The organism is Methylobacterium sp. ARG-1 (assembly GCF_001262595.1).
Classification (GTDB): domain Bacteria; phylum Pseudomonadota; class Alphaproteobacteria; order Rhizobiales; family Beijerinckiaceae; genus Methylobacterium; species Methylobacterium brachiatum.
In genome coordinates this window covers 57,268-101,494 of record NZ_LHCD01000019.1, presented here as the reverse complement: position 1 = coordinate 101,494, position 44,227 = coordinate 57,268, and the positions used below count along the sequence as shown (strand labels likewise).

At 70.2% G+C, this 44,227-nt stretch carries 41 protein-coding genes and 1 pseudogene; 17 read left to right on the top strand and 25 right to left on the bottom strand.

Annotated elements, in window-relative coordinates; genetic code table 11:
- Positions 1-296 (bottom strand): annotated as a pseudogene (locus AKJ13_RS18265) (L,D-transpeptidase catalytic domain protein); the annotation flags it as partial.
- 448 nt (positions 297-744) lie between these two features.
- Between AKJ13_RS18265 and AKJ13_RS18260 the strand changes: the two are divergent.
- From AKJ13_RS18260 to AKJ13_RS18245, 4 genes are all read left to right on the top strand, one after another.
- On the top strand, positions 745-1,431 hold the full coding sequence (locus AKJ13_RS18260) for a response regulator transcription factor (RefSeq protein WP_007563457.1): 687 nt from the start codon (positions 745-747) through the stop codon (positions 1,429-1,431).
- A gap of 126 nt (positions 1,432-1,557) precedes the next feature.
- The gene (locus AKJ13_RS18255) at positions 1,558-2,007 is read left to right on the top strand and encodes a Crp/Fnr family transcriptional regulator (RefSeq protein ID WP_007563456.1); all 450 of its coding nucleotides are present in this window, start codon (positions 1,558-1,560) and stop codon (positions 2,005-2,007) included.
- 97 nt (positions 2,008-2,104) lie between these two features.
- A complete protein-coding gene (gene dapD / locus AKJ13_RS18250; protein WP_050734628.1) occupies positions 2,105-2,950 on the top strand; it encodes a 2,3,4,5-tetrahydropyridine-2,6-dicarboxylate N-succinyltransferase in 846 nt (281 codons plus the stop codon).
- A 25-nt stretch (positions 2,951-2,975) separates the two neighbouring features.
- Positions 2,976-3,836, top strand: coding sequence for an alpha/beta fold hydrolase (locus AKJ13_RS18245; RefSeq protein WP_050734641.1), 861 nt, complete (start codon positions 2,976-2,978; stop codon positions 3,834-3,836).
- 66 nt (positions 3,837-3,902) lie between these two features.
- Here AKJ13_RS18245 and AKJ13_RS18240 read toward each other — a convergent pair whose 3' ends face one another.
- The gene (locus AKJ13_RS18240) at positions 3,903-4,346 is read right to left on the bottom strand and encodes a hypothetical protein (RefSeq protein ID WP_050734627.1); all 444 of its coding nucleotides are present in this window, start codon (positions 4,344-4,346) and stop codon (positions 3,903-3,905) included.
- Entirely contained in the window at positions 4,343-4,906 is a 564-nt protein-coding gene (locus AKJ13_RS18235) for a hypothetical protein (protein WP_050734640.1), read from the bottom strand. Before AKJ13_RS18235 ends, AKJ13_RS18240 begins: the two co-directional genes overlap by 4 nt.
- Positions 4,907-5,096: 190 nt before the next feature.
- Between AKJ13_RS18235 and AKJ13_RS18230 the strand changes: the two genes are divergently transcribed.
- The 5 genes from AKJ13_RS18230 (at position 5,097) to holA (ending at position 11,103) form a co-directional block, all read left to right on the top strand.
- A complete protein-coding gene (locus tag AKJ13_RS18230; protein ID WP_050734639.1) occupies positions 5,097-5,963 on the top strand; it encodes a phosphatase PAP2 family protein in 867 nt (288 codons plus the stop codon).
- Positions 5,964-6,095: 132 nt separating this feature from the next.
- Positions 6,096-8,321 carry a TonB-dependent siderophore receptor gene (locus AKJ13_RS18225; RefSeq protein ID WP_050734626.1) on the top strand — a complete coding sequence of 742 codons (2,226 nt, stop codon included), beginning with the start codon at positions 6,096-6,098 and terminating at the stop codon, positions 8,319-8,321.
- 112 nt (positions 8,322-8,433) lie between these two features.
- Complete coding sequence (locus AKJ13_RS18220) at positions 8,434-9,387, top strand: AEC family transporter (protein WP_050734625.1); 954 nt, start codon at positions 8,434-8,436, stop codon at positions 9,385-9,387.
- 119 nt (positions 9,388-9,506) lie between these two features.
- Positions 9,507-10,052: an LPS assembly lipoprotein LptE gene (lptE, locus tag AKJ13_RS18215; RefSeq protein WP_050734624.1), complete on the top strand. Its 546-nt coding sequence runs from the start codon at positions 9,507-9,509 to the stop codon at positions 10,050-10,052.
- 7 nt (positions 10,053-10,059) lie between these two features.
- Positions 10,060-11,103 (top strand): DNA polymerase III subunit delta, encoded by a 1,044-nt coding sequence (gene holA, locus AKJ13_RS18210; protein ID WP_050734623.1) that lies wholly within the window; start codon positions 10,060-10,062, stop codon positions 11,101-11,103.
- A 106-nt stretch (positions 11,104-11,209) separates the two neighbouring features.
- Here holA and AKJ13_RS18205 read toward each other — a convergent pair whose 3' ends face one another.
- From AKJ13_RS18205 to AKJ13_RS18180, 6 genes are all read right to left on the bottom strand, one after another.
- Positions 11,210-12,124: a ParB/RepB/Spo0J family partition protein gene (locus tag AKJ13_RS18205; RefSeq protein WP_050734622.1), complete on the bottom strand. Its 915-nt coding sequence runs from the start codon at positions 12,122-12,124 to the stop codon at positions 11,210-11,212.
- A 60-nt stretch (positions 12,125-12,184) separates the two neighbouring features.
- The gene (locus AKJ13_RS18200; protein ID WP_050734621.1) at positions 12,185-13,078 is read right to left on the bottom strand and encodes a ParA family protein; all 894 of its coding nucleotides are present in this window, start codon (positions 13,076-13,078) and stop codon (positions 12,185-12,187) included.
- The gene (gene rsmG, locus AKJ13_RS18195) at positions 13,075-13,710 is read right to left on the bottom strand and encodes a 16S rRNA (guanine(527)-N(7))-methyltransferase RsmG (RefSeq protein WP_050734620.1); all 636 of its coding nucleotides are present in this window, start codon (positions 13,708-13,710) and stop codon (positions 13,075-13,077) included. The genes AKJ13_RS18200 and rsmG overlap by 4 nt, the downstream gene beginning before the upstream one ends.
- Entirely contained in the window at positions 13,707-15,596 is a 1,890-nt protein-coding gene (gene mnmG, locus AKJ13_RS18190; protein WP_050734619.1) for a tRNA uridine-5-carboxymethylaminomethyl(34) synthesis enzyme MnmG, read from the bottom strand. Before mnmG ends, rsmG begins: the two co-directional genes overlap by 4 nt.
- Positions 15,597-15,763: 167 nt before the next feature.
- Positions 15,764-15,985, bottom strand: coding sequence for a heavy-metal-associated domain-containing protein (locus AKJ13_RS18185; RefSeq protein WP_050734638.1), 222 nt, complete (start codon positions 15,983-15,985; stop codon positions 15,764-15,766).
- Between the two features lie 59 nt (positions 15,986-16,044).
- The gene (locus AKJ13_RS18180; RefSeq protein ID WP_144426291.1) at positions 16,045-16,917 is read right to left on the bottom strand and encodes a MipA/OmpV family protein; all 873 of its coding nucleotides are present in this window, start codon (positions 16,915-16,917) and stop codon (positions 16,045-16,047) included.
- 300 nt (positions 16,918-17,217) lie between these two features.
- On the opposite strand from AKJ13_RS18180, the gene AKJ13_RS18175 reads away from it, so the two are divergent.
- Positions 17,218-18,663: an EAL domain-containing protein gene (locus tag AKJ13_RS18175; RefSeq protein WP_050734617.1), complete on the top strand. Its 1,446-nt coding sequence runs from the start codon at positions 17,218-17,220 to the stop codon at positions 18,661-18,663.
- Between the two features lie 10 nt (positions 18,664-18,673).
- On the opposite strand, the gene AKJ13_RS18170 is transcribed toward AKJ13_RS18175, so the two are convergent.
- The 6 genes from AKJ13_RS18170 to bla all read right to left on the bottom strand — a co-directional run bounded on the left by AKJ13_RS18170 (position 18,674) and on the right by bla (position 23,994).
- On the bottom strand, positions 18,674-19,951 hold the full coding sequence (locus tag AKJ13_RS18170) for a porin (protein WP_244471646.1): 1,278 nt from the start codon (positions 19,949-19,951) through the stop codon (positions 18,674-18,676).
- Between the two features lie 100 nt (positions 19,952-20,051).
- Positions 20,052-20,966, bottom strand: a complete 915-nt coding sequence (locus tag AKJ13_RS18165; protein ID WP_050734615.1) for an alpha/beta hydrolase — start codon at positions 20,964-20,966, stop codon at positions 20,052-20,054.
- Positions 20,967-21,253: 287 nt separating this feature from the next.
- Entirely contained in the window at positions 21,254-22,102 is an 849-nt protein-coding gene (panC, locus tag AKJ13_RS18160; protein WP_050734614.1) for a pantoate--beta-alanine ligase, read from the bottom strand.
- 69 nt (positions 22,103-22,171) lie between these two features.
- Positions 22,172-22,534 (bottom strand): hypothetical protein, encoded by a 363-nt coding sequence (locus AKJ13_RS18155; protein WP_050734613.1) that lies wholly within the window; start codon positions 22,532-22,534, stop codon positions 22,172-22,174.
- Positions 22,535-22,605: 71 nt separating this feature from the next.
- Positions 22,606-23,094: an aminoacyl-tRNA deacylase gene (locus tag AKJ13_RS18150; protein ID WP_050734612.1), complete on the bottom strand. Its 489-nt coding sequence runs from the start codon at positions 23,092-23,094 to the stop codon at positions 22,606-22,608.
- A gap of 12 nt (positions 23,095-23,106) precedes the next feature.
- The gene (bla, locus tag AKJ13_RS18145; protein ID WP_050734611.1) at positions 23,107-23,994 is read right to left on the bottom strand and encodes a class A beta-lactamase; all 888 of its coding nucleotides are present in this window, start codon (positions 23,992-23,994) and stop codon (positions 23,107-23,109) included.
- A gap of 170 nt (positions 23,995-24,164) precedes the next feature.
- On the opposite strand from bla, the gene mnmE reads away from it, so the two are divergent.
- On the top strand, positions 24,165-25,490 hold the full coding sequence (gene mnmE / locus AKJ13_RS18140; protein ID WP_082317013.1) for a tRNA uridine-5-carboxymethylaminomethyl(34) synthesis GTPase MnmE: 1,326 nt from the start codon (positions 24,165-24,167) through the stop codon (positions 25,488-25,490).
- A gap of 279 nt (positions 25,491-25,769) precedes the next feature.
- Here the strand turns inward: mnmE and AKJ13_RS18135 are convergent, their stop codons facing one another.
- Positions 25,770-26,249 carry a hypothetical protein gene (locus AKJ13_RS18135; protein ID WP_050734637.1) on the bottom strand — a complete coding sequence of 160 codons (480 nt, stop codon included), beginning with the start codon at positions 26,247-26,249 and terminating at the stop codon, positions 25,770-25,772.
- An 84-nt stretch (positions 26,250-26,333) separates the two neighbouring features.
- A complete protein-coding gene (locus AKJ13_RS18130; RefSeq protein ID WP_050734609.1) occupies positions 26,334-27,956 on the bottom strand; it encodes an ABC-F family ATP-binding cassette domain-containing protein in 1,623 nt (540 codons plus the stop codon).
- A gap of 239 nt (positions 27,957-28,195) precedes the next feature.
- Here AKJ13_RS18130 and AKJ13_RS18125 point away from each other — a divergent pair, with 239 nt between their 5' ends.
- Complete coding sequence (locus tag AKJ13_RS18125) at positions 28,196-28,456, top strand: hypothetical protein (RefSeq protein ID WP_007563424.1); 261 nt, start codon at positions 28,196-28,198, stop codon at positions 28,454-28,456.
- Positions 28,457-28,594: 138 nt separating this feature from the next.
- Here the strand turns inward: AKJ13_RS18125 and AKJ13_RS18120 are convergent, their stop codons facing one another.
- The gene (locus AKJ13_RS18120; protein ID WP_050734608.1) at positions 28,595-29,500 is read right to left on the bottom strand and encodes a neutral zinc metallopeptidase; all 906 of its coding nucleotides are present in this window, start codon (positions 29,498-29,500) and stop codon (positions 28,595-28,597) included.
- Positions 29,501-29,640: 140 nt separating this feature from the next.
- On the bottom strand, positions 29,641-30,522 hold the full coding sequence (locus tag AKJ13_RS18115) for a uracil-DNA glycosylase (RefSeq protein ID WP_082317012.1): 882 nt from the start codon (positions 30,520-30,522) through the stop codon (positions 29,641-29,643).
- 282 nt (positions 30,523-30,804) lie between these two features.
- Between AKJ13_RS18115 and AKJ13_RS18110 the strand changes: the two genes are divergently transcribed.
- From AKJ13_RS18110 to AKJ13_RS18100, 3 genes are all read left to right on the top strand, one after another.
- The gene (locus AKJ13_RS18110) at positions 30,805-32,478 is read left to right on the top strand and encodes an electron transfer flavoprotein-ubiquinone oxidoreductase (RefSeq protein WP_050734607.1); all 1,674 of its coding nucleotides are present in this window, start codon (positions 30,805-30,807) and stop codon (positions 32,476-32,478) included.
- 151 nt (positions 32,479-32,629) lie between these two features.
- Positions 32,630-34,498, top strand: coding sequence for a tetratricopeptide repeat protein (locus AKJ13_RS18105; protein WP_050734606.1), 1,869 nt, complete (start codon positions 32,630-32,632; stop codon positions 34,496-34,498).
- Between the two features lie 241 nt (positions 34,499-34,739).
- Positions 34,740-36,413, top strand: coding sequence for a formate--tetrahydrofolate ligase (locus tag AKJ13_RS18100; RefSeq protein ID WP_050734605.1), 1,674 nt, complete (start codon positions 34,740-34,742; stop codon positions 36,411-36,413).
- Between the two features lie 434 nt (positions 36,414-36,847).
- Here the strand turns inward: AKJ13_RS18100 and AKJ13_RS18095 are convergent, their stop codons facing one another.
- Positions 36,848-38,212 (bottom strand): 8-oxoguanine deaminase, encoded by a 1,365-nt coding sequence (locus AKJ13_RS18095; protein WP_050734604.1) that lies wholly within the window; start codon positions 38,210-38,212, stop codon positions 36,848-36,850.
- A 160-nt stretch (positions 38,213-38,372) separates the two neighbouring features.
- On the opposite strand from AKJ13_RS18095, the gene AKJ13_RS18090 reads away from it, so the two are divergent.
- Positions 38,373-39,017, top strand: a complete 645-nt coding sequence (locus AKJ13_RS18090) for a MarR family transcriptional regulator (protein WP_144426295.1) — start codon at positions 38,373-38,375, stop codon at positions 39,015-39,017.
- Positions 39,014-39,721: a response regulator transcription factor gene (locus tag AKJ13_RS18085; protein WP_007563416.1), complete on the top strand. Its 708-nt coding sequence runs from the start codon at positions 39,014-39,016 to the stop codon at positions 39,719-39,721. Before AKJ13_RS18090 ends, AKJ13_RS18085 begins: the two co-directional genes overlap by 4 nt.
- A gap of 10 nt (positions 39,722-39,731) precedes the next feature.
- Here AKJ13_RS18085 and AKJ13_RS18080 read toward each other — a convergent pair whose 3' ends face one another.
- From AKJ13_RS18080 to dnaQ, 5 genes are all read right to left on the bottom strand, one after another.
- Positions 39,732-39,986, bottom strand: coding sequence for a hypothetical protein (locus tag AKJ13_RS18080; protein ID WP_050734603.1), 255 nt, complete (start codon positions 39,984-39,986; stop codon positions 39,732-39,734).
- A gap of 205 nt (positions 39,987-40,191) precedes the next feature.
- Positions 40,192-41,016, bottom strand: a complete 825-nt coding sequence (locus AKJ13_RS18075) for a hydratase (RefSeq protein WP_050734602.1) — start codon at positions 41,014-41,016, stop codon at positions 40,192-40,194.
- A 35-nt stretch (positions 41,017-41,051) separates the two neighbouring features.
- Positions 41,052-41,933, bottom strand: coding sequence for a TIGR01459 family HAD-type hydrolase (locus AKJ13_RS18070; protein ID WP_050734601.1), 882 nt, complete (start codon positions 41,931-41,933; stop codon positions 41,052-41,054).
- 86 nt (positions 41,934-42,019) lie between these two features.
- A complete protein-coding gene (locus AKJ13_RS18065) occupies positions 42,020-43,297 on the bottom strand; it encodes a PHB depolymerase family esterase (RefSeq protein WP_082317011.1) in 1,278 nt (425 codons plus the stop codon).
- 110 nt (positions 43,298-43,407) lie between these two features.
- A complete protein-coding gene (gene dnaQ, locus AKJ13_RS18060; protein ID WP_050734600.1) occupies positions 43,408-44,124 on the bottom strand; it encodes a DNA polymerase III subunit epsilon in 717 nt (238 codons plus the stop codon).
- Positions 44,125-44,227 lie beyond the last annotated feature (103 nt).

Genomic DNA, 44,227 nt, shown 5'->3' with positions numbered 1-44,227 from the left:
CACATCGCCTCGGCGCTGACCCCCGGGGCCGGCAGGCGGATCGGCCGGTTGTAGCGGCGGTCCCGGCTTTCGTCGCACCAGCCGTCATCCGGGCGGGTCGCCCGCAGGGGTAAGGCCGTAGACGGCCGCAGGCCCAGATGATCCGGCCGGTAGGCGCCGCCCCGCAGGCGGAAGCGTCCGCGCGGCGAGCCGCCGTCGCCCTCGCGCTTGTCGCAGACGATGCCGCCCGCCCCGAGGGCGCAGGGGATCACGGCCGGGCCGACCAGGAGTTGCCCCCGGCGGCGGTCGCCGACCATCGCCCGGACCCGGATCTCGCTCAAGGTTACACGGACGGGTCCGGGCCGCTCACGCCGATGTCCACGCACCAAAGCCCCCTCCCCTGCCGGCGACACGCGCCCCCTTCGGCCCGCGCTGCCGCGGGTCTGGGACGGATCGGTGGGCGTTATGCCCGGTATCCAATACCGAAACCGCGAAAAATTGCGCGCAAGGCAATTTCCGGCCACAAACGCAGCCCTATCCTTGCCGTGGAACCCAGGCCGTCGAAGCCGGGATTCGGGAGCGAACCAGCCCACCGCCCTGCGCCGGGGGGACCGAACGCCCTCGGATTCCGGAGCGCCGGCCCCGTTTCCCTGGAGCCAGCCGTGTTGTCACACGATGGGCGGCGTGCTCCAGATCCTTGTCATCGCACGCTGTTTCCGGACCACGAATCGTCCGGTCCCGCAGCGTGTTCCAGGGCCCCGGACGATGTCGAATGTCTATCGCCTGCTGATCTGTGACGACGACGCGATCCTGCGCGACACGCTCACCGAGCAGCTCGATCTCTGCGAAGAATTCACCGTGGTCACCGAGGCCAACGCGGCGGATGCGGTCCGGCGGGTCGGAGCCGAGCGCATCGATCTGGCGGTGATGGATGTCGGCCTGCCCGATCTTGACGGACGCGAGGCCGTGCGCCGGATGCGCGCCGGCGGCTTCCGCGGCCCGGTGATCATGCTCACCGCGCAGGATTCCGAGGCGGACCACGTCGAGGGGCTCGAGGCCGGCGCCAACGACTACGTCACCAAGCCGTTCAAGTTCGGCATCCTGCTCGCCCGGATCCGCGCGCATCTGCGCAGCCATGAGGCGTCCGAGGACGCGGTGTTCCAGATCGGCCCCTACACGTTCCGACCCGGCGCCAAGCTGCTGGTCGGCGAGCGCGGCTCGAAGCTCAAACTCACCGAGAAGGAGACCGCGATCCTGCGGTTCCTTTATCGGGCCGGCCGGGCCGTGGTGAACCGCGACACGCTGCTCGCCGAGGTCTGGGGCTACAACGCCCACGTCACCACGCACACGCTGGAGACGCACATCTACCGGCTGCGCCAGAAGATCGAGCCGAACCCCGCCACCGCGGCGATCCTCGTCACCGAAGGCGGCGGCTACAAGCTGCTGCCCTGATCGCCCCTGCGTCTCACGGTAAGAACCGAGAGCCAACCCTGATTGCAACGCGATCGGGAAGGGCTTTAGGGATTTGCGTGTAAGCGAGGCTCAGGCTCGTTTGCGCGCAGGTGGTGGGGCGGTTCTTTGGGGCTCGACGACGACATCGCGATCCTCGCAGACGCGCCGCTGTTCGGCTTCCTCGACCGGGACGCCCTGCGCCTGCTGACCTTCGCGGCCGAGCGGCGCGAGCTGGCCGACGGCGACCTGCTGTTCGCCCGCGGCGACCCGGCTGATGGCGGCTTCGTGGTGATGTCGGGCACGATCCGGCTGGCGCCCCGGGTCGCCGAGGCCGAGCCGGTGCGGGCCGGGCGCTCGGCGCTGATCGGGCAGCTCGCTCTGTTCGTGCGCGGGACCCGCCCGACCGAGGCCCGGGCCGAGGGTGCCGCCGAGGTCATGCGGATCACCCCCACGCTAATGCGCCGCGTGCTGGAGGAATTTCCCGCGGCCGCGCAATCCGTCTACGACACCCTGGCGATCGACCTGGTCGACCTCGTCGCCGATCTCGACCGCGTGCGGGTGCTGCTGGAGGATTGAGCGGGATGGATTGCGACTGTCCCGGGTGACAGCCCCGGTGCCCGCTTGTAAGCACGGGCTTCCGTAGAATGTCCCTCCGCAAGAGCAGCGTGCGCCCATGTCCACCTCCGACCTCGCCAAGACCATCGAGACGGCCTGGGAGGAGCGCGCCGGCATCTCGACGTCCACGCAGGGCGCCGTGCGCGAGGCGGTCGAGGAGGCGCTGAACCTGCTCGATTCCGGCAAGGCCCGGGTCGCCGAGAAGAGCGGCAATCAGGATTGGGTCGTCAATCAGTGGCTCAAGAAGGCGGTTCTGCTCTCCTTCCGCCTCAACGACATGGCGGCGATCGAGGGCGGCCCCGGCGGCGCGCCCTGGTGGGACAAGGTCGCCTCCAAATTCGCCGGCTGGGGCGAGGCCGAGTTCCGCGCCGCGGGCCTGCGCGCCGTCCCGGGCTGCTTCGTGCGCCGCGGCTCCTACATCGCCCCGGGCGCCGTGCTGATGCCGAGCTTCGTCAATCTCGGCGCCCATGTCGGCGAGGGTACGATGGTCGACACCTGGGTGACGATCGGCTCCTGCGCGCAGGTGGGGAAGAACTGCCACATCTCCGGCGGCGCCGGCATCGCGGGCGTGCTCGAGCCGCTCCAGGCCAACCCGGTGATCATCGAGGACGATTGCTTCATCGGCGCCCGCGCCGAGGTGGCCGAGGGTGTGATCGTCGGCCAGGGCAGCGTGCTGTCCATGGGCGTCTATATCGGCGCCTCGACCAAGATCGTCGACCGGACCACCGGCGAGGTGATGTATGGCCGCGTGCCGCCCTACTCCGTGGTGGTCTCGGGCACGATGCCCGGCAAGGCGCTGCCGGACGGCACCCCGGGCCCCGGCCTGTACTGCGCCGTGATCGTCAAGCGCGTCGATGCCGGCACCCGCTCCAAGACCGCCATCAACGAGCTGCTGCGCACCTGATTCTTTGGGACTCGAGGGCGGTCCGGTGGAGACGACGCGAAAGAACCTGGACCTGATCGTGGCGGGCTGGCCCGTGCCGACTCCCTGCGACGTGATCGGCACGGGGCGGGACGCGCTGCTGCTGCCGGCCCTGTCCACGATCTCGGACCGGGCCGAGATGCGCGACCTCGCCCACGCCGTCGGCTCGGACTATCGCTGCCTGGTGCCCGATTGGCCGGGCTTCGGCGCCCGGCCGCGGACCCGCCTGCCGCTGGAGCCGGGCACCCTGCACGCCTTCCTGGACGCGCTGCTCGCCGCCGCGCCCGGCCCCTACGCGATTGGGATCGCGGCGGGCCATGCCGCCGGCTACCTGGTCGCCGCGGCGCGACGACACCCGAAAGCCTTCGAGCGCCTGGTGCTGGTGGCGCCGACCTGGCGCGGGCCGCTGCCCACCGCGATGCCGAGCCGGGCGCACTGGTTCCCGCGGATCCGCCAGGCCGTAGAGGCGCCGCTCCTCGGCGATGCGCTCTACCGGCTCAATATCAGCCCGCCGATCATCGGCCGGATGATGCGCGCCCATGTCTACGCCGACCCGGCCCATGTCACCCCGGCCCTGGTCCGGGCCAAGCACGCGGTCACCCGCCAGCGCAACGGCCGGTTCGGCACCGCCGCCTTCGTCACCGGCGGCCTTGACCCGGTGGGCGACCGCACCGCCTTTCTGGACCTGTTCGGGGACGATCTGCCGCCGACCCTGGTGCTGCGCCCCGAGAAGGCCCCGCGCCGCTCGGGCGCCGAGATGGACGCGCTGATCGCCCACGGCCGGGTCATGGGCGTCCCGATCCCGGGGGCGCTCAGCCCGCACGAGGAGTTCCCCACCGCGGTGGCGGCCGCGATCCGAGCGGCTTAGCCGGCACATTGCTGGATCCAAAAGGTCCGGGACCTTTTGCGGGTCCAGGGCCGATCCCTGGCCGCATCAGGGCTCAGCCTTCGGGAACCCATGTTCCGGCGGCATCGTGATCACGCCGCGATGGTAGGGGAAGCGGGCGCGCTGGAGCGGGTCCGGCCCGGTGAAGATCAACCGCGTCCGGAACGACACCGGGCTGACGCACAAGAGATAGCCCCGCAGGGCCTTGTCATCGGGTACGAACAGGGCGGTCGTCAGATACCGGCTCTCCGCCCGGACCCAAGCGGGCATTCGCAAACCCCAGCGCCGCGCCAGATGCTCCCCGGTCCCGCCCAGGAACGCATCGGCCTCCGGAAGCCCGAGCAGACCCGGTTCGTCGGCGATGAACGCCGCCTGCTGCGCGCCATCGCCGTCGGCGGCATAGAAGGCGTCGAGGAAGTCGCGCAGATGGTGCTCCCAATCCCCGTCCTCCCGCGCCCGCTCGACGACCTCCGCCAGGGAATGCGGTCTCATGGCGCCGACTTGATGACCGCAGGAAACCGAGCTCGCACCTCCGGCGACGGGTCCTCGCCGTAGATCGAGCGATAGAGGCGCTCGAGCGCCTCCATATCGCTTAAGCCCAGGTGAGCCGAGAGGGCGCGTGCGTCGTTCAGGTCCCAGTCTCCGCGGTCGAGGCTCTGCAAGGCGTGCAACTTCATCGCCAGGAGGTAGGTCGGGCTAGCCAGGACGGTCCGAAGTCCTGGTGTCCCACCGGTGGGATACGTGCCGGACACGGCGAACAGGGATTCGTCCTCCTCAAGCGGAGTGAACATGCCGACGGCATCGTTGAGCCAGTCCGCCTCCAGCCCCATCCGCGCGGCGACACGGATCACCGAAGGCGCGAGCGCCGATTCGTCATAGCCGGCCCGCACAACCGCATCGACATCCTCAGTGGTGCGTCGCCATGCGAATTGCAGCATTAGCGCGCCGCCACCGTAGACGGCCAGCTCGACGAAGCGCCCATGCTCAGCGAGGTCGGCACCGAGTGCTTCGAAAGCCTCCAAGAGGCGGGGGCGGTCGAGGGGCTGGGCCATGCGGTCGAGAAGCCGAAACGGGGATGCCACAGCGTGCGCGCGGCCGGCAGCCCCGGTCAACCGCCGCCCGTCCGTCACGGCGCCCTCTGGACAGGATCGGAGGCCTGTGCGCGGACTGAACCGTCCGGCCGAGCCGTTCGTTTGTCTGCGGGAGCGGCCCGCCTCCTTGCTCGATACCGCCACGGATCCGATGCTGCGCACCCTGTCCCTGCCGGCCCTCGCCGTCCTGATCGCCGCCGCGACACCCGCGCGTGCCGAGGATACGCCCCACCCTGCCCCATCGAACCCGCCGGCGGCGCCGTCCGTGGGCGCCGACACGCTCAAGCCCGGCAAGCCGGCGGTGAAGCCTTATCTGGCCGACACGGCCGTTCCCGACGCCCTCCAAATCCTGCCGCCGCCGCCGGCCCACGATGCGCCCCTCGACAAGGCCGACCGGGCGGCCTTCAACGGCACCCGCGCCCTGAAGGGCAGCGCCCGCTGGGAGATCGCCGCCAATGACGTGTCGGAGGGTGCGACCGCAGTCCTCGACAATTTCGCCTGCGTGCTCGGCACCCGGCTTGACCAGACCCGGGTGCCGGCGGTGCTCAACCTCCTCGAGCGCGCCCGGCTCGACCTCGCGCGCGCGACCCGTGGCCCGAAGGTCCATTACCGCCGGCTGCGCCCCTTCGTGGGGAACGAGGCGCCGATCTGCGTCCAGCGGACCCAGGCGCTGACCGACAGCTTCAGCTACCCGTCCGGCCACGCGACCCAGGGCTGGGCCTACGCGCTGATCCTGGCCTCCCTGGTGCCCGAGAAGGCGACCCCGATCCTGGCCCGGGGCCGGGCCTATGGCGAGAGCCGGGTCGTGTGCGGGGTGCACTGGCTCAGCGACGTGGCGGCCGGGCGGATCACCGGCTCCTCGGTCCTCGCCACGCTGATGGGCGATCCGGGCTTCCGGGCCGACCTGGAGAAAGCTCGGGCCGAGTTGCGGGGCGCCCTGTCCGGCGGCACGGCACCCGACCAAGCCACCTGCACCCGCGAAGCGGAGGCGTTGCGCGAACCGCCGCTGGAGTTCTGACCCTGGAACAATTACAGATTTTAACCTCTCTAAGTGTGTGATTTACAACACGTTTTCGGCTTGATCATCACCCCGTGAACGATGAATCCTGAGAGCGAAGCGCCGTCAAACAGCGCATCTCAGGGTTTGTCCATGTCCATGCGTTCCAGCGGCCTCGGGCTGCTCCTCACCTCCACGGCTCTGGCCACCGCCGCCACCGCACCGCACGCCGCCGCGCAGGGCGCGAACGTGCAGCTCAACGAGATCTCGGTTGAGGCCGCCCGCCCGGCTTCCGCGCCGGCAGCCGGAGCCGGCGGCGGCAATATCAGCCGCGGCGACGGCGACAGCTCCGCCACGAGCGGCGGGGGCGGCGGGCCTTCGGGGGTGACCGGCTACGTCGCGCGGGTGAGCCCCACCGCCACCAAGACCAACACACCGCTGATCGAGACCCCACAATCGGTCTCCGTGGTCACACGTGAGCAGCTCAACGACCGCAACGTGCAGGATCTGGCCCAGGCGATCGCCTACACGCCTGGCGTGTCGAGCAGCGTGTTCGGCTTCGATCCACGCTACGACGCCTTCTACATCCGCGGCTTCAGTGCGACCTACAACGGCATTTTCCGCGACGGTCTGCGCCTCAACGCCGTCGGCCTCACGATCCCGCGCAGCGAGCCCTATGGGCTGGAAGCGATCACCATCCTGCGGGGACCAGCCTCGGGGCTCTACGGTCTCGGCTCGCCCGGGGGCATCGTCGATTCGATCTCGAAGCGCCCGGTTTTCGTGCCCTTCGGCGAGGTGCAGTTCCAGGCCGGCAATTACGACCGCTTCCAGGGCAATTTCGACATCGGCGGCCCGGTCGACGGCACCGACGGGACGGTGGCCTATCGCGTGACCGGCGTGAAGCGCCAGTCCAATACCTATCTGCCGGGTGGGAACGACGACCGCATCTTCATCGCCCCGTCCTTCACGTGGCGGCCGGATGCCGACACCAGCTTCACGTTCTTGAGCGAATACTTCGAATCCCGCCTGCCCGGCACATCGTTCTTTTTCAACGATCCCGGTTTCAGGGTGACGAATTTCTACTCCGGCGACCCGGCATTCAACCAGTACAAGCAGCAGCAGTACCGTATCGGCTACGCGTTCGAGCACAAATTCTCGCCGGACCTGATCTTCCGCCAGAACTTCCGCTACTATGATGTCCGCGCCGACTACGATTACACGTCGATCACGGGCCTAAATCCTGCTCGGACCCTCGGCGCCCGCACCGCCGGCGCCTATTTGGACGCGTTGAGCCAGATCTCCCTCGACACGCAGCTCGAAGGCCACTTCGCCACCGGGCCGATCCAGCACACCCTGATCGGCGGCGTCGATTATGCCCATTACGACTACACGCGCGCCTTCGGCTTCGGTGCCGCGCCGGCTCTCAACCTGTTGACGTTGAACTACGGCCAGCAGATCATCGCCCGGCCGCGATTTACGAACTTCCAGAGCCAGGCGCAGGACCAGATCGGCGCCTACCTGCAGGAGCAGGCTAAGTTCGGGCGCTTCGTCCTGACGCTCACCGGACGACACGACTGGGTGTTCCAGAACACCGCCGACCAAACCGCCGGTACGGTTTCCAACCAGGCCGACCGAGCCTTCTCCGGCCGGGTCGGCCTGAACTACCTGCTCACCGACTTCCTGGTGCCCTACGCCAGCTACGCGACGACGTTCACGCCCCAGGTCGGCATTGACGTGAGCGGCAACCCGTTCAAGCCCGCGACCGGCGACCAGATCGAGGCCGGCGTGAAGGCGGCGATCCCCAACACCAACATCACGGGTTCCTTTGCCGGGTTCGACATCGTCCAGTCCTCGCTGCTCCGCCAGGATCCGAACAACATCGCAAACGTCGTGGCCAGCGGCTCGGTCGAATCCAAGGGATTCGAGGCCGAGTTGACAGCCAATTTCGCGCCTGGGACCAACCTAACGCTGTCCTACACCCATCTCGACTTCCGGTTCCTGCGCCAGACCTCGCTGGTCACCGGCCAGCCGATCGACGGCAATTCCCTCTCTGGCATCCCGGGCGATACGTTCACCGCCTTTGCGACCTACTTGTTCCCGCCCGCGTCGCCGCTCGCCGGTCTGCAGCTCGGCGGCGGCATCCGTTATGCCAGCACGAGCTTCGCCGACGATGAGAACACGGTCCGCAACCCGACCGTGACGCTGTTCGACGCGCTGGTCGCCTACGATTTCGCGGCCCTTGACCCAAAATACAAAGGCTTCCGGGCGCAGATCAACGCATCCAACATCTTCGACCGTAGCTACGCAAATTGCCAGGCCGGCTTCTGCTACCGCGGCGCGCCCGCCACGGTGATCGGAAGCCTGATCTACCGCTGGTAGACGCTGGACAGGGATGGTGCAGGGGAGCATGGCAGGTCCCCGCTCCCGGCATTGGAGGTCGGCGGCACATCCGTCCTAGGGCCGCAGCATAATCCTCCGACTTGGGCCGCCCATGCTCTCGACCCTCCTGGTCGTGCTGCCGATCTTCGCGCTGATCTTTTCGGGCTGGCTGGCCCGGCGGGTCGGCGTGCTCGGCGCTGCCGCAACCACCGAACTCAACCGCTTCGTGGTGTTCCTGGCCCTGCCGGCGCTGCTGTTCGACGTGACCGCGCAGGTCCATTGGGGCGAGATCTGGAAGCCCGGCTTCATCGGTGCCTTCGGGTTGAGCAGCCTGGCGGTCTTCGCCGTCACCGTGCTGCTCCGGCGGGCCGGGGGGCATCCGCTCAGCGATGCCGCCGTGGACGGGCTCAATGCCGGCTATCCCAATACCGGCTTCATGGGCTTCCCCGTGGCACTGATCGCCTTCGGCCCGGAGGCGCTGGCCCCGACCACCGTGGCGGCGATCCTGACGGTCTGTGGAGTGTTCGCCGTCGCGATCGTGCTGATCGAGATCGGGCTCCGGCGCGAGGCGCGCGATGCCGGCCGGGACCAACCGGGCGTTCCGGTCTGGCTCGCGGTCGGGCGGTCGCTGATCCGCAACCCGCTCCTGATCGCACCGGCGCTCGGCGCCCTGATACCGAGTGCCGGCCTCACCCTGCCGGCGTCGGTCGAGTCCTTCCTGAAGCTCCTCGGCGGGGCCGCCTCGCCCTGCGCCCTGGTGGCGCTCGGCCTATTCCTGGCCCAGAAGCGCCGGCGAGGAGCCGCGCAGCCCCGGGCGGCCGCTCTGCTGGTCGGCCTCAAGCTCGTCGGGCAGCCCGCGCTCGCCTACGCGCTCGGCCGTTACCTGTTCGACCTGCCGCCGCTGCTGCTGCACGTCGCGGTGCTGATGGCCGCCTTGCCCACCGGGACCGGCCCGTTCATGCTGGCGGAGTTCTACCGCCGGGAGGCCGACCTCACCTCTACGGTGGTGCTGGTCTCGACGATCCTGTCGATCCTCACGGTCTCGGGCTATCTGACGACAGTTTGAAACGACACGACCACGCTCTCGCCGCAGACAAATCGTAACGGTTGCTGCGTAGCGTCATGGCGCGGCCCTCCGGGTCCGCGCTAAACACGATCGAACAGAGCGGGGCGGACGGCGACGTGATGGTGCGTTCGGGAGTATCGGTTGCGGGCCGGATCGGCCGCCTCGCCTGCGTCGCCGGCCTGGCGCTGAGCCTGTCGGCCTGCTTCCGCCCCCTCTACGGACCGACCGCCTCCGGCGAGACCGTGCAGGCGCTGCTCGCCGCCGTGCAGGTCGACGACGTGGCGATGGCTCAGGGCCAGGAGCGGCTCGGGCATTACCTGCGCAGCGAGCTGATCTTCGAGCTCGACGGATCGGGCCAGCCCGCGAGCAAGCGTTACCGGCTGAAGCTCTCGGGCTCCGAGATCGTGCAGACGCCGATCGTCTCCTCCACAACCGGCCGCGCCGAGGCCGGCACGCTGGTGGCCAACATCAAGTACAGCCTGGAGGACATGACCGGCGCCAAGGTCTACACCGAGGGCGTGGCGACCTCGACCGCGACCTACGACCGGTCGGTCCAGCGCTTCGCCAGCCAGCGGGCGGCGCGCGACGCCGAGATCCGCCTGGCCAGCGTGCTGGCGGATCAGATCAAGACACGCCTGGCCGCCGTGCTCTCGACCAAGCCGTGAGCCGGCTTTGACCGCGGTCAAGGCGGGCGAGATCGAGGGGCTGATCCGGCGCGGGCCGGATCCGCGCATCCCGGTGATCCTGGTCTACGGGCCGGATACGGGCCTGGTGACCGAACGCGCCCGCAAGCTCGCCGAGGATTTTGTCACCGACCCGGGCGATCCCTTCGCGCTGGTGCGGATCGACGGCGACACCCTCGCCTCCGATCCCGGCCGGCTCTGCGACGAGGCCGGGACGATGGGGCTGTTCGGCGGCCGCCGGTCGATCTGGGTGCGGCCAGGCAGCCGCAACTACGCGCCGGCGGTCGAGGCGGTGCTGGGTGCCGCGGTGGCCGATGCCCGCATCGTCGTCGAGGGCGGCGACCTCGCGAAGAACAACCCGTTGCGCGTCCTCTGCGAGCGCTCGCCCAAGGCGCTGGCGATTCCCTGCTACGCGGACGATGAGCGCACGCTCTCCGACCTGATCGAGCGCACGCTGCAGGAGCGCGGCCTGCGCATCGACCGCGCCGCCCGGGAAGTCCTGGCCCGCAGCCTCGGCGGCGACCGCCGGGCCAGCCTGATGGAGATCGAGAAACTCGCCCTCTACGCGGCCGGGGAGGGGCCAGGGGACAAGGTCGTCACCCTCGACCATGTCGAGGCCATCACCAGCGACGTAGCGGCCAGCGTGCTCAACACCCTGATCGACGCCGCCTTTGACGGCCGTCGCGAGGCGGTGGAGCGCGACTATCGGCGCTTCCGGCACGAGGGCCTGGATCCCGGCGTGGTGCTCGGCTCGGCCCTGCGGCACGCCCTGACCCTGCTGGCGACCCGCCTCGACAATCCCGACAAGACCCCGGCCCTGATGGCAGCCTCCTGGCGGGGGCTGCATTTCAAGCGCAAGGCCAGCATCGAGGGCCAGCTCGCCACCTGGCCGGCCGGAACCCTGCGGCAGGCGGTCAAAGCCCTCCAGGACGCGATCCTGGCCTGCCGACGGGCCGAGCCCGAGCTGGCGCACGCCCTGGCCTCCGCGGCGTTGCTGCGGGTGGCGGAGGCGGGCGCCCGGCGGCGGCGTTAGGCCATCCAGCGCGTCGCCTTCGACGCGGCATGACGGTCTGCCTCGATTCCATCCAAACCCTCATCCTAAGGGAACGGATGGGATGGACGCCGGAAGAAAGCCTGCCTCAGCTCTCTTCCGACACCTTGAACCGGTTGAGCAGCCCCTCGAGCTCGTCCCGGGTCTCGTAGCGGATCCGGATCTCGCCCGAGGCCTCGTCCTTGGGCTTGTAGGTCACCTCGACCCCCAGGGCCCGGCGGATCCGCAATTCCAGATCGCGCACCGGGGCAGGGCGCTCGGCGGCGAGGCGCGGGCGACCGGGGCGGGGAGTATCGGGGGCCGCTGCCTCGGCTGCCTCGGCGGCCGCCACCGCCTCGACCTCGCGCACCGACAGGCCCTCGGCCACGACCCGGCGGGCTAGGGCCTCGGGATCGCGCACCGCCAGGAGCGCGCGGGCATGGCCGGCTGTGAGTTCCCCCGCGGTGACCCGGTCCTGCACGGCGGGCGGCAGGTTGAGCAGCCGCAGCGTGTTGGCGAGATGGCTGCGGCTCTTGCCGAGGATCTCGGCCAGTTCCTTCTGGGTGTAGGCGAAGTCCTGCATCAGGCGCTCGTAGCCCGAGGCTTCCTCGATCGGGTTGAGGTCGGAGCGCTGGACGTTCTCCAGGATGGCGAATTCCAGGGAGGCGCGATCGTCGATCTCGACGATCACCACCGGCACCTCGTCGAGACCGGCCTTCTGGGACGCCCGCCAGCGGCGCTCGCCGGCCACGATCTCGAAGGCGCCCGGCACATCGGCCAGCGGCCGCACCACGATCGGCTGAATGATGCCGCGCTGGGTGATCGAGGTCGCGAGTTCCGCGAGTTCCGCCTCGCCGAAGCTCCGGCGTGGGTTGCGCGGGTTCGGGCGCAGGAACTCCACCGGGACCTTCCGCTGCGGCTCGATCTTGCCGTCCGCCTTGGCCGCCTGTCCGGCATCGCCGAAATCACCGATCAGCGCCGCGAGCCCGCGCCCGAGACGGGGTCGTGCCCCCTCCTCCGCCATCCTTGTCACCCGTGTCACGCTCCGCACTCGATCCGTCCGAATAGGAAAAGGATCACACAATCACGCCGCCGCCGGCACACGGCCTTCGCGCTGGATCACCTCGGAGGCGAGGCGCAGATATGCTTGGCTGCCGGCGCATTTCAAATCGTAGAGCAAAGCCGGCTTGCCGTGGGACGGCGCCTCGGAGATGCGGACGTTCCGGGGGATCACGGTCTCGTAGACCTTGTCGCCCATGAAACCGCGGACATCCGCCACTACCTGAGCGGAGAGGTTGTTGCGCGGGTCGAACATCGTCAGCACGATGCCCTGGATGGTCAGCTTCGGGTTCAAGGCGCCGCGGACCTGCTCGACGGTGCGCAGCAATTGGCTCAGGCCCTCCAGGGCGAAGAACTCGCATTGCAGCGGCACCAAAACCGCGTCGGCGGCAGCCAGCGCGTTGATGGTCAGCAGGTTGAGCGAGGGCGGGCAATCGATCAGCACGTAGCTGATCCGCTCCAGACCCTTGGCCTGGGCGATGTCCTTTAACACGCCGCGCAGCCGGTGGGCGCGGTCGGGCAGGGTGGCCAGCTCCATCTCCAGGCCGAGGAGATCCATGGTGGACGGCGCGATCGACAGGCGCGGCACCGCCGTGGGGATCACCGCCTCGGCGAGCGACGCCTCGCCGGTCATGACGTCGTAGGTCGAGACTTGGCGCCGGGCCCGGTCGATCCCGAGCCCCGTGGAGGCGTTGCCCTGCGGGTCGAGGTCGAGCACCAGCACGTCCTCGCCGATCGCCGCCAGGGCCGTGCCGAGGTTGATCGCCGTGGTGGTCTTGCCGACGCCGCCCTTCTGGTTGGCCAGCGCCAGGATCCGCAGGGGATGTCTCACGGACGGTCTTTCGGCAGGAGTTAAGACAGGATCGCTGGACGGATCCACGGACCGGCCGGCGGAATCGCCGAGGATCGCTTCGGTCATCGATGGCTCGGGGCGGCGAGGGCAGTGACGCGCACGATCCGGGCTTCGGAATCAGTCCGGCTCGGCACGAGGTCGTTAACGACTCTCCACTGCGCGGCCGCCTGGGTCAATTCAGCATGCACGTCCCGGCCCTTCGGAAACAGCCCGGTGGTGCCCGTTTTCAACAGCGGCTCCGTCCAGGCGAGGAGCTGCGTCATGGGTGCGAGCGCGCGCGCGCAGACGATATCGACGCCCTGATACTCGCCGATCACCGCCTCGATCCGGGCGTTGCGCACCCGCGCCGGCGCTTCGGTGAGCCGCGCGGTCTCGGTGAGGAAGGCGCATTTGCGCGCGTTGCTCTCGACCAGATCGACCTGGATGCCGCGCTCGCGGCCCGCGATGGCGAGGATCAGGCCCGGGATGCCGGCGCCGGAGCCGAGATCCAGCCAGGTCCGGGCTTCGGGGGCGAGGTCGAGCAGCTGGAGCGCGTCGTCGATATGGCGGCTCCAGACCTCCACCAACGTGGCGGGGCCGACGAGGTTCTTGATCGGCTGCCAGCGCCGGAGCTGCGCGACGTAAAGGTCCAGCAGCTCAGCTGTTTCACGTGAAACACCAGAGCCGGCGAGGATGCGGGCACGGTCGGGATCGCTCATAGGGCGCGCCGCCCGGCATCGGGCGCGGCCCGTCGCGCATGGGCGGCCAAGAGGGTGAGGGCGGCCGGCGTCACGCCCTCGATCCGGGCGGCCTGGCCGAGGGTGCCCGGCCGGACGGTCTCGAGCTTCACCCGCATCTCGTTCGAGAGCCCGCTGATCCCGGCATAGTCCAGGCTTGCGGGCAGCCGCACCGCCTCGTCGCGCCGGAAGGCGGCGATGTCGGCGTTCTGCCGGTCGAGATAGACCGCGTAAGTCGCGTCGGTCTTGAGGCGATCCGCGATCCGGGGTGCGGTCTCGGCCAGTTCCGGCCAGATCGCGGCGAGCTGCGGCCAGGTAATCTCGGGATAAGCGAGCAGCTGGAACGCGCTGCGGCGAATGCCGTCGCGGTTCAGCGCAATCCCATGCGCGGCGGCCTGGCTCGGGGTGAGGCTCACGGCATCGAGCCGGGCCCGCGACACCTGCAATTCCTGCTGCGCGGCCGCGAAATGATCGGCGCGACGCCCGCCGACGCAGCCCAGTGTGAGGCCCCGCGGCGTCAGCCGCTCGTCGGCATTGTCGACCCGGAGGGACAGGCGGTACTCGGAACGCGAGGTGAACATCCGGTACGGCTCGCTGACCCCATGGGTCACGAGGTCGTCGATCATCACGCCCAGATAGGATTCGGCCCGGTCGAAAGCCGCAAGGTCGAGACCGCCGGCGCGCCGGGCGGCGTTGAGCCCGGCCACGAGACCCTGGCCGGCCGCCTCCTCGTAGCCGGTAGTGCCGTTGATCTGGCCGGCCAGAAACAGGCCGGGCAGGCGCTTCACCTGGAGCCCGGTATCGAGCTCCCGCGGGTCGACGTAATCGTACTCGATCGCGTAGCCCGGCCGCAGGATCGCGGCGCGCTCCAGCCCCGGAATCAGCCGGATGATCTCGCGCTGGACCTCCTCGGGCAGGGCCGTGGAGATGCCGTTCGGATAGATGGTCGGGTCGTCCAGCCCCTCCGGCTCGAGGAAGATCTGGTGCCCCTCCCGGTCGCCGAAGCGCACGACCTTGTCCTCGATGGACGGACAGTAGCGCGGCCCCCGGCTGGCGATGCCGCCGGAATACATCGGCGAGCGGTGCAGGTTGGCGCGGATCAGGTCGTGGACCGCCTGACTGGTCCGGGTGATGCCGCAGCGGATCTGCGGCGTGGTGATCGTTTCCGTCAGCGTGGAGAACGGCACCGGCTCGGCATCGGCCTCCTGCATCTCCAGGCCCGACCAATCGATGGTCCGGCCGTCGAGGCGGGGTGGGGTGCCGGTCTTCAGGCGGCCGAGCCGCAGGCCGAGCCGGTCGAGAGTCTCGGCCAGCCCGATCGCCGGCGCCTCGCCGACGCGGCCGGCGGGAATCTGACGCTCGCCGATATGGATCAACCCGCGCAGGAAGGTGCCGGTGGTCAGCACAACGGCGGCGCAGGCAATCACCCGCCCATCCGCCAGCACGACGCCGGAGAGACGGCCCTCCGGGTCGCGGGTGAGGTCCTCGCAGGCGCCCGCGACCACGGTGAGGCCGTCGGTCTCGGCGACGGCCGCCTGCATGGCGGCAGCATAGAGCTTGCGGTCGGCCTGGGTGCGGGGGCCGCGCACGGCCGGTCCCTTCCGGCGGTTGAGCAAGCGGAACTGGATGCCAGCCGCGTCTGCGACCCGTCCCATCAGCCCGTCGAGGGCATCGACCTCGCGCACGAGATGGCCCTTGCCGAGCCCCCCGATGGCGGGATTGCACGACATGGCCCCGATCGTGGCGGGGTCGTGGGTGACCAGGGCCGTGCGGGCGCCGCAGCGCGCCGCGGCTGCGGCCGCCTCGACGCCGGCATGGCCGCCGCCGACGACCACGACGTCGAACCGGTCGGATGAGGTGGTGGGCATGCGGGTGATTACGCGGGCGCGGCGGGAGCGGTCAACGCGTCCGGCAAGCGCTGGAGATGCGCGTGGTCTGTGGGGCGGCCTTCGCCCGGCCGCCGACCCATGCACTTTCGCTGCAGCCCCTTACGACGGGGCGGGGAGGGCGACAGGCCGGCGAGAACGAACGCCGCTCAGCCGGTCATCGCCGTGGCGGTGTAGCCGGCCTTCGTCAGCGCATCCGCGATGACCAAGGCCTGGGCATCGGTGCGGATCGCGACACGCCCGGCTTCGCGGTCGACCTGGATCTCGGCCGCCGGATCGATCCGGTTGACCGTACGGGTCACCGCGGCGGCGCAACCGTCGCAAGTCATCCCATCCACCTGCATCAGCAGGTCGGCGCGCATCTCGTTCATCCGGACCTCCATGAACCGTATCACCGGCATGTCGGGGCGGAGCGCGGCCGGCGCAAGCGTCAGAACTGCGCCGGCATGCGGAACGCATAGTCGATCTTCAGGCCGAACTGATACTGATCGGGATTGCCGAACGGGCGCCGCACCAGCGGGCTGTCGCCCGATGCGCCCAGGATGCGGGTGTAGCCGGCATAGGCTGTGTAGGCCCAGGTCTCGCTCTGCGTGTAGGTCACGGCGCCGAGCACGCCCGCCGAGTAGAAACCGCCGGGATTGTACGGGACGACCCGGCCATTGAGCGCGGCCTCGGCCGGCGACACGCCGAAATACTTCCGGGCGTAGCTGGCATCGCCGATGTTGAGGCGCGGGCCGATCGAGAACAGGAACGGGCCCGCGGGCATCAGGTAGTCGGCCGCCACCGAGCCGACTGTGCCGTGATGCCCGTACACGCCCTGGCGGATCTCCACGCGCGTGCGGATGGAGGGGGAGGGGTAGAACTCCGCGAACACGCCGGGCTCGAGGGCGATGCGCGCGTCCCGGAAGCCGAGCAGGTGGCGCCGGTCATCGCCGTAATAGCGGCCGGGCACGATGCGGGCGGTCGGCCCGATGCTGAACATGGGGTTGTCGTAGACCGAGACGCTGAAGCCGTCATCCGGCGTCGAGAAGCGGCGCGGCTCGCCGGCCTTGCGGATGTCGATTCCGGGATAGCCGACCGCGGTGTAGTCCGAGGCGCCGGGATAGCGCGGGATCGCCTGGAGCGAGGCGCTGACCGTGACGATCCAGGTGCTGGGATCGACGGCATTCGGATCGACCCGCGTGAAGACCGGTCCCGAGCGGGAGGACGCCGCCCCGAGATCAGCGGCGACGGTCGGCGCCGCACCGAAGGCGAGAACGAGGGCGCCGACGGACGAGCTGACGTGACGGAAAGAACGGAGCATCGGAATGCACTTCGGAACGCTTGGAGACACTGTGGTCATAGCCACGCTTTATGGCGCCTTTTCTTTCCGTACACATGAGCGCGCCGTGCAACCCTCTTCCGAGCATTCGCAAACCGCCGGGACGTGGCGATTCAGCAACGTTCCCGCTTGCGCCGGCACCACACCCTGCGGAATTCGCCGTCCCTCGCCTTGCCGTGGGGGCCGCGCGGCGACAAAGATCGGCGAATCGGTCTTCGCCCGCCGAATCATCCCGGGACTTCCCCCGGCGGCCGGTGCGCGACCCTGGTAGGTGTTCTGACGATGGTCCCGGTCCTCGGCCGGTACGCGGGGCTGTTGGCGGCCGGGCTCCTGGCGCTCGTCGTGCTCGGGCCGCTGGCGGTGTTCGCGCCGCTCATGAGTGCTCTGGCGCTCGGTGGGCTCGCCGCCGTCGCGGCCGGCATCGCCCAGGCGCGTACCGCCTCCCTGAAGGCACGCTGCGAGAAGCTGTCCGGCGAGGTCGATCTGCTGTCCCGACGCCTGCTGAAGGCCGAGACCAGCGCCGTGCCCCCGCGGCCGGAGGCCGGCGACGCCGCGCTCCGGGCCGAGGTCGAGGAGCTGACCGTCGAGCTCGGGCTGCTCAGCGGCATCGTCCGTGACCTGACCACGGTGGTCAGCACCCAGGATTCCGAGATCGCCAGCCTCAAGGCCCGCCCCGAACCGCGCCCGGAGCTGCCGCCCGCTGCTCTGCCGGAGGCGGCGCGGGCCCAGACCCCCCCGGAACCCGAGGGTCCGGCGCTCACGAGCCGTCCGCATCCCATCCCGCCGGCCGCTCCGAGCGAGCGGGTCCCGGCCCCCCAGCCGCTCACGCGGGAACTGCCCCCCGAGTCGGCACCGGCACCGCGGCCGATCCCGCCCCGTCCCGTCGCCCGCGCGCCCGCCCCCTGGGTCGAGAGCGAGGCGGAGATCGTCCGGGCCTTCGAGGCGGATGCGCTGGAGATCCACCTGCAGCCGGTGGTGACCCTGCCCCAGCGCAAGGTGACGGCCTACGAGGCCCTGGCCCGCCTGCGGGTCGATGGCCGCCTCGTCGAGCCGGAGGCATTCCTGCCGGTGCTGGAGCGCTACGGCCGCACCACCGAGCTCGACCGGCGCATGCTGCAGCGGGCCTCCATCGTGGTGCGCCACCTCGCCCGCCGGGGCAGCGAGACCATGCTGACCTACGGCCTGTCGCCGCTCTCGCTGTTCGAGCCCGGCCTGCTGCGGGAGCTGGCGCGCACGGTCGCGGACGATCCCGCCCTGGCGGGGCTGGTGATCGCCCTGCCGCAGGCCAGCTGGAACGGCCTGGATGGCGGGCAGCGCGGCCTGCTCCTGTCCCTGCGCGGCCGGATTGGGTTCAGCCTCGACCGGGCGGAGGATTTACGCTTCGATGTGGCCCAGCTCGCCGGGCTCGGGGTCGGCCAGGTCAAGGTGCCCGCCGACATGCTGCTGCGTCCGGGGGCGGACCGGCGGCTTCTGTCGGACATCGCGATCGAGGATCTCGCCCCGGCCCTGACCCGGGCCGGCATCCGCCTGGTCGCGACCGGCGTCACCGACGAGGCGGACGTGCCGGACCTGATCGACCTTGACATCCCGTACGGCCAGGGTGCGGCCTTCGCGGCGCCGCGGCCCGTGCGCGCCGAGGTTCTGGCCGCACCGCCCGAGGCCCCGCCGCCCCCGCCGGTGGAGCCGGAGCGGCGGCCGTTCCGCTCGGTCCTGCGCCGGGCGGTCTGAGCGCCGCCCGTCACCAATAGATCTGCAGACGCCCCAGGATCGTGTCGACCGAGAAGGGCGCGGTCCCCAGCGCGTCGGACTGGGCCGCGCCCGGCTGCACGCGGCCGTGGATGACATTCGCGATCAGGCGCAGGTTCGGCTCCGGGTACCAGCTCAGGCCCAGGGTCACGTCCCGCTCGGCGCCGCCGCGAAAGCCCCGGGCGTTCAGCTCGATGGCGCTGTAACGGGCGGATAGCTCGAAGACGCCGATCCCGCCCCGGGAGATCCGCTGGTCGTCGCGCGGCTGAATGCCCTTGAACGTCGCGTAGGTCGTGCCGCCTTTCGGGACCAGCGCGTAGGCCCGGCCCGCGCCGTTCAGTACCCAGCCGGCCTCGACATAGCCGCCCTGGAACCCAAGGCTCGGAAGGGCCCCGCCCGGCCCAGCGAACCGATCGATGGCGGCGTGGATATACTCCGCCTGCACCAGGATCGGGCCGTTGCGATAGGCGAACTCGGCGCCAATCCGCGACACGCGCGCCGCGTCCGGCAGGTCACCGGTATCGACGAAGGGCCGGGCGAACAGGAACGCCTCGGCTGGGGTGGAGAAGTTGAACGCGCCATCGCCTCGGGCGCGGCTCTGGACGATGCCGGCCACCCCAAGATGCAGGGTCTCGCGTTCCTCCAGGATCGGCGCCACCGTGGCACGGCCCGCAGCCGCCACCCCGTCGCCGGTGATGCCGTTGCTGGCTGCGTCGCCGAACACGCTCGCCACGGCGGTCCAGGCCTGCCCGTGATGCCCGATCGCGAAGCCGAAGCGACGGTCCGGCACGAAGGCGTTGGCCAGGGAGCGCTCGGCGAACAGCGTGTCGTTGTTGCTCTGCAGCCATTCGAGGCTGAACGGCACCTTCATGTTGCCGACCGTCAGGATCGTGTCGGGCAGCCCCTTCCAGGCGACGAAGGCATCGTTGATCGGCAGGATCGGGTCGCTGAAATCGTACTGGAAGGCGACGACCCAATCCTTCCCGATCGTCAGCGTCGGCTCGATCCACGAGCGCCGCACCGCCACGGTGTCGGGGAAGGTCGCGCCCAGGCCGGGCCGGCTGAAGCTCGCCGCGCCGGCATCGATATGCAGGCGGCCGCCGATCTGGAGCTTCACCTCCGGCTCGGGGAAGCTGAGCGTCAGGCCCTTCGCGTCGTAGCGCAGGCGCTCGCCATATGGGCCGGCCATGCCCTCGATCGCGTCATTGGCCGCGTCGGCGGGCGAGGCAGCCGCCAGCGAAAGGAGCAGGAGGGCAGGAGCGCGGCGCATTCCCATCACCGGGCACAGAGCAGGTTGACGGGCGCGCGCCAATCACATCGGGCAGGGAATGCGCGAATCAGCGAGCCCGTGGCCCGACGGACACGGCGCCTCAGTCCCGGGCCGCCCCGTCCAGCTGCGCCCGGATGTAGCGCCCCGCGCTCGCCAGCGACCGCCGACCGGCCGCCACCTCCGGGTAGAACAGGTGCCAGGCGTGGATCATGTGCGGCCAGACCTGCAGCGTGACGGCCACGTCCGCCGCCGCCGCGACGCCGGCGAGCCGCAAGGCGTCGTCGAGCAGGGTCTCCGCGGAGCCAACCTGGATCAGTGTCGGGGGCAGGCCAGTGAGGTCCGCGTAGATCGGCGAGACCAGCGGTTCGCGCGGGTCGGTGCCGTTGAGATAGGCGCTCGCGAGTTCGGCGAGGTAGGCCCGGCTGATCAGCGGATCGACCGACGCCTTGGCGTCCAGGCTGTCGCCCGTGAGCGCGAGATCGGTCCAGGGCGAGCTGAGCCACAGGCAGCCGGGCAGCGGCAGGCCCCGCTCCCGCAGCGACAGGATGGCCGCCAAGGCGAGGCCGCCGCCCGCGCTCTCGCCGGCCAGCGCGATGCGCTCGGGCGTGAACCCGGATTCGAGCAGGAACCGGTAGCCGGCCAGTGCATCACCGATCGCGGTCGGGAACGGGTGCTCGGGCGCAAGTCGATAGGCGAGGGCGAGGGTGCGCGTTCCGGCCTCCCGGCCGGCCTGGGCGACGACGTGGCGATGGCTCACCAGCGATCCGGAGACGTAGCCGCCCCCGTGCAGGAACAGGATCACCCGGTCCCGATCCGACCCCGGCGTCGCGGTCCATTCCGCGGGGAGGGCGCGGATCTTCGTGGGCTGGACATGGACATCGTCGGGCAGCGGGTCGTTCGCCCCGAGCGCGTCCACGCGGGCGCGACGCGCCGCGAGATCGGCCGGTCGCGGGCTGGCGGCGAGGCGAGCGCGGATCCGGTCGATGTCGCTCACATCGGGCAAGGGGGTCGGCATCGGCGGGTCTCGGCGCGGCGGGCATTAGCGTCACGATGGCCGGGGCCGCGTGATCGGCCCAGATGAGCGCGATCCGGATGCTGACGCAACGGGGTTCAGGGGGCGAAGGATTGCAGAGCTCCGCCCTGCACCCGCAAAAGGTCGACGACCTTTTGAAACCGTGGGTCTTTGCCGAGCAGCCAGTCCGGCGAGGGGTCAGATCGATACGATCCTGACTCCCCCGATCCCGAGGTGCAAGCGCAGGGAGCCTCAGGATGGGGGGTCGAAAGGACCGGTCGAGCGGCCCTTCAGACCGCCACGTTATCGATCAGCCGGGTCCGGCCGAGGAACGCGGCGACGAGAACCCGGGCGGGTCCGTCCACCCGCTCGACCGGTGCTAGGGTCCGGGCGTCGCAGACCGCGAGATACTGCACCTGGAAGCCCGCGGCCTCCAAGGCGACGCGTCCCTCGGCGATCGGCGTCGCGACTGGGGCGCCGCTTCGGGCCGTGGCGGCGATCTCGGCCAGCACCGCGTGGAGTCTCGGTGCCACCGCCCGCTCCTCGGGCGAGAGGTAGCGGTTGCGCGACGACAGGGCGAGGCCGTCCGCCTCGCGCACTGTCGGCACGCCCTGGATCTCCACCGGGAGGTCGAGATCGGTCACCGCCTGCTGGATTACCCGAAGCTGCTGGAAATCCTTCTCGCCGAACAAGGCGACGTCGGGCCCGACTTGGTTCAGCAGCTTGGTCACTACCGTGGCGACCCCGGAGAAATGCCCGGGCCGGAACGGGCCGCACAGCCCTTCGGTCAGGCCGGCGACATCGATCCGGGTGCTGAAGCCCGGTGGGTACATGGTCTCCACGGCGGGCGTCCAGGCGGCGTCGGCGCCGGCCCGGCCAAGCAGTGCCAGGTCGGCCCCGAGATCGCGCGGGTAGCGCGAGAAATCCTCGTTCGGGCCGAACTGGGTCGGGTTGACGAAGATGCTCGCGACGACCCGCCGGCCAATCCGCCGGCCCTCCGCCACAAGGGCGAGATGGCCCTCGTGCAGCGCCCCCATGGTCGGCACCAGGACGACCCGCTCGCCGGCACGCCGCCAATCGGCCACGCTCCGGCGCAGGGAGGCGAGATCGCTGAAACGCTGGGGGATCGATTCGGACACGGGTCAGGCTCCGCGGCGGGGCGCCGATCTAGAGCATGATCCGCGGGCGCGAAAGCCGCCTGGGCCGGTTCAGGGGCAGTAGGGCAGGAGCGACCGGCCGAACGGGTCGTCCACGCCGAGCGGCGGCGTGAAACCGTAATAGCTGGGATGCGACAGGCCGTATTCCGAGCCGACGTAACTCGGATCGTCCGGCGCGTTGGTCGGCACCGGCACGCGACGGGGCGTGCAGCCCACCGGGACGGCCCGGCTGCGGATGGCGTAGACGGGCCGGCGCTCGATCCCGTCGTTGCGCGGGAAGAAGCGTGGGCCGCTGCGGGTGATGGCCTCATAGCCGCCGGGCACATCGAGATCCGCCGCGCGGGCGCCAGGCCCGGCGACCAGCAGAGCGAGGCCGAGCGCCGTTCCGATCCCGTGCCGCACCGTCGCCTGCATGCCGAACCCGTCCCCGATACCGGCCCAGGGTGCGGGAGCAGGGTAAACAGGGACTTACGCAGACGGCGTTCCTAGACCAGCGCCACCACCAGAGCCGACAGCGCAGTCACCAGATCCCCCTCGGTCAGGCGGATCTGCAGGCCTCGCCCGCCACCATTGATGTGAATCTCGGCGACCGGGTTCGACAGCGAGCCGGCATCGATCGCGGTCGGAAAGACCCGCTTCTGTCCGAGCGGACTGATGCCGCCGACATGGTATCCCGTGAGGCGTTCGGCATCCGCGGGTTTGAGCATCGCGGCGGCCTTGCCGGAAAAGGCCTCCGCCACCCGCTTCATCGACACTTCCTTGTCGGACGCCACCAGCAGGCAGACCGTCTTTCCGTCCACCGCCGCCATCAAGGTCTTCAGGACCCTGCCAGGCTCGACACCCAGTGCCTCCGCGGCCTGAAGGCCGATGCGCGGCGCCTCGGGATCGTAATCGTAGGCGTGCAGGGTATAGCGAAGACCAAGCCTGTGCAGGGCCTGGGTCGCTCGGGTCGTCTTAGCGGGCGTCTTCGCCATCTCGGTCTCGGCTCACGCGGCACCGGCCCGGGCGGCGACGAGGCGGCCGATCTCCGCATGGGCCGCCTCGACGACCTCCGTCGGGGCCTGGGCCCCGGTGACGTACACGCAGGCGAGGATCGGCGCACGCCCCGGCGGCCGCAGGATCGCGACGTCGTTGACCGTGCCGTTATCACCGGTGCCCGTCTTGTCGCCGACGGTCCAATCCGATGGCAGCCCCGCCCGCAGGCGCTTGAACCCGGTCTGGGACGCGACCATCCAGGCTTCCAGCCGCGCACGCGAGGCCGCCGACAGGCTCGGTCCGAGGAGCAGGCGCGCGAGCGTGGCGCGCATCGCCTCCGGGCTGGTGGTGTCGCGCGGGTCGCCTTGCAGCGCGGTGTTGAGGGTGGGCTCATTGCGGTCGAGGCGGGTCACCGTATCGCCGATGCCGCGCAACCAGAGGGTCAGGGCCTCCGGGCCGCCCAGCGCAGTCAGCAAGAGGTTGGCGGCGCTGTTGTCGCTCCATTCGAGCGCGGCGGCGCAAAGATCCGCGATGGTCATGCGCCCGGTGCCGCCTCCGGCCTCCAGGCCCTTCCGGATCACCGGCGCGTAGCTCAGAAGAGCGTCGTTCCCGTAGGTGACGAGCCTGGCGAGGGATTCAGAGCCCGCGTCAACCCGCGCCAGCACGCAAGCCGCGGCCAGGACCTTGAAGGTGCTGCACATCGGGAACAGCTCATCCGCACGATGGCGCAGGAAGACGCGTTCCTGCGTTCCGGCCGAGACACCGAGGCGTCCGCCGAGCCGCTTCTCGATCGCCGCGAGTGCAGGGTCGGCCTCCGCGGCGTGCGCATGTCCGTGTCGCAGGATCAGCGGCGCGGTGAGGGCGCCGAGGCAGGCGGCGCGGCGGGTCCAGGACGTCATGGCGCGATTCGGTCTTCCAAGGGCATCGCCGGTCGAGGTGAGGGCCGAGCTTGGCCATTCCATGGCCGCGGATGGAGTGGCCGCGCCGAAATCGTTACAGGGGCGGGACGCCATGTTTCACGTGAAACGCGTCTTCCGGATCCACGCGGATGCCGACATCTTCCAACGCCATGATCGAGACTGAAACCCTCTTCGCCCCAGCCAGCGGCTTCGGCCGCGCCGCCGTCTCGGTGATCCGTGTGAGTGGCCCGGCGGCAGGGCACGTGTTGGTGGCCATCGGCGGCACGCTCCCGCCGCCCCGGCGCCTGTCGTTGCGGACCTTACGCGATCCCGCGGACGGCACCGAACTCGACCGGGCGCTGGTCGCGTGGTTCCCGGGCCCCGACACCTATAGCGGCGAGGACATGGCCGAGTTGCACCTGCATGGCGGCGCGGCGGTTCGGATGGGGGTGCTCACCGCCCTGGCCCGGATGCCCGGATGCCGGGCCGCCGCGCCAGGTGCCTTCACCCGCCGGGCGGTGCTCAACGGCCGGATGGATCTGGCCGAGGCCGAGGCGGTCGCCGACCTGATCGACGCCGAGACCGAGGGACAGCGCCGGCAGGCCCTGCGCCAACTCGACGGCGCGCTCAGCCGCCGGGTCGCGGCGTGGCGGGAGGAAGCGATCGACTGCCTCGCTATGGCCGAGGCCGCCCTTGATTTCGCCGATGAGGGCGATGTCGATGATGCCGGCCTCGACGCTGCCCTGTTCGGCCGTGCCGACGCCCTGCGCCAGGACATCGCAAAAGCCCTGCAGGACGGCCGCCGGGGCGAGCGCCTGCGCGAAGGTTTTTCCGTCGTCCTGGCTGGCGAACCGAATGCCGGAAAGTCCACCCTGCTCAATGCCCTCAGCCGGCGGGACGTGGCGATCGTATCCGATGTGCCCGGGACGACCCGGGACGCCATCGAAGTGCGCCTGGATCTCGGCGGCCTCCCGGTATTCCTCGTCGATACTGCGGGCCTGCGCGACGCCGTCGAGCCAGTGGAGGCGGAAGGCATCCGTCGCAGCCGCGCCCGGATCGGCGCAGCCGATCTGATCCTGGCCCTCGTCCCGCCGGGCGGGACTACGCCGGACCTCGGCGCGTCAGCGATCCGGACGCTGACCGTGCACACCAAGGCCGATCTATTTGCCGGCTCATTAGAGCCGTCGACCGCGGGGGCGCTCGCCGTCTCGGCACGGACCGGTGCCGGCCTGGAGGCCTTGCTCGACGCGATCCAGGCCGAGGCTCAGGCTGGGCTCGGAACCGGCGACGCGCTGGTGACCCGAGCCCGCCACCGGGCGGCGCTCGAAGCCTGCGTCACGCATCTCGACCGGTTGCTTTCAGGGGAGGGGACGCTGCCCGAACTCGCCGCGGAGGACCTGCGGCTCGCTGTCCGGTCCCTCGGCGAGGTCGCCGGTCATGTTGGCGTCGAGGACGTTCTGGACCGATTGTTCTCGGGATTTTGTATCGGAAAGTAATTTTCATAGCCGGCATATTTCTTACGGAAGTCTGTTCGTCCCCCGATACTCATGAGAGGGGAAGAGCGGCCTCTCCCTCTCAACTCCCTGACCTGGGGTGCCGCGTCAGTGGCCTCGCAGGAGGCCTCCGGCTCACCGCGCGATCCGCGAAAACCTCTTGCGCAGCCGAACGGTCTTCGAGAGCCCGACGCCTCGGGAGTGGGGGGAAATCTGGATCCTTGCTGGTTTTGGACCTCAAGCTGTGAGGATCAGGCCCCGCCCGCCCTCTCCCACCCGGCTCTATTGCGGGATCCGCAGGATTTGCGGGCGCCAGATCCCAAGCACGACGTTGGCGGTGGCCACCGCGAGCAGCACCCAGAGCGTCCCGCGCTCACCCTCCAGCGAGACGGACAGGGAGGCGGGATCGAGGAGACCGGCCAGTGCCCGGGCACTCTGCTCGGCCTCGCGCTTCATCGGGCCCTGCACGTAGACGAGGCCGCCCTCGAACATCAGGACGCCGGTGGCGAGCTTCACCCACGCCCAGCCGGCGTTGAGGTAGCCGCGGTTGAGCGCCATCGCCAGCAACCCCGACAGCAGGGTCACGGCGAGCGACGGCAGGAACACCCAGGTGGCGACGGCCCCCATGGCACCCCGGATCGCGGCGTAGCCGGGGAGGGCGGCAGGCGCGGGGGCGAGGGCCAGCATCACAACCAGGGACGCCATCGCGCCCAACACGCCGGCGGCACCCATCGTGTGCAGGAACTTCAGCAGGCGTCGCACGGCGTCTTTGCCCCGGCCCAATTCACGCCAGCTTAGCGTCGGATCCGGTCCCGGTGTAAGGTCTTGAGGTCGCGACCGGGGCCCTCAGCTGCGCAGCCCCGGCGCCTCCTGGCCGGTGCGGGCGACGTACTCGGTGTAGCCACCGCCATACTGGTGGATGCCCTCCGGAGTCACCTCCAGCACCCGGTTGGACAGGGCCGCCAGGAAGTGCCGGTCGTGCGAGACGAACAGCATCGTGCCGTCGTAGGCGCCGAGCGCCGCGATCAGCATCTCCTTGGTGCCCATGTCGAGGTGGTTGGTCGGCTCGTCGAGCACCAGGAAGTTCGGCGGGTCGTACAGCATCAAGGCCATGACCAGCCGGGCCTTCTCACCGCCCGAGAGCACCCGGCAGCGCTTCTCGACGTCGTCGCCCGAGAAGCCGAAGCAGCCGGCCAGCGCCCGGAGCGAACCCTGGCCCGCCTGCGGGAATGCCTCTTCCAGGGTCTGGAACACGGTACGGTCGCCGTCGAGCAGGTCCATGGCGTGCTGGGCGAAATAGCCGAGCTTGACGCTGCCGCCGACCGTGACCGAGCCGTCATCCGGCTCGGTGGTGCCGGTGACGAGCTTCAAGAGGGTCGACTTGCCGGCGCCGTTGATGCCCATCACGCACCAGCGCTCCTTGCGGCGCACCGAGAAGTCGAGGCCCTCATAGATCGTGCGGCTGCCGTAGCGCTTGTGCACGCCCTTGAGCATCACGACGTCGTCGCCCGAGCGCGGCGCCGGCTGGAACTCAAAGGCCACGGATTGCCGGCGCCGGGGCGGCTCGACGCGCTCGATCTTGTCGAGCTTCTTCACCCGGCTCTGCACCTGGGCGGCGTGGGAGGCCCGAGCCTTGAACCGCTCGATGAAGGCGATCTCCTTGGCGAGCATCGCCTGCTGGCGCTCGAACTGCGCCTGCTGCTGCGCCTCGTTGAGCTTCCGCTGGCCCTCGTAGAAGGCGTAATCGCCCGAGAAGGTGGTGAGCGCGCCGCCGTCGATCTCGATGACCTTGTTGACGATGCGGTTCATGAACTCGCGGTCGTGCGAGGTCATCAGCAGGGCGCCGTCATAGGCCTTGAGGAAGGATTCGAGCCAGATCAGGCTCTCCAGGTCGAGGTGGTTGGACGGCTCGTCGAGGAGCATCACGTCCGGGCGCATCAGCAGGATGCGGGCGAGCGCGACACGCATCTTCCAGCCCCCCGACAGGGCCCCAACATCGCCGTCCATCATCTCCTGGCTGAAGCTGAGGCCGTCCAGCACCTCGCGGGCCCGGCCTTCCAGGGCATAGCCGTCGAGCTCCTCGAACCGGGCCTGGACCTCGCCGTAGCGCTCGACCAGCGCCTCCATCTCGTCGGCGCGGTCCGGGTCGGCCAGCGCCGCGCCGAGCTCGGCGAGCTCCGCCGCCACCGCGCTCACCGGCCCGGCGCCGTCCATCACCTCGGTGACCACACTGCGGCCGGACATCTCGCCGACATCCTGGCTGAAATACCCGGTGGTGATGCCCCGGTCGGCGGAGACCTGTCCCTCGTCGGGCTGCTCCTGGCCGATGATCATCCGGAACAGGGTGGTCTTTCCGGCCCCGTTGGGCCCCACGAGCCCGACCTTCTCGCCCCGCTGGAGGGCGGCCGAGGCCTCGATGAAGACGAGCTGCCGCCCGTTCTGCTTGGTGATTTTGTCCAGGCGTATCATGAAGGCTGGTGACTGTGTCCGGGGAGATCGCTCCGGGCCGCTTACGGCATGGATCGAGACGGCGCAAAGACGGATCCGGGATTGCGGGCTTTCGGCTGCTTCATGCAACGCGGGTCGGGTCTCGGGACGCCGAGCGCCGGCTGGGCCGTTGCCCGGTGCGACGCCTTCGGTTGGGCATCATCCGTCCCTAGAAGCCGGCAAACACCTTTCGGGCCGCAGCCCTTGAGACGAGGAACACGATGCTGTTCGGTTGGTGGAAGACGAGCCTGGACATGGCCATGCTGGGGCTGGAAGCCCAGGGGGTGATCGCCCAGCGCATGGCGATGTTCGCGGTGGGCGGCCCGGCCGCGCAGCTCGAGGCGCAGCGCATGGTCACGGAGAAGATCATGGCGGCGAGCGAAGCGGCCCTGATGGTCGCCTCCGGCGCCTCCAACAGCAAGGTGATCCGCAGCTACCGCCGGAAGGTCCAGGCCAACGCGAAGCGGCTGAGCGAGCGCTGAGGGACCGTACTGGCTCGCGCCGTTATCGCGGGCACAGTGACACGACCCAGGGACACGCGACGACCTTCAGAGCCGGCGCTGCGCGCGCAATCACGGAGGGGCTCCGGACCGGTTGGCCAGCCGAAGCCCCGCGCCCGCTCAGTTATTCGCCGTCCGGAACGTGTCGCAGGCCTTGGTCTGGCCGCTCTTGAAGCCGGCGCTGAACCAGCGCTGGCGCTGCGCCGAGGAGCCGTGGGTGAAGGAATCCGGCACCACGTAGCCCTGCGAGCGCTTCTGCAGCGAATCGTCGCCGATCTGAGCGGCCGCGTTCAGGGCCTCGTCGATATCGCCCTGCTCGAGCTCGGCGTACTTGTCGTTGGAGTTCTTGGCCCAGACGCCGGCGAGGCAATCGGCCATCAGCTCGATCCGCACCGACAGGGCGTTCGCCTCGGCCTTGCTGGAGGCCTGCTGCTGACGCGCCTGGACCTTGCCGAGGATCCCGAGCACGTCCTGCACGTGGTGACCGACCTCGTGGGCGATGACGTAGGCGTAGGCGAAATCGCCCTTCACGCCGAACTTGGTCGCCATCTCCTTGAAGAAGCCTGTGTCGAGATAGACCTTCTTGTCGAGCGGGCAGTAGAACGGCCCCATGGCGGCCTGGGCCGAGCCGCAGCCCGAGCGCGTGCCGCCGGTGTAGAGCACCAGGGTCGTCGGGGTGTATTGCTTGCCGGTCTGCTGCGGCAGGATCTGGCTCCACACGTCCTCGGTGTTGCCCAGGATCTTCGAGGCGAACCGCCCGCTCTCATCCGTGGGCGCCTGGCGACGCCTGGCCTGCGTCTGCGGGTCGGCCTGCTGTTCCTGATGGCCGCGGCCGCCGATCTGCTGCGCGCCCCCGATCAGGATCGCCGGGTTGATGCCCGTGAAATAGCCGATGATCATCAGCACCACGATGGTGCCGATCCCGAGGCCGCCGGCGCCCCCGCCCGGGAAGCCCATGCCACCGCCGCCACCCTCACCGCGACGGTCTTCGACGTTGTCGGAGCTGCGTAGATCGTCCCAGCGCATGGTCCCGTCCTGATGCCGCGCCCGCCGGTTCCGGCAGGGCACGGTTCCTACCTGTGCATCGCCTATGTCCGAAAGCCGGCAGACACCGTTCGGGACGAAGCTCTAATGACGGGAGGGAACGCCCGGTTCCGCGCCCATGGTCAAGCTTTTCCGTCGAGCAGGGTGCGCAGGGCCCGGAAATCCCGCCAGGCCAGGCGCTTCTGCACCGGTTGGCGCAGCAGGAAGGCCGGGTGGAGCGTGGCGAGCAGCTTCGCCTCGCGGGTCGGCAGCTTGTAGGGGAACAGCCGGCCGCGGGTGCGCAGGATGCCGTCCTTGGTGCCGGTCAGGGTCTGGGTCGCCGGCGCACCGAGGCAGACGATCACCTCCGGGTCGACCAGCTCGATCTGGCGCTCCACGAAGGGGCGGCACACCGCCACCTCCTGGGGGGTCGGGTTGCGGTTGCCCGGAGGCCGCCAGGGCACGATGTTGCCGATATAGGCGCTGGTCCGGTCGAGGCCGATCGCCGCCATCATCTTGTCGAGGAGCTGGCCCGACCGGCCCATGAACGGCTTGCCGATCCGGTCCTCGTCGGCCCCCGGCGCCTCGCCCAAGAACATCACCCGCGCCTCCGGATTGCCGTCGGCGAAGACCAGGTTCTTGGCGGTGAAGCGCAGCGGGCAGGCGTCGAAATCCGCCAGGATCTTTTCCAGCTCGTCGAGGCTCTTGGCCTCGCGCGCCCGGGCGCGGGCATCGCTCGCCGCCTCGTCCGGCTGGGCGCTCGCCGCGCGCCCGAAGGTCCGGGCCGGGGCTGCCGGCGGCGGAGAGCCCGGGGGCGGCACGAGGGAATTGGACTGGGCAACGGGCCGGGGCGCCGCGGCTTGGCGCCGGGGCGCCCGCAGCGTCGGGGCCGGCGTATCGGCCTCGCCGAACCGGTCGTGCGGCTGCTCGTCGAGGGCCGCGTCGGCGCCGGCCTCCACGTGGAAGTCGAGATAGGCGATGAGGTCGGCTTGCGCGTCGTTGGGGCTCAGCATGCTGATCAGCATGTGGGGCGCTCGATGCCTGTGGACAACTCTTGAAACTCGCTCGACGGCAAGGACTTGCGTGACCGAACGGCGCGGCCCCGGCTGCCGTGCCGCGCGTGCCCGTTACCGCTGAGTCGCCCCGAACCCGTCCGCATTCTCCCCCCATGCGGCATAGGGGAGCTTTCGCTCAAGTCCGGGCTCCGGAAGCTTGCCTTTCCAGTCTAGAATCGCTTGAGACGGCAGCACGCAATGCCGATCCGGCAACGGATCGGGCCAATCGACAAGAAAACAGGAGGCTCGACGATGGCGCTGCCCGAACGCGAAAGCATGGATTTCGACGTGGTCGTGGTCGGCGCCGGCCCGGCCGGGCTCGCCACCGCGATCCGCCTGAAGCAGCGCGCCGCCGAGATCGGCGAGGAGATTTCCGTCGTCGTGGTCGAGAAGGGCTCGGAGGTCGGCGCCCACATCCTGTCGGGCGCGGTGATCGACCCGATCGGCCTCGACCGGCTGCTGCCGGACTGGCGCACCGATCCGGAGCGGCCGCTGAAGACCGAGGTCCAGCGCGACGAGTTCATGATGCTCACCAAGAACAGCGGCATCACCCTGCCGAACCTGTTCTTCCCCAAGCTCATGTCGAACCACGGCAATTTCGTCGGCTCGCTGTCGAACACGTGCAAGTATCTGGGCGCCCAGGCCGAGGCGCTCGGGGTCGAGATCTATCCGGGCTTCCCGGCCTCCGAGGTGCTGTTCGACGAGTCCGGCGCGGTGACGGGCATCGCCACCGGCGATCTCGGCATCGGCAAGTCGGGCGATCCGCGGGACGACTACACCCGCGGCATGGAATTGCGCGGCAAGTACACGGTGTTCGGCGAGGGCGCCCGGGGCAACCTGACCAAGGGCCTGATCCAGCGCTTCGCGCTCAACCGGCACAGCGACCACTTCAAGTACGGGCTCGGCGTGAAGGAGCTCTGGCAGCTCGCCCCCGGCAAGTTCGAGCCCGGGCTGGTGCAGCACACGATGGGCTGGCCGCTGCCCAACAAGGCCGGCGGCGGCTCCTGGCTCTACCATTTCGACGACCACCTGCTCTCGGTTGGCTTCGTCACGCACCTGAACTACGAGAACCCGACCCTGTCGCCGTTCGAGGAGTTCCAGCGCTTCAAGACCCACCCGATGATCGCCGAGACCTTCGAGGGCGCCAAGCGCATCGGCTACGGCGCCCGGGCGATCATGGAGGGCGGCTGGCAGTCCGTGCCGAAGCTGGTCTTCCCGGGCGGCTGCCTGGTCGGCTGCTCGGCGGGCTTCGTGAACGTGCCGCGGATCAAGGGCTCGCACAACGCGATCCTGTCCGGGATGCAAGCGGCCGACGCCATCGCGGACGCCTTGAAGGCCGGCCGGGCCGGCGACGAGCTCACCGCCTACGAGGCCGGCTGGCGCGACAGCCCGATCGGGCAGGACCTCAAGGCCGTGCGGAACGTCAAGCCGCTCTGGTCGCGCTACGGCACCCTGGTGGGCGTCGGCCTGGGCGGGGTCGACATGTGGGCCACCAGTCTGCTCGGCGCCTCGCCGTTCGGCACGCTCAAGCACGGCAAGCCGGACCATGCCTGCCTCAAGCCGCTCTCGGAGGTGACGCCGATCACCTACCCGAAGCCCGACGGCAAGCTGACCTTCGACCGGCTCTCCTCGGTCTATCTCTCGAACACCAACCACGAGGAGGACCAGCCGCCGCACCTCAAGGTCCGCGACATGGAGCTTCAGAAGCGCTCCGAGCACGACGTCTACGGCGGCCCCTCCGCCCGCTACTGCCCGGCCGGGGTCTACGAATGGGTGGAGGATGCCGCCGCCGGCGACGGCGTGCGCTACCAGATCAACGCGCAGAACTGCGTCCACTGCAAGACCTGCGATATCAAGGACCCGAACCAGAACATCGATTGGGTGACCCCGGAGGGGCCGGGCGGGCCGAACTATCCGAATATGTGAGGGCGTCGGGCCGGGAGGGCGCGGCGCCATCCTTTCGCCTTGCGGGGCTGGCGGGATGGGTTCAGTGTCCCCGGCGTTTTTCACGGGGATAACCCGCCATTCTCGCGCCCGGCCCCTTGGCTGGCCGGCGCCCAGGAGCCGCGACCGGTTCATGATGACAACACGCGCCCGCCGGAGCGTCTCGGCGCTCGCCCTGCTGCTCGCCGCCGGTCTGCCGCAGACCGTGCTCGCCGCACAGCCGCGGGAATCGAGCCCGGTGCTGGATTACGAGCCCGCGGAATCCCTGGAGGGCAACTTCCTGTCCGCCTACATCGCGGGTGCGTCCCGGGACACGGCGGCGGCGGCGACCTTCTACCGGGAGGCGGTCAAGGCCGATCCGCGCAATGCCGAGCTGGTCGAGCGCGCCTTCATCTCGCTGCTCGCCGACGGCGCCCTGCCGGACGCGTTCCGGGCCGCCGAGAAGCTGATCGCACGCGATCCCACCAACGGGCTCGCCAACCTCTCCCTCGGGGTGCGCCAGATCAAGGCCGGCCAGTGGGCCGCCGCCCGCCAGAATTTTTCCCGCAGCGGACGCGGTGCGGCCACCGACCTGACCGCCACCCTGCTGACCGCCTGGTCCTATGCCGGCGCGGGCGACGGCAAGAAGGCGCTGGAAACGGTCAACAAGCTCCGGGGCGAGCGCTACTACAACACCTTCCGCGACTACCATGCCGGCCTGATCGCCTCGGTGATCGGCGACAACGCTGAGGCCGAGCGCCGCCTCAAGGCCGCCTACGAGGCCGACCGCAACACCCTGCGCATCGTCGATGCCTATGCCCGGCTCGAGGCCAGCCTCGGCCGCACCGACCTGGCGATCCAGGCCTATTCCGACTTCGACCAGCTCTCGCCGCGCCACCCGCTGGTGCGCGACGCCCTGGACAAGCTGAAGGACGGCAAGCCCCTGACCCGGCTGATCGGCACCGCCCAGGAGGGCGCCGCCGAGGTGCTCTACGGGCTCGGCTCGGCGGGCTCGACGCAGGGCGACGAGCTGCCCGCGGTGATCTACCTGCGGCTGGCGCTCTACCTCGCCCCGGACCACGCGCTCGCCCGGCTGACGCTCGCCGACACCCTCGACCGGATGAAGCAGACCGAGCGGGCCAACGAGGCCTACGCGCAGATCCCCGCGACCTCGCCGCTCAAGCTCAACGCCGACATCCAGATCGGCCTCAACCTCGAGCAGATGGGCAAGGGCGACGAGGCGCTCGCCCATCTCGACGCCGCCATGAAGGCGCATCCGGACGACATCGACGTGATCACCGCGCTGGGCAACGTCCAGCGGGCGCGCAAGAAGTACGAGGAGGCGGCCGCCACCTATACCCGCGCCATCGCGCTGATCGGCGACCGGCCGCTGTCGAATTACTGGACGACCTTCTACTTCCGCGGCACCGCCTACGAGCGCGCCAAGCAATGGCCCAAGGCTGAGGCCGACCTGAAGAAGGCCCTGTCCCTGGTGCCGGCGAGCCAGCCGGCCGCCAAGGCGCAGGTGATGAACTACCTCGGCTATTCCTGGGTCGACCAGAAGATCAACATCGACGAGGCGTTCAAGCTGCTGCAGCAGGCCGCCGATGCCAGCCCCCGGGACGGCATGATCGTCGACAGCTTGGGCTGGGCCTATTACCGCCTCGGCCGCTGGGACGATGCGGTGCGTGAGTTGGAGAAGGCGGTCGAGCTGAAGCCCGGCGACCCGACCATCAACGACCACCTCGGCGACGCCTATTGGCGGGCCGGGCGACGCCTCGAGGGCAAGTTCCAGTGGCAGCACGCCAAGGACCTGAACCCCGAGCCGGACGATCTCGCGCAGATCAACGAGAAGCTCAAGGACGGCCTGCCCGATACCGAGAAGCCCACTGCGACCGCCGAGACCACGCCGGCTCCGGTCGCCGTGCCGCACAACGCCGAGAACCCGGAATTGCCCAAGGGCGCACCGCAGCCGCACGAGGCGCCGGGCGCCGCCGACAAGGCCAAGAAGTCGGGGGGCTGAAAACCCTCGGGCCGCATCCTCTCCGGGGCGGCAAGACTAATTTGTCGGCCGGCTTATAAAAATCGACGGGCATTTCCGTCCGGTTTGACGCACAGTGCTGCCGCTGCTCGCGGGGCGGCCTCGCCGTGCGTCCGCGCCCGTGCAAGACCGGCGCGACAGATCATCGTGAGGCAAGATCCCCGTACGATAACAGTCGACGGGTGGGCGGGTGCCGTGCCCGCGGAGCCAGGGAGGAACGCCCATGCCCTCAGATATCGAGATCGCCCGCGCGGCGACGCTCAAGCCGATCGCGCAGGTCGCCGAGAAGCTCGGCATCCCCGATGCGGCGCTGCACAATTACGGCAAGCACATCGCCAAGCTCGACCACGGCTACATCGCCGGGCTGGAGGGCAAGGCGCCCGGCAAGCTCGTGCTCGTGACAGCGATCTCGCCGACCCCGGCGGGCGAGGGCAAGACCACCACCACGGTGGGCCTCGGCGATGCGCTGAACCGCATCGGCGAGAAGACCATGATCTGCCTGCGCGAGCCCTCGCTCGGCCCCTGCTTCGGCATGAAGGGCGGGGCGGCTGGCGGCGGCAAGGCGCAGGTCGTGCCGATGGAGCAGATCAACCTGCACTTCACCGGCGATTTCCACGCCATCACCTCGGCCCACAGCCTCGCGGCCGCGCTGATCGACAACCATGTCTACTGGGCCAACGAGCTCAACATCGACGTCCGCCGCATCCACTGGCGCCGCGTCGTCGACATGAACGACCGGGCGCTGCGCCAGATCACCCAATCGCTCGGCGGGGTCGCCAACGGCTTCCCCCGGGAGGACGGGTTCGACATCACGGTTGCCTCCGAGGTGATGGCGGTGTTCTGCCTCGCCAAGGACTTGGCCGACCTGGAGGAGCGTCTCGGCCGAATCGTCATCGCCGAGACCCGTGACCGCAAGCTCGTCACCCTGAAGGACGTGAAGGCCACCGGCGCCATGACGGTGCTGCTCAAGGACGCCCTGCAGCCGAACCTGGTGCAGACGCTGGAGGGCAACCCGGCGCTGATCCATGGCGGCCCCTTCGCCAACATCGCCCATGGCTGCAACTCGGTGATCGCCACCCGGGCCGGCCTGCGGCTCGCCGACTACACCGTGACCGAGGCCGGGTTCGGCGCCGATCTCGGGGCGGAGAAATTTCTGGACATCAAGTGCCGTCAGGCCGGCTTGACGCCCTCGGCGGTCGTGGTGGTGGCCACGATCCGCGCCCTTAAGATGCATGGCGGCGTCGACAAGAAGAGCCTCGGGGGCGAGAATATCGGCGCCCTGGAGAAGGGGTTCGCCAACCTCGCCCGGCACGTGACCAACCTGCGCGGGTTCGGCCTGCCCGTTGTGGTGGCGGTCAACCACTTCTACGCCGACACCGATGCCGAGCATGCCCGGCTCAAGGAGCTATGCCGCGAGCGCCTCGACGTCGAGGCGATCACCTGCCGCCACTGGGCCGAGGGCGGCGCCGGCGCCGAGGATCTCGCCCGCGCCGTGGTGCAGCTCGCCGCCACCGAGCCCGCCCCGATCCGCTACGCCTACGAGACCGAGGCGCCGCTCACCGACAAGATCCGGGCGATCGCCACCAAGCTGTACGGCGCCGCCGACATCCAGATCGAGACCAAGGCCGCGGGCAAGCTCGCCACCTTCGAGAAGGACGGCTACGGCCACCTGCCGATCTGCATGGCCAAGACCCAGTACTCGTTCTCCACCGACCCGAGCCTGATGGGCGCCCCCGAGGGCCACATCGTCGGCGTGCGCGACGTCCGCCTCTCGGCGGGCGCGGGCTTCGTGGTGGCGATCTGCGGGGAGATCATGACCATGCCGGGCTTGCCCCGGGTCCCGGCCGCCGACACGATCCGCCTGGATGCCGACGGGCAGATCGACGGGTTGTTCTGAGCGGGAGCGCTCGGGCTGCCTGTCTACGGGGTATGATGTTCACACATCGGTTTGTGTAGGACGCGCCGCGCTCCCTCTCCCGCACGGGAGAGGGGACATGCGCCTCATGCGGCGATGTGTGAATCCAGTCGCACCTTCGACACAGAAGGACTGCGTCACCGCTTCACGTCACACTTTTTCAGCTGAGCCGGCCCGGTTTACCGAGAAGGACCGCACAGGGCCTCGCCACGAGCAGGAACGTCACTCGAAATCAGCGCCTTGAGCGAGGTCGCGCGCGCGGGGAAACTCTACCGCCACGTCTTCGACGCCTGCCGGTTGGCTCAGAGCTTTGGTGATGAAGTCGCATCCGTCCGCCAAGGCGGCAGGAACCGAGCAGGGTCCCACCCTGCACCCGCAAAACGTCCCGGAGTTTTCGAACCCAAGCCTCTCGAGCCTCACCCCACCCCGAACAACGCCTTCGCCAGCCGCGAATGGTCCTCCCGCAGACGGCCCGCATCGACGCCCAGCGGCTGGCCGTCGATCACCCGCCATTGACCCGCCACCATCACCCGGTCGGCCCGGGTCGCGCCGCACAGGACCAGGGCGGCCAGCGGATCGTGGGCGCCGGAAAAGCGCAATTCGTCGAGGGTGAACAGGGCGAGGTCGGCCTCGCGGCCCGGCTCGATCCGGCCGATATCGGAGCGGCCCAGGCAGGCGGCCGAGCCCTCGGTGGCCCAGCGCAGGGCGTCGAGATGGGTCACGGTCTCGGCTCCGTAGGTGAGCCGGTTCAGCATCAGCGCGTGGCGCACCCCCTCCATCAGGTTCGAGCTGTCGTTCGAGGCCGACCCGTCGACGCCGAGGCCCACGGGCGAGCCCGCCGCCTCCAGCTCGCAGGTGCGGCACTGGCCGGACGCCAGGGTCATGTTCGAGGTCGGGCAATGGCAGACGCCGACCCCGGCCTTGCCGAGCCGCGCGACCTCGGCATCGTTGAAATGGATGCCGTGGGCGAGCCAGACCCGGTCGCTCATCCAGCCGACCTCCTCGAGGTAATCCACCGGGCGGCAGCCGAACATCGACAGGCAGAACTGGTCCTCGTCCAGCGTCTCGCCGAGATGGGTGTGCAGGCGGCAGCCGTGCCGGGCGGCGAGGTCCGCGCTCTCGCGCATCAGCCGCTTCGTCACCGCGAAGGGCGAGCAGGGCGCCAGCCCGACCTGCACCATCGCCCCGGGGGCCGGGTCGTGGAACAGGTTCAGCACCCGCTCGCAATCGGAGAGGATCGTGTCGTCGTCCTGCGTCAGCGTCTCGGGGGGCAGGCCGCCCTCGCGGTCGGACAGGCTCATCGAGCCGCGGGTGATGGCGGCGCGGATCCCGAGGCTGCGCGCCTCCTCGACCTGGATGTCGACCGACTGCTCCAGTCCCTTCGGGAACAGGTAATGGTGGTCGCCCGCCGTGGTGCAGCCCGACAGCAGCAGCTCGGTATAGGCGACCCGGGTGGCGAGCCGGAACGCCTCCGGGGTAATCCGGCCCCAGACCGTGTAGAGCGCCTTCAGCCAGGGAAACAGCGGCTTGTTGATCGCGATCGGGTGCGCCCGCGTCAGGGTCTGGAACGCGTGGTGATGCGTGTTGATGAGGCCCGGGATGACCACGTGGCGCGAGGCGTCGAAGGTCTCGTCCACCGGGGCGGCCGGCTGGGCGCCGACGGCGACGCGCTCGACGATGCGGCTGCCTGCCACCACGACGCCGCCCCCAGCCTCCTCCGCCAGGATGGCCAGCGGATCGCGGATCCAGACTCGGCGGGCCCGTGCATCGGCGTCGCTCATGCTGTTCCCCTCGGGTCTCGGTATCGGCCCGGTCCGGTATCGGACCCGGAGCGGCGGCCGGCAAGCCCCGGATGGGTTCGGCATGGCTGTCTCGCGCGCGGACGTCCTCGGGCTTGACGCTCCCGGACGGCACTGAGACATGTCAGCGGGACTGACCTTCTTGCCATCCGGACGGTCCCCACGTGACGGCCTGCCTCCCGTGACCTCATCGGCACAGCGCGACGGCCTCGGCATCTCCGGGCTCTCTGCCGCGCCCAGTCCCGCCACGCCAAGTCCCGCCACGCCAAGCCCCGCACCCCGCCGGGCCGACGGCGTCGCAGCCGCTCCGGCGCATGGCCTCGGCAGCGACGACCTGATCGAGCTCCTGTTCTTCGCCTACCGGGATTTCGTCGGCGATCCCGACCGGATCCTGGCCGCCTACGGCTTCGGCCGGGCGCATCACCGGGTGCTGCACTTCGTCGACCGCTATCCGGGTCTGACCATCGCGGAGCTGCTCGACATCCTGCGGATCACCAAGCAGAGCCTCAACCGGGTGCTGAAGGACCTGATCGGCCAGGGCTACGTCGCGCAGAAGACCGGCCCGAGCGACCGGCGCCAGCGCCTGCTGTATTGCACGCCGTCCGGTGCGGAGCTGGCCGCGGACCTCACCCGGGTCCAGGCCCGCCGCCTCGCCCGGGCGCTCGCGGCGCCGGACGCGCTGGGCTCCCCGGAGGATTTCCTGATGGCGATGATCGAGCCGGAGGATCGCGCGGCGGTGCGGCGCCTGATGGCCCGGCGCGGATCCAGCGCGGGTGGCGACGCGTGACGGCCGCCCCCCGGGCCGACTTGCCCGACACGGCGCCGCACGTCCTCGTGGTCGACGACGACCGGCGCCTGCGCGAATTGCTCGCCCGCTACCTGACCGACCAGGGGTTTCGCGTCACCGTGGCGGCCAGCGCCGCCGAGGCCCGGGCCCGGGCCCAGAGCGTCGTGTTCGATGCGATGGTGCTCGACGTGATGATGCCCGGCGAGAACGGCTTCGACTACGCCCGCAGCGTCCGCGAGACCTCCCGGGTGCCGATCCTGATGCTCACCGCCCGCTCCAACCCGAACGACCGGGTGATGGGCCTGGAGATCGGTGCCGACGATTACCTGCCCAAGCCGTTCGAGCCGCGGGAGCTGACCCTCCGGCTCAACAACATCATCAAGCGCAGCGTCGGCCCGCGCGAGGCGGCCGCCGAGGCCGTGACCTTCGGGCCGTTCGCGTTCCGCATCGACCGGGGCGAATTGCGCCGGGACGACGCGCTGATCCGCATCACCGAGCGCGAGCGCGAGATCCTGACCATCCTGGCCGCGGCCGGCGGCGCCAATGTCGAGCGGGAGCAGCTCGCCGGCCCCGGGGGCGCCGCCGCGGAGCGCACGGTCGACGTGCAGATCAACCGCCTGCGCCGCAAGACCGAGGTCGATCCCGCCAACCCGGTCTTCCTGCAGACGGTGCGGGGCGTCGGCTACCGGCTCGCGGTGGATTGAGGCCGGCCCGTCACACGAGACGCGGCTCGCCGGGCTTCAGCTTCAGCCCCTTGGAGACCCGGGTGGAGAGGCTGCCCACGACAGCGACCACCGTGGGCCCCTCGGCCAGGGCGCGGACCGCCTCGATCGCCGCCTCGGCATTGGGCTTCATGACCGCGTAGACCGCGGGAGCGGGTTTGGGGCCCGACCGGCCGCGACCGCCGGATCGCTCCGGGGTCATGGACACCAGATAGGTCGTGTAGCGGCTCCGTGCGCGTCCAGGCATGTCTCAGCATTTGGCATGTCGGCTAATTATCGCCAAAGCCCGACGCCGCGGCGGAGCCGGGACGGAGGCGATGACGAACGGCACAGGGCGAATCGCGTGCCGTACGAGACCGCCCGATCCCGCCATACCGCATCCGGCGCCGGGCGCGACGGATTTCGTACGGATGCGAAGCGGCTTTGTGCCGGACAAACGCGCGCCGGTGCGGTCAGGCCAGGCTGAGGTCGAAGCCGGGCAGCGGTAGGCCGGACAGACGTGCGGTCCAAACCTGCCCGGGCGCGACCGGCAGGGCGTCGGTCAGCGTGCCGGTCGAGACGATCTCGCCGGCCGCGAGTGGCGGGCTACCAAGATCCTTAGCCAGCACATCGACGAGGTGCCGGAGCGCCGCCAGGGGGCCGCCCCCGAGCACGTTGCCGGCGCGGCCGCGATCGGCGACCACACCGTCGCGCAGAAGTTCGACGGAAAAGCCCGCCAGCCCGTCGATCCAGATGCGCGCCGCGCCCGGGTCGATACGGACGCGCTCGCCGAGCACCAGCAGGCCGTGCAGGCCGAAGGCCGCCACCGTGTCGGCAGCGGCGAAGCGCCAGCCGGGGAACAGCGATTGCACGATCTCGAAGCCGTGGGCGACCCAGGCGAGGCAACCGATCAGCGCCGCGTCGTCCATGCCGGGCTCCGGCACCCGGGCAAGCCCGAACACGATCTCGGGCTCGATCCGCGGCTCGACCAGGGCGGCGAGCGGGACCGGGCCGGTCAGTGCGGCGTGGTCGTGCAGGGTCGAGTCGTAGACATGCCCCCAGATCGGCGCGTGGACGCCGTAGGTTTCCCAGAGGGTCGTGTTGGTGAAGCCGATCTTGCGACCGAGCGGCCGTTCGCCCCGTGCCGCGCGCAGGCGCCGGACTTCCTCGGCCACCCGGTAGGCAGCCGCGAGGTCGAGGCCGAAATCCCAGCCGGTCAGGGGCGCGATCTGCCGGCGATGCTCGTGCGCCGCCAGGATCGTGCGGGCATGGGTGGCGGCGGGGACGGGATCGCTCATCCCCGCTCTGTAGCATGACCGCTGGGGCCGGTGCTCTACCAGACCAGCCGCTCGATCACTGCGTCCGGATGCACCGCTTGGCGGCCGAGCCACTCCGCGACGTCGCCGAGGCGGTGGTGCTCGGCCGAGACGCCGAGTTCCTCGGCATGGATGCCGCGAGCCACCAGCAGGCTGGCGATGCCGAAGCCGCGGGCGCCGGCGATGTCGGTGCGGATCGCGTCGCCGATCGCCATCACCCGGGCCGGATCCACCGGCGCGCCCGTGAGCTCGGCCCCCTTGGCCAGCGCCGCCTCGTAGACCGGGCGGTGCGGCTTGCCGGCATAGATCACGGCGCCGCCGAGCTCGGCATAGGCCGCCGCGAGCAGGCCCGCGCAGGGGATCAGCCGGTTGCCGCTCTCGACCACGAGGTCGGGATTGGCGCAGATCATCGTCAGCCCCCGGGTCGCGAGGCGCATGAGTTCGTCGCGGTAATCGTCGGCGGTCTCGCTGCGATCGTCGAACAGGCCGGTGCAGACCACGAGGTCGGCCTCCTCCTCCGGGACGAGGCTGAGATCGAGGCCCTGGAAGATACCGAGGTCGCGCTCCGGCCCGAGATGCCGGATCCGCGCGGCCGGGCGGCCGGCGATCAGTTCGCGGGTGAGGTCCCCCGAGGTCAGGATCGCGTCGTAGGCCTCGCGCGGCACGCCGAACCGGTCGAGGATGCGGCCCACCCCGTCCCCGGGCCGGGGCGCGTTCGAGACCAGGACCACCCGGCGCGGCCGCGTGCCCGGCAGGCCGCGGAACCGGATCAGCGCCTCGCCGGCCGGGACATGGGCCTTCTGGCCGTCATGCAGCACGCCCCACACGTCGCAGAGGAGCAGGTCGTAGCGCTCCGCCACCTGCGCGAGGCCGTCGAGGGTCGGGATCGGTGCGGTCATGGATGGGTCCGGTCACGGTTTCAAAAGGTCCGGGACCTTTTGCGGGTGCAGGGCCGCGCCCTGCAAGTCTCCGGACGCGCCCGCGTTTACTGCGGACCGAGCCGATGCTCGGCGAAGAAGTCGAGCATCGCCCGCGAGGCGTCGGGCCCGTCGGCATCGGTGTAGCTGCCTTCGGAGCGGCCACCGGACCAGGCATGGCCGGCGCCGCGCACCCGCCAATCCTCGACCATGACCCGGCCGGTCTCGTCCCGGTAGCGGGTGCGGGTGAACGGGTGGCCGCGGCCCTCGAAGGTCTCGGACCGGGCCGTCAGGCCGACGACGTTGGCCTGGGCCAGCACCTGGTCGGCGTTGCGCACGCTCACGGTGCCGTCATCCTCGCCGTGGAATACGATGGTGGGGATGCGCTGGCCGACGGGCACTGCGCCGAAGGACGGCGCGGTGCCCAGGCCCGGCGCGCCGACCTGCATGGCCATCAAGGCCGAGCCGAGATCGCGGGCGCAGCCGGCGGCGAGTCCCGAATGCACGCCCACCGCGGCGTAGAGATCCGGATAGGCCCGGGCGATGTTCAAGGCGGCCGCGCCGCCCGCCGACATGCCGGCGATGTAGACCCGGCTCGGGTCGATCGGGTTAGCCGCCATCACGGCCCGGGTGATGCCTGCGATGATCGCCGCCTCACCGGATTCCCGGCGCTGGTCGCGCGGCTCGTACCAGTTCCAGCAGCGCTGGACGTGGGCCTGCCGGCTCTGGGCCGGGTAGGCGACGAAGAAGCCCGCGCGCTCGGCCAAAGCGTTCATGCCGGTGCCGGCGGCGAAATCGTCCGGGTTCTGCGTGCAGCCGTGCAGCATCACCACCAGCGGCGCCGGCTCTGCCGGATGGCCCGGGATGAACAGCTTGTAGTCGCGACTGCCGGCCGGCTCGGCGTGGCTGAGGGCGACGAAGCGGTTCTCGACCGGCGGCGTCCGGGGGGCCGGCGGCCGTGCGGGGACGCGCCGCGCATGGCCGAGCCCCTTCAGCACCGGCGCCAGGCCGCGCACGACCTTGCCGACCGCCTTGCGGACCCGCACCGCCGGCTCGGCGATCGCCGTGCGGGCGGGCTCGGCGCGCGGTGTCTTCTGCGGAGGCTCCCGCCGGGCTTCTTGGGGCGCTTCCGCGCGGTGGGGCTGTGACTGAGAGGCCGGCGCGTCGGGCTTCGGCGGCGGCGCGGCCGCGTAGCCCCCGAGGCTGCGCTGGATCAGGGTGGTCGCCTCGTCCAGACGGCCGAGACTCGTGAGGCGGGTGACCTCGATCATGTCGGCGAAGGGCGAGCGGACATTCCTGTCGCGGGCGCCGTCCTGCATATCCTTCAGCTTGCTGAAGGGATCCATGATGGGTGCACGCTTGGTCACATCAGCGTCCGTGTCGCGGCCGGGGTTGGCGCGAAGCTCGCCATATGGTGCGACGCAATAGAGGCCGATGTGCGATGCGGCAAGGCCGGTCAGGCCGGTTCGTCGGCGCCGATATAGTCGGCCCAGATCGGTGCCGGGCCGAGGCTCGCGCGGAAGCTGTCGTGCCTCGCCCGCTCCTCATCCGTAAGGCGACTCCGATACGGGCGGGGGGCTGTCGGAACCGCCTGGACGACGGCCTGGACCTGCGGCCCGGCCTGGGCATCCAGGAGGCCGAGGCTGGTCTGCTTGCCGCCGAGCAGCTCGACATAGACCTCGGCCAGGATCTGGGCGTCGAGCAGCGCCCCGTGCTTGGTCCGCCGGCTGGTGTCGATGCCGTAGCGATTGCACAGGGCGTCGAGGTTGTTGGCCGCGCCCGGATGCTTGCGCCGGGCCATCGGCAGGGTGTCGACCACGTCCTCCAGCTGGATCGGCGGCGGCGCGTTCGCCCCGAGCCGGGCATATTCCATGTTGAGGAAGCCGACGTCGAAGGGGGCGTTGTGAATGACCAGACGCCCATCCGCCAGGAAGGCCTGCAGCTCGCCGACGATCTCGGCGAAGACCGGCTTGTCGGACAGGAAGGCGTCCGACAGTCCGTGGACGTTGAACGCGCCCTCCGAGACCGCCCGCTGCGGGTTGCAGTAGCGGTGGAAGGTGCGGCCGGTGGGGATGTGGTTGAGCAGCTCGACCGCGCCGATCTCGATCAGCCGGTCGCCGTTCCGCGCCTCCGTGCCGGTGGTCTCGGTGTCGAGGACGATCTCGCGCAGCATGTGTCGTGACTCACAGGGCCGGAACGGGTTCGCCCCCAGAGGCCCGTCCGATGGGGCGGGTCTCCGGGGGCGGCTGACCGTCTATGGAAGACTCTGTCTCCCG

Excerpts from the sequence above, each read along its gene's own strand:
- AKJ13_RS18175 (WP_050734617.1), top strand. The coding sequence starts at position 17,218 with ATGGTCCCGGTCCTCGGCCGGTACGCGGGGCTGTTGGCGGCCGGGCTC.
- AKJ13_RS18130 (WP_050734609.1), bottom strand. The coding sequence starts at position 27,956 with ATGATACGCCTGGACAAAATCACCAAGCAGAACGGGCGGCAGCTCGTC.
- AKJ13_RS18155 (WP_050734613.1), bottom strand. The coding sequence starts at position 22,534 with ATGCAGGCGACGGTGCGGCACGGGATCGGAACGGCGCTCGGCCTCGCT.
- mnmG (WP_050734619.1), bottom strand. The coding sequence starts at position 15,596 with ATGCCCACCACCTCATCCGACCGGTTCGACGTCGTGGTCGTCGGCGGC.
- AKJ13_RS18185 (WP_050734638.1), bottom strand. The coding sequence starts at position 15,985 with ATGAACGAGATGCGCGCCGACCTGCTGATGCAGGTGGATGGGATGACT.
- AKJ13_RS18165 (WP_050734615.1), bottom strand. The coding sequence starts at position 20,966 with ATGCCGACCCCCTTGCCCGATGTGAGCGACATCGACCGGATCCGCGCT.
- AKJ13_RS18230 (WP_050734639.1), top strand. The coding sequence starts at position 5,097 with ATGCTGCGCACCCTGTCCCTGCCGGCCCTCGCCGTCCTGATCGCCGCC.
- AKJ13_RS18180 (WP_144426291.1), bottom strand. The coding sequence starts at position 16,917 with ATGCTCCGTTCTTTCCGTCACGTCAGCTCGTCCGTCGGCGCCCTCGTT.
- AKJ13_RS18070 (WP_050734601.1), bottom strand. The coding sequence starts at position 41,933 with ATGACCGCACCGATCCCGACCCTCGACGGCCTCGCGCAGGTGGCGGAG.
- AKJ13_RS18225 (WP_050734626.1), top strand. The coding sequence starts at position 6,096 with ATGTCCATGCGTTCCAGCGGCCTCGGGCTGCTCCTCACCTCCACGGCT.
- AKJ13_RS18235 (WP_050734640.1), bottom strand. The coding sequence starts at position 4,906 with ATGGCCCAGCCCCTCGACCGCCCCCGCCTCTTGGAGGCTTTCGAAGCA.
- AKJ13_RS18120 (WP_050734608.1), bottom strand. The coding sequence starts at position 29,500 with ATGCGCTGGGACGATCTACGCAGCTCCGACAACGTCGAAGACCGTCGC.
- dnaQ (WP_050734600.1), bottom strand. The coding sequence starts at position 44,124 with ATGCTGCGCGAGATCGTCCTCGACACCGAGACCACCGGCACGGAGGCG.
- AKJ13_RS18125 (WP_007563424.1), top strand. The coding sequence starts at position 28,196 with ATGCTGTTCGGTTGGTGGAAGACGAGCCTGGACATGGCCATGCTGGGG.
- AKJ13_RS18150 (WP_050734612.1), bottom strand. The coding sequence starts at position 23,094 with ATGGCGAAGACGCCCGCTAAGACGACCCGAGCGACCCAGGCCCTGCAC.
- rsmG (WP_050734620.1), bottom strand. The coding sequence starts at position 13,710 with ATGAGCGATCCCGACCGTGCCCGCATCCTCGCCGGCTCTGGTGTTTCA.
- AKJ13_RS18205 (WP_050734622.1), bottom strand. The coding sequence starts at position 12,124 with ATGGCGGAGGAGGGGGCACGACCCCGTCTCGGGCGCGGGCTCGCGGCG.
- AKJ13_RS18105 (WP_050734606.1), top strand. The coding sequence starts at position 32,630 with ATGATGACAACACGCGCCCGCCGGAGCGTCTCGGCGCTCGCCCTGCTG.
- AKJ13_RS18200 (WP_050734621.1), bottom strand. The coding sequence starts at position 13,078 with ATGACCGAAGCGATCCTCGGCGATTCCGCCGGCCGGTCCGTGGATCCG.
- AKJ13_RS18170 (WP_244471646.1), bottom strand. The coding sequence starts at position 19,951 with ATGCGCCGCGCTCCTGCCCTCCTGCTCCTTTCGCTGGCGGCTGCCTCG.
- dapD (WP_050734628.1), top strand. The coding sequence starts at position 2,105 with ATGTCCACCTCCGACCTCGCCAAGACCATCGAGACGGCCTGGGAGGAG.
- AKJ13_RS18065 (WP_082317011.1), bottom strand. The coding sequence starts at position 43,297 with ATGGATCCCTTCAGCAAGCTGAAGGATATGCAGGACGGCGCCCGCGAC.
- AKJ13_RS18080 (WP_050734603.1), bottom strand. The coding sequence starts at position 39,986 with ATGCCTGGACGCGCACGGAGCCGCTACACGACCTATCTGGTGTCCATG.
- AKJ13_RS18095 (WP_050734604.1), bottom strand. The coding sequence starts at position 38,212 with ATGAGCGACGCCGATGCACGGGCCCGCCGAGTCTGGATCCGCGATCCG.
- AKJ13_RS18260 (WP_007563457.1), top strand. The coding sequence starts at position 745 with ATGTCGAATGTCTATCGCCTGCTGATCTGTGACGACGACGCGATCCTG.
- AKJ13_RS18110 (WP_050734607.1), top strand. The coding sequence starts at position 30,805 with ATGGCGCTGCCCGAACGCGAAAGCATGGATTTCGACGTGGTCGTGGTC.
- AKJ13_RS18240 (WP_050734627.1), bottom strand. The coding sequence starts at position 4,346 with ATGAGACCGCATTCCCTGGCGGAGGTCGTCGAGCGGGCGCGGGAGGAC.
- lptE (WP_050734624.1), top strand. The coding sequence starts at position 9,507 with ATGGTGCGTTCGGGAGTATCGGTTGCGGGCCGGATCGGCCGCCTCGCC.
- AKJ13_RS18075 (WP_050734602.1), bottom strand. The coding sequence starts at position 41,016 with ATGAGCGATCCCGTCCCCGCCGCCACCCATGCCCGCACGATCCTGGCG.
- mnmE (WP_082317013.1), top strand. The coding sequence starts at position 24,165 with ATGATCGAGACTGAAACCCTCTTCGCCCCAGCCAGCGGCTTCGGCCGC.
- AKJ13_RS18100 (WP_050734605.1), top strand. The coding sequence starts at position 34,740 with ATGCCCTCAGATATCGAGATCGCCCGCGCGGCGACGCTCAAGCCGATC.
- AKJ13_RS18115 (WP_082317012.1), bottom strand. The coding sequence starts at position 30,522 with ATGCTGATCAGCATGCTGAGCCCCAACGACGCGCAAGCCGACCTCATC.
- bla (WP_050734611.1), bottom strand. The coding sequence starts at position 23,994 with ATGACGTCCTGGACCCGCCGCGCCGCCTGCCTCGGCGCCCTCACCGCG.
- AKJ13_RS18220 (WP_050734625.1), top strand. The coding sequence starts at position 8,434 with ATGCTCTCGACCCTCCTGGTCGTGCTGCCGATCTTCGCGCTGATCTTT.